Genomic DNA, 54,579 nt, shown 5'->3' on the forward strand with positions numbered 1-54,579 from the left:
CTCGCTGCTGCCTATGGAAGAACAGCTCCACGCTGGCGCCATGGGCCTCAAGATCCATGAGGATTGGGGTTCCACGCCGGCCGCGATCCGGGCGGCGCTGACGGTCGCTGACAATTACGACATCCAGGTCTGCATTCACACGGACACGCTGAACGAAGCCGGTTTCGTCGAGAATACGATCGCCGCGTTCGAAGGCCGGACGATCCATACCTACCACACGGAAGGCGCCGGCGGCGGCCATGCTCCGGACATCATTCGTGTAGCCGGCGTTTCCAATGTCATTCCGAGCTCGACCAATCCGACCTTGCCCTTCGGAATCAATTCGCAGGCCGAATTGTTCGACATGACGATGATCTGTCACAATCTCAGCCCGAAGATCCCGACCGACGTCGCTTTTGCAGAGAGCCGCGTGCGTGTCGAGACCATCGCTGCAGAGAACGTGCTGCATGATCTCGGGGCGATCTCGATCCTCTCCAGCGACAGCCAGGCCATGGGTCGCGTCGGGGAGAACTGGATGCGAACCATCCAGACGGCGGACCTGATGAAGCAGCGCGCCGGTGCCTATGAGGGTGACAAATCCGGCAACGACAATGAGCGCGTTCTGCGCTTCGTCGCCAAGGTGACGATCAACCCCGCCATCGCGCAGGGCGTCAGTCACGTCATCGGCTCGATCGGTATCGGCAAGATGGCGGATCTCGTGCTTTGGGAGCCTGCTTTCTTTGGTGCTAAGCCGAAGATGGTGATCAAGGGCGGCATGATCTCCTGGGCGCTGATGGGCGACCCGAATGCCTCGTTGCCGACGCCACAGCCTGTCATCTACCGCCCGATGTTCGGCGCACAGGGCTCGGCTCTGCCCAAGACCCGCGTTACCTTCACCTCGCGCGCCGCCTATGATGATGGCATCGTCGATCGCTACGAACTGAAGTCGCAGGTCATGCCGGTCTACGGTACGCGTGCGATCAGCAAGGGCTCGATGATCCGCAACAGCACCCTGCCGGAGATCGAGGTAAATCCCGAAACCTTCGCGGTCACGGTCAATGGCAGACACGCCACGATCGAGCCCGCAAAGCGCGTCCCGCTCGGACAGTTGTACTTCTTCAGCTGAGCCAATTCGGAATGCGGAGGACGACTGGTCCTCCGCATCTTCATGCATGGTGGCACTGTGAGAGCGATCGACGTCATTTGGGTCTGCCTGGGCGGCGGTATCGGGTCGCTGCTCCGCCGGCAGATCGGGCATCTCCTTGGTTCCAGGATTCCCACACGCTTTCGCTACAGCAGCGGTTTGGCGACGTGATATCCTCGCTCGATATCACCGGTACTCCTGGCCGCTACACGACCTTCGGTTCCATGCAACTCGATGCCGTGCAGATGGCCGAGGGGCGCCGCCATGCGCTTGCTCGTTTCGTCCGTGCTGGCGGGGTTGATCGCGGCGGTCGCGGGCGTAGCGCTGGCAAAGGCCTGAGGTAGTTCGCTCATGTCGGTTCAAGCAGCGACGTTCTCACGTTTTATGAGCCTTTTCCGAGATGGCGGCGCCGGCCAGTTCGGACTGGAGATGCTCTACATCGTAGCGAGCCTCGTGGCCGGCTATGCTGCCATCTTGTTCGGTATTCGCGACGCCAAGCGGACCCGCGCCGCTTGAGCACCAAGTTTGTTTGGAGACACGAATGATTCTCGTCGAAAATAAGCTCGGCAATCTCAGCGATCCCGTCTGGCGGGAACGCGCTCGGAGCGTCGAAATCGATCCCCTGGTTCTGGAACAGTGGGAAGCGCCGAAGAATCGCCTGCGCAAGGCGAGCGAGGGCGGCGTCGAACTCGCGATCTCCCTGCCGCGTTCAGAGCACCTCCACAATGACGACGTGCTCCACTACGACGCCGATAGGGGGGTAATCGTTGTCGCCCGTATCGCGCTGAAGCAAGTCCTCGTGATCGAACTCGAGGGACTGGAGACGCTGTCGCCTCTCGAAATCCTGCGCACTTGCTTCGAGCTCGGACACGGCCTCGGCAATCAGCATTGGCCTGCGGTTATCAAGGGTTCAACCGTCTATGTGCCGCTGTCGGTCGACCAGAAGGTGATGGCTTCGGTCATGCGCACGCATGCCTTCGCCCATGTCAAAACCCATTTCGCACCGGGCGAGGAGATCGCTGCGAAGCTGGACGCCAAGGAAGTCCGGATGTTGTTCGCCGGCGCCGACGCGACGCCGCATCATCATCGCGACCTGCATAGCGACAGCCACTCGCATTCCCACGGTCACGACCACGACCACGATCATGGCGACGGTCACAGCCACGATCATGGTCCCAATCATTCCGATGATCACAATCATGATCACGGCCATACGCACAATCACAAGCATTCCTCGGGAACGTGATGGCTGACGACGAGACAAGGACGCCGATCGCATCGCTCGACATGGTGCGTCTGGCACGCCTGCTGCAATTTTCTGACTCGACGCTACCGATCGGATCCTTCGCGTTTTCGAATGGTCTGGAATCGGCCATTCAGACCCAGGTCGTCACGGATCCGGACAGCCTCCTGCAATATGTCGAGTTGGTCTTGCGTCAGGCAGCACGGATGGACGGCGTTGCACTTCTTCACGCCCATCGCGCGGTTCTCGCCGGAGACTACCAGGGCATCCTTGATGCGGACAGCGAGTTGCTTTGCCGTCGCGTGGGCGAGGAGCAGCAGCTGATGCTGACGCGGGTCGGCAAGAAGCTGGCCGAACTCGTGCTGAAGATCACCCACTCACCCGTGCTGGAGCGCTGGCTCGCCGATATCAAGGCAGGCGTCACGCCCGGCTGCTTTCCAATCGGCCAGGCGATTGCGCTGGCTCATGTCGGCGCGACCGAGGTCGAAGCCTTCGTCATGCATCAATATGGCGTGTCGTCGATGATCCTCAGCGCCGCGGTCAGGCTGATGCGGATCGATCACATCGATACGCAGCGCATCCTGTTCAAGGCGCAGGAGCGCGTCCAGGACGACTACCTTGCCGTGCGCGATCTGTCCCTCGATGAGATGTCGGCGTTCGCGCCGATCTTCGATGTGCTCGTCGCCCACCATACGACAACCCATGTCCGGCTGTTCATGAACTGAACCCGGCATTGGCAGAGGAACCGGATATGAAGAAAATCACGCGTATCGGCATTGGCGGCCCCGTCGGCTCCGGCAAGACCGCGGTTATCGAGGCCATCACACCGCTCCTGATCAACATGGGCATCAAGCCCCTGATCATCACCAATGACGTGGTGACGACCGAAGACGCCAAGCAGGTGCGCCGCACTCTCAAGGGTGTTCTGATCGAGGAGAAGATCGTCGGGGTGGAGACGGGCGCATGTCCGCATACCGCCGTGCGCGAGGACCCCTCGATGAACATCGCGGCTGTCGAGGAACTCGAGGAAAAATACCCCGACAGCGATGTGATCCTGATCGAATCCGGCGGCGATAACCTGACGCTGACCTTCAGCCCGGCGCTCGCGGACTTTTTCATCTACGTGATCGATGTCGCGGCAGGTGACAAGATCCCGCGCAAGAACGGCGCCGGCGTCTGCCAGTCGGACATCCTGATCATCAACAAGAAGGATCTCGCGCCTTATGTCGGCGCCAGCCTTGAGGTCATGGACCGTGACTCCAAGCTGATGCGCGGCAAGAAGCCGTTCATCTTCACCAACTGCAAGACCGGTGAAGGCGTCGATGACCTGATCCAGCTCATTCTCGATATGGCGCTGTTCGACGTGAAGGTGACTCCTCCGGCTGCGGCGAGTGCATGAAGCCATGACACTTCACGAGCGGCTCGGCCGCCTCGACGGGGCTCGCGAACTGCGTGATTTTCACACGCAGCCTGCGCAAATGCGTGCGGCGGCGCATGGCAAGGTGGGTGAGCTTCGCCTCGGTTTCTCGATGCGAAACGGCCGCTCCATCCTGCACGATCTCTACCGGATGGCGCCGTTGCTCGTGCAGCAGGCGTTGTACTGGGACGAGGCGATGCCCGAGTTGCCGATCTGCGCGATCATATCGGTCGGCGGCGGTATCCTGCAGGGCGACCGCTACAAGATCGACATATCGGTAGGCGAGGGCGCCTGCGCCCAGGTGACCTCGCAGAGCGCCAATCGCGTTCATCAGATGGACGCGAACTACGCCTCCCAGTACCAGACGGTCACGCTCGAAGCCGGGGCCTATCTCGAATATCTCCCGGACTTCACGATCGCCTATCGGGGCTCGCGTTACATCAATCAGACCGATGTCGTCGTTGCCGAGGACGCCACGCTTCTCTACGGCGAGATGATCCTTGCCGGTCGCAAGCATCACCATGTCGACGAGCGGTTCGGCCTGGACCTGCTGTCGATGACCGTCTCGGTTCGTCGGCCCGACGGAAGGAAGCTTTTCACGGAGAAGTTCCTGGTCGAGAAGGGGGATCCGACGGTCGATTTCGCGGCGGTGATGCGCGGCTTCGACGCCTTCGCGAATGTGATTTGCCTGACACCGCCAGAGATCGCCACGCGGATCAAAGAGCGCTTCGCGACCAATTTCGAAGCGGAGTCGCCGCGCGCGATCTCCGGTGTGTCCCGGTTGCCCAACGCTGCCGGCTTGATGCTGCGCGTTGTCGGGGTCGAATCCTACGACGTCCGCAATGAGGTTCGTCGCTTCTGGCGCATCGTGCGCGAGGAAGTGCGGGGACGGACTCTGCCGGAAGAATTTCTTTGGCGTTGATTGGGGGGTGAACCAGCGATGGCGGACAAGAAGAGCGACTTTCTGACGGCGTGCCTGCGTGGGACGAGCCAGGTCTTTTTTATGCAGAATGCCCTGACAGGCGTTCTTTTCTTCGTCGCCATGGCCTACGCGTCCTACGTATCGGGCGTCTGGGCAACAACGATCGGCGCCGCGATCGGTGTCGTTGTCGCGACGCTGACGGCGATCGTTCTGGAGTGCGACGAGGATTCGATCGGCCAGGGCCTATTCGGCTTCAACGGAGTCCTGGTCGGCGCCGCCCTGCCGACTTTCATCGCGGTCTCGCCACAGCTCTGGGTTTACGTTGTTGTCGGCGCCGCCGCGAGCACGGTTCTAACCGCTGCCTTCAGCGCCACCTTGACCAATAGCTGGGGCATTCCCGGATCGACCGGTCCGTTCGTCCTCACCGGTTGGCTGATGGTGGCGGGGGCCTACTCCTTCGGCGGGCTCGAGGTCGCCGGAGAAGCGCCGAAGCTCGCTTCCGCCTTTGGGCCGCATCTGGTGACGATCCCGCCCCTCAATGAGCTCGTGGAAATATTCTTCCGCAATATCGGGCAAGTATATCTGCTGGGTAGCGCCGTCAGCGGCGCGATCATCCTTGCCGGCATCTTCATTGCTTCGATCCCGGCTGGCATTGCCGTCGTCGCGGGTTCCATCATCGCGATCATCGTCGCGGTAGGCATGGCCGCCGACCCGGCGATCGTCAGCCAGGGACTCTACGGTTTCAGCCCGGTCCTGACCGCTCTCGCGGTCGGCGTGATTTTCCTCAAGCCGTCAGTGAAAGTGGCCCTCTATGCCGTCCTTGCCACCGTGACGACGGTGTTCGTGCAGGGCGCACTCGACGTGATCGTGGCACCGTCTGGCCTGCCTAGCTTCACCGCCCCCTACGTGCTGACGATGTATCTGTTCATCGCGCCGAAGAAGCTTATGGCCCCGCATCCGCACAAGGCAGTGAAGGACCACATGGCCTACGAGGCCAAGAAGTCGATCTAGTATCGGCGCAAGCGCGCATCCTCTCTCGCGGCGCCCGCTCCGGAGGCCGGCCATTCACTCGTAAAGGAAAGCCGATGCAAGCCATCAATTCGGGCGATACCGCCTTTATTCTGATCTGTACGGCGCTTGTTTGCATGATGACGCCGGCGCTTGCTCTGTTCTACGGAGGCCTGGTCAGGCAGCGCGACATGCTGTCGATCATGATACAGAACTTCGTCTGCATCGGCGTCGTTGGACTGATCTGGGTGTTCGGCGGTTTCAGCCTGGCCTTTGGCCCGGATATCGGCGGCGTCATCGGCGACATCCGCCCCTATTTCGGCATGTATCACGTCGGCATAGAGCCCAATCCCACCTATGCCCCAAACATTCCGTTCATCATGGTCTTTGCCTACCAGATGATGTTCGCCATCATCACGCCGGCTCTGATGACGGGCGCCTTTGTCGGACGAATCCAGTTCGGCGCTTATCTCTTCTTCATCGCCCTGTGGACCATCCTCATCTATCTCCCGGCGGCCCATTGGGTCTGGGGTGGTGGCTTCCTCGCGAAGCTTGGCGTCGTCGACTTTGCTGGCGGCATCGTCATCCACACCGCGGCAGGCTTCTCCGCGCTCGCGACGGCGCGTTACCTCGGCAAGCGGAAGGTGTCGGTCGGTGAAAAGGAAACCTTGCCTGCCAACCTCCCATTGGTGGCGCTGGGGGCGGGCTTGCTGTGGTTCGGCTGGTTTGGCTTCAACGCCGGCGGAGCCTATGCGGCCAATGCTCTCGCGGCCTACGCTTTCACCAACACCATGCTGGCCGGTTCGATTGCCATGCTGGTCTGGATGTTCTGGGAATGGCGCGAAACCAGGCGTCCATCCTTCTCGGGCGTCCTGGTTGGAGCGGTCGCCGGTCTCGCGACCATCACGCCGGCAGCCGGCTATGTCGAACCCATGTCGGCCCTGCTGATCGGCGCGGTCGGCGCGACGGCCTGCTACCATGCGAAATATGTCCAGAGCTGGCTGAAGATTGACGACACGCTGGAAGTCTGGCGGGCCCATGGCGTCGGCGGCATGACCGGCGCGCTGCTGATCGGCGTCCTGGCAAGCTCCAGCATCAACAAGGTCTCTGCCGGCTTCTACCAGCTCGGTGTGCAGGCCCTGGCCGTCGTGATCGTCGCCGCCTACGCCGCGATTGTGACAACCATCATCCTCAAGGTACTCGACATGACCGGCAAGATGCGCGTGCCGGAGGACGAGCAGATAAACGGCCTCGACGAAGCGATGGTCGGCGAGCGGGCCTACAATCTCTGGAACATGGATCGCAAGATCTCGGAATAGCCTTCCGGGCGAGGAGGCGGCCCTTGGGCCGCCTCTTGCTACATTTGTGAAGGCGCGGCCCGCATCGGCGCCGCCGAAGGGTCGATCGCGATGCGCGATCGGCCTCATACATTAGGGACGTGGCTGTGTTCGTACGGCCCAACGAGCGGGTCGGACGACGCCACCATGGACTTCACGATCGCGATTTTCATCCTTGTCTACTTCGCCATGGCCCTTGGTCATCTGCCGGGCTTCCGCCTCGACAGGACCGGTGCCGCCGTGGTCGGTGCGATGATCCTGATCGCGGCGGGGGAGATTTCTCCAGCCGCCGCCTGGGCTGCCGTCGACTACCGCACCATTGGTCTGCTCTTCGGACTGATGGTGGTTTCAGCCGCCTTCATGGTCGCTGGCTTTTATGACCGGGTGGCGCAAAGCGTCGGTTCGATCGACGTCGGCCCGAAGGGGCTTCTGGCAATTCTGATCGCCGTCTCCGGCGTGATGGCGGCGCTGCTGAACAAGGATGTGGTGGCGGTAGCCATGACGCCCGTCTTCTGCTCCATCTGCCTGCAGCGCCGGCTCAATCCCTTGCCGTTCTTGCTCGGCTTCTGCTTTGCCGCCAACTTCGCCTCCGCCGCGACGCTGATCGGCAGCCCTCAGAATATGATCGTCGCGCAGGCGCTCGACCTCTCCTTTGTCGGCTTCATGCGGGCCGCGGCTCTGCCGGCGTTGGTCGGCCTGCCGGTGATCTGGGTCGTCATCGTGCTGTGCTATCGCGGGCGGTGGGAATTGTCGGTCGTGCCGGATCCCGTCAAAACGGGGACGGAGGCGGTTGCCACGCCGCCGGTCGAGTTCAATCGGGGGGAGACGATCAAGGCGGCGATCGTCGCCGTCGTGGTGATCGGTCTCTTCATTTTCACGGACTGGCCACACATGCTGATCGCGCTCGCCGGCGCCAGCGTGCTGCTCGTCAGCCGCCGCATGGCCTCGGCCAATCTGCTGCATCATGTGAACGGCGACCTTTTGATCCTGCTGTTCGGCCTCTTCGTCGTCAACGCGACCCTGACGGCCACGGGCCTGACGCAGCATCTGCTGACCGGCCTCCGTGATGTTGGCCTGGACCTGCACGATCCCATGTCGATGCTGGGCGTCATGACGGTGCTGAGCAATATTGTCGGCAACAACCCCGCCGTCATGCTGGTGGCGCCCTTCATCGGGGGCGCGCAGCAACCGGAAGCCCTTGGCGCGGCGATTGCGCTGGGTACCAGCTTCTCGTCGAGCGCAGTGATCTTCGGCAGCCTCGTGGGCATTATCGTCGCCGAGGAATGCCGCAAGCGCGGCATCACCTTGAGCTTCACCGAATTTGCCAAAGCCGGCTTGCCGACCTCGATCATCTGCCTGGCGATGGCGGTCGGCTGGGTCTTCTATCTTACCCACTGACCCTCATGCCCGCCGCGGTGGCGAGATCGCCTATTTCATCAACAGCACGATGATGATGCCACCGATGGTGAGCAGTGTGTTGGATATGGCGTAAGGCACCGTGTAGCCGAGCGCGGGCACCTGGCTGCGGGCCTGGTCGGAGATCATGCCGAGCGCCGGCGTCGAGGCGCAAGCGCCCGCACAGCAGCCAAGCACCAAGGCATCGTCGAAACGGAAGACATATTTCGCCAGCAGCAGCGCGGCCACGGTGGGGATCGTCGTCACCACCATGCCCCAGAGAAACAGGCTCACGCCAACCTGCTGCACGCCGGCGACAAAACTCGGGCCGGACGAAATGCCGATGACGGCGATGAAGACGTTGAGGCCCACGGCGTTCATGAACCAGATGACCGGCGGAGGCACATGGCCGAAAGTCGGATGCACGGAGCGCTGCCAGCCGGCGATGATGCCCGCGATCAGCACGCCGCCGGCCATGGAAAGGGTCAGCGGCAGGCCGTCCACGCTGATCATCGGAATACCGATCAGGGCGCCTATTGCGATGGCGAGGAACACGGACGAGATATCCGTCTCCTTGGTGGAAAAGTCTGCCCGGCCGATGGCTTTGATCGCGGTTCGGATCTTTTGCGGGCGCCCGATCACGGTCAGCACGTCGCCGCGATGGATCTGCGTTTGCGGCAGGATCGGGATTTCCGTGCCGGAAGCGCCGCGCCGGATACGGGTGAGAAAGATCCCATGGGTCACGTCGAGGCGCGCAAGATCGGCCAGTGTCTTGCCGTCATAGGCGCGACGGGTAACCACGACGTCGATGCCCTCCGTTGGCATGTCGAGCATTTCAGGGTCTTCCACTTCCTCGACGCCGGTTGTGAAATGCGCTTTGAAGTTGCCACGGGCTCCAGCAATGCTGACGATGTCGTCGGCCTTGAGGATGGTGCTTTCATTCGCATCGATCACCTGATCGCCGCGGCGGATCCGGTCGAAGAACATCCGGGCCTGCATGCCGGCTTCTGCCTCGCCGACGGTCTTGCCGACCTGTGGAGCGTCCGCCGACAGTCGATAGGTGCGGATGATGTAGTGGTGCCAGGACGTGCCGACGCTGCGACTGGTCCCGCCCATGCGGGTCTCGTAGGCGCGGCATACGGCTGGAAGGTCGATGCGTAGCAATCGCGGGCCGATCTGCGAAATGATGAGGATCGGGCCGACCGTGCCGAAGATGTAGGTCATGGCGAAGGCGGTCGAGATTGCGCCAACCATGGATCGCGTCTCTTCGGCGGAGAGGCCCAGGCGACCGATGGCGCTTGTCGACAGGCCGAGGGCCGAGGACGCGGTGGCAGCCCCGGCGAACAGGCCCGCGCCAAAGCCCACGTCATAGCCTGCGAGGCGTGCCACGCCATAGGCGGTGCCGAGCATCAGCGCGCAAACGATGATCGCGAACAGGGCCTGCGGCGCGCCGTCCTGTGCCACACCTCGGACGAACTGCGGTCCGACGCCGTAGCCGATCGCGAACAGGAAGATCAGGAAGAAGACGGATCCGACGGTTTGGGAAATCTGGATGTCGAGTTGGCCGATCAATATCCCGACCAGCAGAGTTGTCGTCACCGCACCGAGGCCGAACCCTCGGAATTTGATCGTCCCGAGCGGATATCCGATTGCAACGGTGAGGAAGAGGGCGATTTCGGGATTTTTCTGCAGGGTCGTCGGTAACCAATCCCACATGCGATTACCGCCTTTTCGTATATTGGGGCCGCGAGCTTAGGGCACAGGGCGCGCCGGATTTCGATCGAGGGCACGACGTGAGCGTCAGTCTAGCCGAGGTAAGGAGCCCGTATGAACTCCAAATGACGTCCTGCACCAACTTCTAGAGGGCCCCTCTTTTCCAAAGACCAAGTCCTGACGCCAGACGATCGATATCGCACTGAGTCTCGGTAGGGAGCGCAGCTATTGCCGCGCTCATTGTCATCTCTATACGGCGAGCTGGGTGTGATGGATGCTGAAGGCTCCGGGCATCGTTACCCGCATAAGGGCTTCGACGAAGAAATAATCGCCGAACATGACTGCCGACTGCACGCCGATATTGTGGGGCTTCGAATAGCAGCCCTTCGTCAACAGACCGCGATGCTCAGGCGATGTCGCCAGATAGCCCGTGCAGAGACCGGCGAGCAGGCGCTCGGCCGTCTGCTGCCATTTCTGTTTGGCGGCCGGATCGGGATGCAGCCGCGCCAGGTCGATTAAGCCCGCCGTCATGATGGCAGTCGCTGACGTATCCAGCGGGGCGTCTGGCGTTGTATCGGCGAAATCCCAGGGCGGCACGATGGCCCCGCCGAGTTGATCCAACCATTTGCCGGCGACGATCTCGCCACGGCTGAGATAATGGCTGTCTCCGGTCGCGCCGGCCGTTGCCGCCAGTCCGTAGACCGACCATCCCGTGCCGCGCGACCAGGGCGATTCGTCGTGCAGGCCCTGATAGGTGTAGCCGCGCAGCCGATCGCCGCTCGTCGTGTCGTATTCGACAGCGTGATAGAGCGTCAGGTCGGGGCGGGTGAAGGCGCGGTCGGTCATCCGCGCATGCGCCTCGGCGGCGAGCAGGAAGCTCGCATCGCCGCTTTCCGTCGCTGCCCAGTAGAGCAGGGGGATGTTCGCCATGGTGTCGATCGCCGAGCTGGCGCGACCGCGCGGATCGCTCATCGGGCCCCAGGACGAGATGTAGGCGCCCTGCCTCGTGACGACGAGGCGGTCGCGCAGGCGGGCGGCGGCGCGCAGCGCGATGTCGCGATAGCGTCGCTCGCCGGTGATCCGGTAGAACGGCATCGCCGAGCTCAGGAAGATGAAACCGATATCGTGCGTGTTGCCGTCCTCGGCGCGCTGCTCGACCAGAAGCATGCGCTCGCGCGCCAGCGTCAGGAACTTCTCGTCGCGGGTGTGCAGGTAGGACGCGAGCAGCAGGCCGACCCAGAAGCCGCAGAACCAGTTGCCATGGCTCCAGTTGGTCCCGGTATAGCCGGCCGAGACCGAGGCGGGCATCGTCTGCCAGGCGCCGTCCGGGGCGGTGACATAGGGAAACTCGACGCCGATGGCTCGCTCGTCCTCGATGAGCTTGGCGGCAAGCAGGTCGAGAGCTTCGTGGAAGGGCGCAGTCGACATCGGGCAGGGTCCTCCGGTTTCGGTCGCGGTCTCCAGGCCGGCGCGGACGCGCCGGACTTGCCTCCTCAGGGCCGCTTTGTCATCCTGTATCAGAAAACGTTTTCAGAGACGAAGTGCATTTTTTTATCTCGTCGGATTTGGAGTTCTAATCTTGGAAATACTGGCCCCCCTGATCGCGACCGCGCGACCCTCCGCCCATGTGCTGCAGGTGAGCCTCGACCGGCCGGCGCAGCGCAACGCGCTGAGCAACGCCCTGCTGCAGGAACTGGCCGCGGTGCTGACGGCCGCGTCGCTCGATGACGATGTGCGCTGCGTCGTGCTGGCGGGCGGGCCGGCGCTGTTCTCGGCCGGCGCAGATATCAAGGAGATGCAGCGCGACGGCTTCGCGGCGATCGACAACCCCGCGCGCGTCGCCGCCTGGCGGGTGGTCGAGGGATTCCGCAAGCCGATCGTCGTGGCGATCGAGGGCATCGCCTATGGCGGCGGCCATGAACTCGCGATGCTCGGCGATATCGCGATTGCCGGGGAGAGCGCCCGTTTCGCCCAGCCGGAGATCAATATCGGCATCCTGCCCGGCGACGGGGCGACGCAGCGGCTGGCGCGCACCATCGGCAAGTCCTTGACGATGCTGATGGTTCTGACCGGCGAGCCGATCTCGGCTCAAGCGGCGTTGCAGGCGGGGCTGATCGCCGAGATCTGTCCGGACGGCGAGGCGGTGACTCGCGCTTTGGCTGTCGCGGCAACGATCGCGACCAAGGCGCCGGTTGCGGCGAGGCTCGCCAAGGAGGCGGTGCTGGCGGCCTATGAAACGCCACTCGCCATGGGCCTCGCGGTCGAGCGCAATGCCATCCGGCACGCCTTCACCACCGAGGATCAGAGCGAAGGCATGCGCGCCTTCGTCGAGAAGCGCCCGGCACGATTCAGCGGAACCTGACGGGGACTATTCCGCAGTTCTGTGCAGCTTTGGCCGGCGGACGAGGCCGGGTGCCGGACCTGTCGAGCCGCGGACGATCAGGCGGTGCGGCAGGGTGGTGATGACGGGAATCCGCACGCCGGCCGCCGCATTGACCAGATGATCGGCGGCGGCGCGGCCGATCTCGTTGGCCGGCACGCTGATCGTCGTCAGCGGCGGATCGAACTGGCTCGCCAGCTCGATATCGTCGAAGCCGGTGATCGAGATGTGCTGCGGCACCTTGAGACCGAGCGACCGGGCCTCGGCCAGCGCGCCAATCGCCAGCGTGTCGGTGGTGCACATCACGGCGGTGATCTCGGGATTGGACTGGATCAGCTGCCGGAGGCCCTGGCGGCCGTGTTGCAGGGTCTGGCTCATGCTGATCACGTGCGAATGGGGCAGGGGCACGTCGGCTTCGGCCAGCGCCGCGCGGATGCCGAGATAGCGCGACATCGAGCGGTCGTTCGATTCCGGCAGATTGGCGATGATGCCGAAATGGCGGTGGCCGAGCTCGAGTAGGTAGCGCGCCATGGAGGCCGCCGCGCCCTCATTGTCGATGCCGATCGCCTGCACCTCATCGCGCGCTGTGGCGACGTAGGTGGTCAGGTATGGCACGCCATGCTGGCGAATTAACTGATGCGTTTCAGGGAGTTGCGCGTCGCCGACCAGGGCCAGGCCATCAACGCCGTGCTCCAGCAGGCTGGCGACTTCCTGCAGTTCGCGGCGGGCCTCATATTGCGAATTGGCGATCAGCAGCGTGTAGCCGTGCTCGCTCAGCCGGTTCTGCATCGCCTCGACGCCTTCGGCGAAAATGCTGATGCCAAGCGTCGGCACGACGACGCCGAGGGTGCGGGTGCGGCGCGACTTGAGCGCCCGGCCGGCGCTGTCGCGGGTATAGGCCAGCGCCGTGACGGCGCGGGAGACGCGCTCGCGCAGTTCCGGGCTGACGATCTCTGGATGGTTCAGGACGCGCGAGACCGTTGCCGGCGAAACGCCGGCCTTGCGGGCGACATCGCCAAGTTTCACCTTGCTGTCGGATAGTGTTGGCGTCGGCGTGGCGTTTTTATTCTTGGTCATGGGACGTTGAACACGGCTTTGGGCAGTCGAGGACCGCCGCGGAGCGATTGGCGTCACTATCGTCGAATTGGATGTCGGGGTCCATCGCCGCAACTCGAACTCAGCTGGCTTCGCGATTGTCCAAAAAAGACGCTTGACCTCGTGAAAGCCGCGCGCCAATCTGAAAACGATTTCAGAGGGCGGCGATGCGCAAATCCGGCTCGCTGCCGGGCTGCGATCCGGTCGTTTCCGCGACGCGCTGGCGCGTGGAGTTCGGCTGCCTGCGAGCGAGTGTTCCGTTCGATCGGGGAGATCGACGGAGAAGGGCGGCCGGGTCTCCGGCGTCCGCTGCCCCCGGCGGCAAAGGTGGTTGAGGAGCCGCCCGTCGTCCGGGTTTCGACAGACATGAATGAAGGCAGGGTGTCCGGCGGCTGTGCCGTCCGGCGGAGGGCCGTGCTGTGTCCGCAGCACGGCAAGAGGGCGCGACAAGGCGCCGATACTTGCGGAGGGAACGCATGAGAATTCTAAGCCGATCGGTGGCCCGTGTGCTGCTGCTGGCGTCGTCGCTGACCGCGTTGTCGGCAGTTGGCGCGCGCGCCGAGACGACGCTCAATCTCTGCTACATGAACCATCCGGTGATCGCGGCGAATGTCACGATCCTGGAGAAATGGGCCAAGGAGCAGGGCGTCACGCTGAACAAGACGCCAGTCTCCTATTCGGTCTATCTGCCGAAGATCACGCAGATGCTGAGCGCCGGCGCGACCGACCAGTGCGACATCATCTGGAACAATGACGACTGGGGCCAGGATCTCGAAGGCTATCTCGCCTCCGTCGAGGACGTGACCGAAGTCCGCAACGTGGCCGAAGGCCAGTTGGAGCCGTTCCACAACAAGGAAGGCCAGACGACGGCCGTGCCGATCGTCACCACGGCCGGCATTTTCTTCTATCGCACCGACCTCGTGCCGGAAGACCAGGTGCCGAAGACCTGGGACCAGCTCGTCTCCGTCAGCAAGAAGCTGCAGGAAGAAGACAAGGTCCGCTGGGGCTATGTCGGCGGCATGTCCTACACCAATACGTTCTTCAGCTTCTGGTGGACGCTCTGGAACAATAATTGCGACATCTACGAGCCACTCTACGAGCGTGACAACGTCAAGATGGGCGAAGCAGGCTGGAAGCCGATGACGGCGTCGGCATGCCAGAAGGAAACCGCTGAGTTCTGGTGGGATGCGCTGCATGCCAACAAGATCAGCCCGCCCGGCATGACGACCTATTCGCGCGACGAGGCCAACGCCATCTTCCAGGCTGGCGACGCGGCCTTCACGGTCGCTGACACCACCTTCCTCGGCAACTTCAACAACCCCGACAAGTCGAAGATCGCCGGCAAGGTCGGCATCGCGACCTTCCCGCAGGGCCCGAACAGCAGCGGCCATCGCAACTGGATCGATATTTGGGGCTGGTCCATCCCCAAGGTGATCGATGCGGAGAAGCAGGCTGCTGCCAAGAAGCTGCTTGGCGCCATGATGACGGACGTCGATGGCCAGATCGAGCAGTGGCACCTGACCGGCGGTCCGCCGCCGAACACCAAGGTCTGGAAGGTTCTCGACGAGCAGGATCCGAACTGGGTCAAGATGAGCAAGATCCTGTTCGATTCAGCGCATGTGCATGATGCCTACTACTTCCGCAACTGGGCGGCGACCCACAAGGTCTACTCCGACGTCATGATCCGCGCGATGAAGGGTAGCCGCGAGGATATCCAGGCAACGCTGGAAGCCGGCGTCCAGCCGATCCACGACGGCGCGCCGAAGTAAGCCGATGAAACGGGTCGCGGCGAAAACGTTTCGTCTCGGCGAGAGGGAGCGCTTCATGCTCCTTCTCGTCGCCCCCGCAGCGCTGGTGCTCGTCTGTTTCCAGATCATCCCGATCTTCATCGGCATGAATGCGAGCTTCCGCGACTGGTCCCTGGTCAACCCCGCCAAAACCTGGATCGGCCTTAAGCACTACAGGGACGTCCTGAGCGATCCCGTCTTCCTCTATACCGTGCTGCCCAACACCTTCATGCTGATGGTGTCCTCGGTGGTGCTATCGCTGGCCTCGGGCCTCGGGCTGGCGCTGCTTCTGAACAAGCCGTTTTTCGGCCGCCCCGTCGTCCGCACGGTGATCCTGCTGCCGCTGACGGTGGCGCCGGTGATAACAGCCACGATGATCCGCTGGTCGTTCAACGATCAGTTTGGGGTCATAACCAACCTGTTGAGCGTCCTTGGCTTTCCGGAAATCGGCTGGCTCTCGGATAAGTGGCCAAGCTTCTCGCTGATCATCCTGACGGATGTCTGGATCTGGGCGCCGTGGTTCACGATCATTATTCTCGCCGCTTTGCAGGGCCTGCCTCGCGAGCCATTCGAGGCGGCGCAGATCGACGCATCGGGCAAGTGGAGGACCTTCACCCACATCACGCTCCCGATGCTGAAGCCGGTGATCATCGTCTGCGTCCTGATCCGCTCCATCGACGCCTTCCGCACCTTCGACCAGGTCTGGATCCTGACCGGCGGCGGTCCGGCGCGCGAAACCGAGGTGTTCAGCGTTTACGCCTATGTCGAGGCCTTCGTGCATCTCGATTACGGCAAGGGCGCCGCGGCGGCAGGCCTTGGCGCCTTGATCATGCTCGTCGTCGGCATTGGCCTCTACAAGCTCGTCAATCGCCTGATGGAGGTGTCTCGATGACTGTTGAACCCTTCACCCTCCCCATCGCGAGGCCGGGCCCGACCATGTTCGAGCGGTTTGCGCCGGGCGCCTGGCGCGTGTTCATCGGCCTTGTCATCGTCGCGGTGCTGATGATCTTTATCGCCCCGGTGGCGATCCTGATCGTCACGTCGATCCGCCCGGCATCCGGCATCTACTACATCTGGCGCGGCACCGAATTCACCCTCCAGAACTATGTCGAGGTACTGCAGCAGCCGCAGATCCTGCATGCGATGTTCAACAGCTTCGTCATGGCGACGCTGGCGACCGTCGTCTCGCTGGGTGTGACGGTCGGCAGCGGTTACATGCTGTCGCGCTTCACGGGCCGGATCCAGAAGACGTGGTTCGCGACGATCTACGTGTTCCGCACGGTTCCCTACATCTCCTTCGTGCTGCCGCTCTATCTCGTCACCACGAATCTGAGGATCTACGACACCTATCTCGGCCTGCTGCTGCCGCACATCGCCGTACATGTCTGCTTCTTCTCGTGGCTGATGAAAGGCTTCTTCGACAGCATCAATCCGTCGATGGAGCATGCGGCGCTGATCGACGGCTGCACCCGCTGGGGCGCCTTCCGCCGGGTGGCGCTGCCCTCGGCCATGCCGGGCATCGCGGCGCTGTCGATCCTGTCCTGGCTCTGGACCTGGAACGAGTTCCTGTTCGCGCTGATCCTGACCGGCCAGCGCACGCCGATGATCACCTCGACCATGGCCCAGTTCGTCACCGAGACCGGGACGGAATGGAACCTGATGAGCGCGACCGCCGTGCTGGCGATGCTGCCGGCGCTGCTGGTGACGATCTTCGGGCAGAAATACGTCATTCGCGGCCTGCGGATGTAATTCCCTCAGTTTCTGGAGGCCGCTATGGCTGAAGTTATCCTGAAGAGTGTCGGCAAGGCCTATGGCAGCCATCCGGTTGTCCATGACGTCAGTCTGACGATCGCCGACAACGAGTTCGTGGTGCTGGTCGGGCCGTCCGGCTGCGGCAAGTCGACGACGCTGCGCATGGTGGCGGGGCTGGAATCCATCTCGTCCGGCACGATCCAGATCGGCAACAAGGTCGTCAACGACCTGCCGCCGAAGGATCGCGACATCGCGATGGTGTTCCAGAACTACGCGCTCTACCAGCACATGACCGTCTACGACAATCTCGCCTTCGGCCTGCGCAACCGCCGGGTCGACGAGGCGACGATCAAGAAGGAGGTCGAGCACGCGACCAACATCCTCGGCCTCGCGCCGCTGCTCTCCCGCAAGCCGTTCCAGCTTTCGGGCGGCCAGCAGCAGCGCGTGGCGCTGGGACGCTGCATCGTGCGCCATCCGCAGGTGTTCCTGTTCGACGAACCGCTGTCGAACCTCGACGCCAAGCTCAGGGCGCAGATGCGGATCGAGTTGAAGGCCCTGCGCGAGCGCGTGGCCACTACCTCGATCTACGTGACCCATGATCAGGTCGAGGCGATGACGCTGGGCGACCGCGTTGTCGTGATGAAGGACGGCTATATCCAGCAGGTCGGTACGCCGCTCGATATCTACAATCGGCCAAAGAACCGCTTCGTCGCGAGCTTCATGGGTTCGCCGGCGATGAACTTCATCAACGTCGATCTCATCGAGGAAGGTGGGCGCACCCGCGCCGTTGCCAAGGATCTCTCCATCGCCGTGCCGGAGCGCCAGGTCGCCAGCCTATCGGGCCACGGCAATCGCTCCGTCATCCTCGGCATCCGGCCGGAGCATATCCATCTCGGCGCACCGGCGGAGGATCTCGGTACCACCTTCCGCGGGGAGTTGACTGTGACCGAGCAATTGGGTTCGGAACTGGTTGTGGGCACGAAGGTGGCGGATACGCTGATTATGGCGTCCCGCATTGCGCCGGAAACGGAACTCAAGTTGCATGAGCACGCGCCGTTCTGGGTCGACCCCAAGGCGATTCACTTCTTCGATAGCAAGACCGAGGCGGCGATCCGATGAGAAGAAATCGGCGAGCCCGCGTGGGTCTCGCCGATTGCTCGTTATGCCAGCCGTCAAAGCCCTGATGATGCGTCAGGGTTAGCGGGGGGCTCGACGCTTCATGAGCGGCGGCTTCCTGTTTGTCGTTGTGATCCTGCAGAGCCGGCTCACCCGGTCGACGGCTGTCGCCTGACGCTCCACATCGGCTCAGCGGTTTACAAAACCGCTGAGCCGTGGACTGGCATCGCTTGCGGCGTTCAGGCATCTGCTACAGAGTCCCGACATGGATAATTCCGACAAGAAATTGCCGTCGCATGCCAAGGGAAAGGCCGAGCCGCCGTCACCCGGATCGACGCGCGCCGATCACCTGATCCGCATCATCGAAGGCGAGCCAATCCCGATGAGCGCGCAACTGGAAGCGACGTTGGTCGTCCGTGCGTCGACCGGACCTGTCGTGGCTCCCGTATTACGCAAGCGCAGCAGCCGCGCCGCCGCCGTCTGGGCATGACGGACGTGTCGTTTCGCCAGGAGAGCCGCGCCGTCACCGTGCTCGGCGTCACCATCCAGGTCGCCAGCATCACGCCGGAAACCGTCGCCGGCAGCAGGGATATCGTTCTGCTGCATCAGGGGCTGGGCTCGATCACCCAATGGGGGGCTTTTCCGCTGCAGCTTGCCGAAGCGACCCGCTGCCGGGTCTTTGCTTATGATCGGCTCGGCTATGGCCGCTCCGATTTTCCCTCGGCTGGGGAGGCCGACTTCCTCGAGGCGGAAGCGCGATCGTGCCTTCCGGCCCTGCTCGATGCGCTGGGTGTCGAGCGTCCGGTGCTCTATGGCCACAGCGATGGCGGAACGATTGCGCTGATGTTCGCGGCCAATGCGCCAGATCGGCTCGCCGGTCTGGTCAGCGAAGCCGGCCATGTATTTTCCGAGGTGGCGGAGACTGGCGGCATCGACGCGTTGCGGGTCGAGTTCGAGGCTGGCGAACTGGCCGGGAAGCTGGCGCGCCATCACCCGCGTCATCTCCAGCCGATGTTCCGCCGCTGGGTCGATTTCTGGCAGGCGCCGGGCCGGGAGAACTGGAGCATGGTCGAACGCCTGTCCACCATCCGTTGCCCCGTTCTGGTCATCCAGGGCGCGGACGACGAGCACGGAACGCTGCGCCAGGTCGACGAGATCATGGACCATGTGACCGGGCCTGCCGAGCGGCTGATCCTGCCCGGCTGCGGCCACATCCCGCACCGGGAAATGCCCGAGGCCCTCCTGCCCACCGTGGCGCGCTTCGTCGCCAGCATCTAGACGGATCACCCCGGGTCGGCCTTCCACGGCGGATGGCGTCACCCGCCCAGCCGAACCGGCGATGTCATGCCGATCTGGCGGAAGCTCTTGAAAGCGCTTTTGCAGCTTACCGTGCGCGCGGCTAAGCCGGCATCAGGCGGTCAGCCGCAGATCGTCGCTAGCCTGGCGTGAGGCCGCGACGGCGCGCGAGACGACCAACCGCTCGACCTCGTCGTCGTGATAGCCAAGTTCACCCATGATCTCGCGCGTGTGTTCGCCGATTTCGAGCGCCAGGACGCGAAGTTCCGGCACCTCGCCGTCATAGCGGTTGGGATGATTGACCAGATGTACGGTGCGGCCGCGCACGGTGATCTCGCGGAAGATCTGGGCGTGCTGGATCTGCGGATCGTCGAGCAATTCGTCGTAGAAGTTGATCGGCGCCCACCAGATCGAACTGGCGTCGAGCTTTTGTCCAAGCTGTTCGCGCGAAAAGCAGGCCGTCGCTACACGCAAGCGGCGGGCATATTCGTCGCGCTCCTTGTAGCGGTCGTTGCCGGCGATCTCGCGCAGCGCGTCGCTGTCGAGCGCATTGGCGAGCACGGTGGCGTCGCAGAGCGAGATGACGATATGGCCGTCAAGGGTCGGATAGACGCCGTAAGGAGCTGCGTGGAACCAGGTTGCCAGATTGGATTCGCGCTGCAGGATATCGCGCGTCATCCCGCCGGCGAAGAAATTGACCAGCGCCTCGCCCTGCAGGTCGAGGCCGGAATTAAGCAGGCTCGCCTCCACCCGCGTGCCGACGCCGTCGCGCAGGCGGCGGACCAGTGCGCCGAGGATGCCCATGGCAAGCAGGGCGCCGCCATGCTGGTCGACGATGGCGGCGCCGACCGGGGTGGGCGCACGGTCCGGCGTTCCCGTCACGCCGATCAGGCCGGATCGCGCCTGCATGAGGATGTCCTGTCCCGGCATGTGCGCCATCGGTCCGGTGGAACCGAAGCCGGAGGCGGATGCGTAGATCAGCGTCGGGTTGATGGCGCGCAGTTCGTCCTCGCCGAAGCCGAGCTTGGCGAAGACGCCGGGACGGAAATTCTCCATGACGACATCGGCGCCGGCGATCAAACGGCGAGCGACCTCGCGGCCTTCCTCGCTCTTCAGATCGATGCCGATCGAGCGCTTGTTGCGATTGGCGCAGAGATAGAAGCCGCTGATCCCTTCGACGAACACATCCGCTCCCGACCAGCGCCGCTCATGGGCGCCATCGACCGGCTCGACCTTGATCACATCGGCGCCCATGTCGGCCAGATATTGCGCGCCCGCCGGACCTTGCAGGAAATGGCAGAAGCTGACGATGCGGATTCCGTTGAGCAGCATTTTCTTCCCTGAAGTCTCTTGGCGTCGAAGGTACGAATTCTCCTATGAAAGCGTTTTCATTCTTTCCGCAAGCCGTCAATTCAAAACGTGCTGGCGCGGTTCAAAGCTTGGGATGGAGGTGATTGTTGCGCGAAGCTGGATCTCTTCGCCGCCAAGTGAAAAGCGCCCGTCCCGGATGCTATTGCCATAGCGTCCACAAGTTGCGCCGAAATAGGTGTCGGTGGCGACATACGCGTCGACATCGTCGAAGCCGAGCACGATGTCGGCCATTTCGTCGGCGCCATCGACCGCAGTTGCGTGCTGACAGCCTCGCGAAATTCGCAAAACCAGCGGCTGTTGCCGACGTCGAGCTTCAGCGCCATGGCCTTGCCGCCCTTGGCGATGATCGCGCTGACGACAGTAATCGGCCGATCGCGGGTTGTTGTTGTAGGCGACGATGATGCCATGCCGCCGGTCACGATGGCGATCTTCATCTCTCACTCCTTCGTGTTTGGTGTGAGACGAAGTTAACCCCCACGATCACTGCCCACTCGCCCGATCCTCCTCCAAACTTGCCTGTTTCTGCTTCCGGGTTGTTGGCACCTGTCGATGTGCCGAAAGGGAAGGACCTATGATGATGGGAGCGCTGCTTCGCGAGCGTCAGCGGCAGTTGATTCCGATCGAGGGCTGACATATCGCCAAGCGACGACGGCCGCGACGAGAGCGATGACAGCTCCACCCACGAATGCGGCGGGTACGTCGTCACGCATGAACTCTGCCACATCGCCGTGCCGCATCTCGGGCCAGAGTTCTTCGAACTGTTGGATCGAGTCTTCCCTGATTGGGAAAAGCGCAAACACCGACTTGAGCAAATAATGGCGTGAGCAGAGTCATAGCGGCGCTACCGGTGCACCCTGGGGTTGCCATCGCGCCGCAACCCTTAAAGCCTTTCCAGGCCTCCAAGTGAGGTTGAGCGGCTGACATTCGGACCGATTTGGGATCATCATCGAAAGCCCGCTTGTGCGCTGGTCCTGCGTGAAATCGGTCATTCCGCCTCCGGCCCTTTTGCCATCAGTCAGTGTCAAGCTGCCCAACCCCTTGCCGCGAAGTCGCATCTTCCGGCCGATGCGCCGAACATTCTCGCGTTCGCTAGCGGCAGAATGGAGTGGAGTGGAAAGTCGCCTGTCCGCATCTGCGGAGGAAGCATCCAAAGGCGGGCGCCTTACGCAGCCGCACGCAGCAGCATGCCAAAGAGGTCGCGGGGGTCGTCAGGATCGGCGAGAAGGTCGAGTTCTTCGTAGAAGGCCGTACCCGTCAGCTTGTCGCGGACATAGCGCAGGGCCGAGAAGTCCTCGGTGGCGAAGCCGACGGAGTCGAAAAGGGTAATTTGCCGCCCGTCGGTTCTGCCCTGTGCTTCGCCGACAATGACGCGCCAGAGCTCCGTCACCGGGTGGTCGGGCGAGAGCTGCTGGATCTCGCCCTCGATGCGCGTCTGCGGCGGGTATTCCACGAAGATGTCGGCGCGTCGTAGAATGGCAGCCTGAAGCTCGGTCTTGCCCGGACAGTCGCCGCCGACCGCGTTGATATGGATTCCCGCGCCGACGAGATTGTCGGTGAGGATCGTCGCGCACTGCTTGTCGGCCGTGACGGTGGTGACGATCTCGGCGCCTTGTACTGCTTCCTCCGTCCCTTCGCAGATCGCAATGTCGAAGCCGAAGCCCTGGAGGTTAAGTCGGCATTTTTCGCTGGCCGCACGATCGATGTCGTACAGGCGCAAGCGATCGACACCGATCAGCGCCCTCATCGCCAGAGCCTGGAACTCGGCCTGCGCGCCGTTGCCGATGATCGCCATGGTCCGGGCGCCCTTCGGCGCCAGGTGCCGGGCGGCGACGGCGGAGGTCGCGGCGGTGCGAAGCGCGGTCAGGATCGTCATTTCGGTAAGGAGAACAGGATAGCCGTTCGCGACATCCGCCATGACGCCGAAGGCAGTCACGGTCTGGCGACCGTCGCGCGTGTTCTTCGGGTGGCCGTTGACATATTTGAACCCGTAGGCCGCGCCATCGGATGTCGGCATCAACTCGATGACCCCGTCGGGCGAATGGGCGGCGACGCGCGCCACCTTGTCGAAGCTTTCCCAGCGCCGGAAGTCGTCCTCGACATAGGCGCAGAGCTCGAGAAGGAAGCGCTCGATGCCGATCGACAGCACGAGCTTCATCATGTGGTCGACGCTCACGAAGGGAACGACGTTCAGCTTGGGATTCATGACTTTCGTCTCCACTTTCGGAAGGTCAGGCGAACGAAGCCGCCGGCCCGGAACGCGCGGCGAGATGGATGCCGGCAAGCATGCAGCGCACCGAACCACCCGCGAGTTCGACCGTCGGAACGTCGAGGGCAAGCAGGGGCGTGACGGCTTCAATGCTCTCGCGCTGCTCCGGCGTCAGCGAGGCGGCGGCGCGTGATGAGATCGCGAGAAACCGCCCCCTGCTGCCGCGCAGTTCGAGCGCGTTGCCGGCGAACTCGCCGATCTGCGCGTGGCTCAGCGGCACGACGATGCGCCCGGTTTCCTCCAGCCGCTCGCGGATTTCGGCCCGGCGCGCGTCTCCAACGACCGTGTCGAGCCCGACCAGCGCGATTTCGGTGCCGACGCACATGATGACGTTGGTGTGGTAGATCTTCGCGCCATTCGCATCGGCGGCTTCGAACAGCATGGGCTCGAAGTTGAAATGCGTGCAGAAGCGCTCCAGCGCGACCTCGTTGGTGCGGTTCGAGCGCGCCGCATAGGCGATGCGACCGATATGGTCGAACACCATCGCGCCCGTGCCTTCCAGGAAGACATGGTCGGGCTCGAGGCCGGAATAGTCGATGACGTCCTGTACGCGGTAGCGCTGCTTCAGCATCTCGATGACGTCGGAGCGTCGCTCGCGGCGCCGGCTCGGATTGAACATCGGATAGATCGCGACATGCCCGCCGGCATGGGTCGAGAACCAGTTATTCGGAAAGACCGAGTCCGGCGTCGCCGTGCTCTCGTCCTCGAAGAGATGGACGGTGACGCCGGCTTCGCGCAGGCGCCCGGCCATGCGAGTTACCTCGTCGAAGGCCGCCTCCGCGATCTCGCCGCGCGTACGAAAGCCGTCCGCCGATTGGAAGACGTTGTCCGCCGCCGTTTCGGGATTGGGCGTGAAATGGTGGGGACGGATCATCACGACGCCGGATGGCGCCTGGGCTGCGAAACCGCTCATGTCACTCGATTCAGAAGGCTGGGGGAAGGCTGGAAAGACCCCAGCATAGGCGAGCAAAATGCCGGTAGAAATGTCAATAATGGCAAAAGATGCGTGCTATGCTACGCAGATTGTCAGTATGTTTCGGACGTTTTGCATGTATCAGCTCGACGAACTCGATCGAAGGATGATCGACGTCCTGCGCAGTGACGGACGCGCGCCCGTGTCCAAGCTTGCCGACATTCTGGGCGTCACGCGCGGCACGGTGCAGGCGCGGATCGACCGCCTTCTGGATAGCGGCGCGCTGCTCGGCTTCACGGTACGCGTGCGGCAGGATCATGACGCCAACGCAATCCGCGCGGTGATGATGATCGAGGTGGCGGGCAAGTCGACCACGGCGATCATCAAGCGCCTGCGCGGCATGCCGGAGCTTCATTCGCTCCACACAACGAACGGAAGCTGGGATCTGATCGCGGAAATCCGCGCTTCCTCGCTCCACGATTTCGACCGTGTGTTGCGCGAGGTCCGCCAGATCGACGGCATTCTCAACAGCGAGACGAGCATTCTCCTCAGCTCGGTCTGAACGCGAAACGGCCTCCCGCGCGGGTACGCGGGAGGCCGTTCAGAGGAATGACGATGAAGGCTGATCAGGCCTTCTGGCGGGCGATCAGGCCGAGCGCCGTCGTGATGACGCGCGCGAAGGTCAGGGCGCCGATGCCGTCGACGTCGCGCTCCGGCATGAACTCCACGAAGTCGACCGCCGCGATCCGACCGCGCGCCGCCGCGCCCCGGATGAGGTCGGTGATTTCGTCATAGGTGAGGCCGCCGGGCGAGCGGCCAATGACGCCCGGAACCAGCGACGGGTCCATCGCGTCGGCATCGACGCAGACGATGATGTCGCTTCCCTCGGGAATGAGGTCCAGCGCCTTCTGGACGCCCGAACGATGGAGTTCGCGCGCCGGAACGAAGGACACACCCCATTTCAGGGCATCCTCGTAGTCGCTCGTCGCGGCCGAGCCGATGCCCCGCGCGCCGACCTGCACGATGCGCTCGATATGCTCCATCTCGGAAGCGCGGCGCATGGTGGAGGAGAGACCCATCCGCTCGTCCATATGCGTTTCGCGCCAGTCGATATGAGCGTCGATCTGGAGAATGGTGAACTTCCGGTCGCCGGCCATGTCGCCGATCGCCTGAAGCATCGGGATCGGGATGGAATCGTCGCCGCCGAGAAGCACGGGCACGGCGTTCCGCTCCAGGATCGTGCGCACCGCGCCGCGGATCGCGTCGCGATTGGCGGCTCCGTCCGCTTCGTCGAAGGGAAGGTCGCCGCAATCCACCGCGCGAAGGCGCCGCTCGGGGAAGACCTGGCCGCCGCTGTCGAAGTCGTGGCGTTCGAGATTGGCCGTCAGCGATGCCGTCGCGCGGCGCAGCGCGTCCGGCGCGTTGCGGCAATATGCACCGACGGAGCGGTAGGGCGTCGCGCAGGGAACGCCGAGGATGGCGATCGGCGCGTCCAGAGCGGAGAGGTCGTCGCAAGCGTCGAGGCCGAGGAAGGTCGAGGTTTCGCCCGCGCCGAACAGGGCGCCGAGATCGGGCTTCTGGTTCATGGAAGGATGATCCTTGCTGGAAAGCGCGCGGTCAGAGCCGCGCCTGGAGGTAGCCGGCCCAGCGGTGCTGGGCGAACTGGAAAAGCAGCACGAGCACGAGCGTCAGCACGAGATAGATCGCGGCCGCCGTCACGTAGGGCTCGAACATGATGTAGTGGTTCAGCGCGATGTTGCGGGCAACGCCGGTGACTTCCAGCAGCGTCACGGTGCTGGCGAGCGACGTCGCGTGGAGCATCATTACCGTTTCGTTGCCGTAGAGCGTCAGCGAGCGCGTCAGCATGGCTGGCAGAAGAATGCGCCGCGCCCGCGTGAAGGGCGACATGCCGTAGGCACGCGCCGCCTCGATCTCCCCCACCGGCAGATGTCGGAGGCTGCCCGCGAAGATCTCCGTCGTATAGGCCGTCGTGTTCAGGACGAAGGTCAGGATGACGCAGACGAGCGCGCTCGACAGCCACGGCCAAAGGAGGCTTTCGCGCACGAGATCGAACTGCGCGAGCCCGTAATAGATCAGGAACAGCTGGACAAGGAGCGGCGTGCCGCGAAACACCAACGTATAAAGAGCGATCGCATTGCGCAGGAACGCGTTGTGCGAATTGCGCCCCAGCGCCAGCGGCATCGCCACAACGAAAGAGATGGCGAGCGAGACGACGGTGAGGATCACCGTCAACTTCGCGCCCTGGGCATAGAAGCCGAGATTTTCGGCGATGATATCCCAGTTCATCGGGCAAGTTCCTTCACGCCAAGCTCGTAGCGCTTGGCAGCGCGGGAAAGGATGAAGAGCGAAATGGCGGTGATCGCGAGATAGAATCCGCCGGCGAGCAGGTAGAAGGTGAACGGCTTGGCCGTCGCCTCCGCCGCCCCCCTGGCCCGGAACATGACATCCTGGAGGCCGAGCAGCGAAACGAGCGCGGTCGCCTTGGCGAGCACCAGCCAGTTGTTGGTGAAGCCGGGCAGCGCGAGGCGCATCATTTGCGGCAGCAGGATGCGCCAGAAGATGCGGAATCGTCCGAGCCCATAGGCTTCGGCAGCCTCGAGCTGGCCCTTGGGAATGTTCATCAGGGCGCCGCGAAAGGTCTCGGCCATATAGGCGCCGAAGATGAGCCCGAGCGTCGCAGCCCCCGCCCCGAATGGGCTGAACTCGATATAGACGTCGTAGCCCCAATCCTGCGCTGCCTGGCTGAGCAGCGCGGGTAGCGAATAGAAGACGAGAAGCATCATGACGAGGTCCGGGATGCCTCGGACCACGGAGGTGTAGAGCGTGGCGGTGACGCGCAGCACCCGCGAGCGTGAAAGCCTGGCGAGCGCTGCCGCGATGCCGATCACGACGGCCAGTATCAGGGATACGAAGGCCAGCGACAGGGTGATCCACCCCGCCGCCAGCACGGATACGACATAGCCGCCGAGCATCGATCAGCCCTAGTTTTTGCCGAAATACTTGGCGTCGATCGCCGCGAGCTCGCCGTTCTCCCGGATCTTGGCGAGGCCGGCGTTGATTTTCGCGAGGAGGTCGGCGTTGCGGCGGTTGATCGCGATCGCGACGCCCTCACCGAACTCCGGCGCATCCTTGCCGGTATATTGCGGGCCGACGAGCTCGAATTTCTCGGCATTGTCGCCGTTGAGGAAGGCGTGCGTGATCTGCGCCTCGTAGCTCATGTGGAGATCGGCGCGTCCGGCGGTGAGCTCCAGATAGGGGGCGCTGCCGCCGTCGTAGCGCTTGATTGTCGCCTTCGGGAACGTCTTGGTGACGAAGGCGTCCATCGGGGTGCCGGTCTGGACGGCGACGATCTTGCCGGCAAGCCCGTCTGGGCTGATGTCGAGATCGGCGCCCTTCTTGGCGACGAAGCGGAACGTCGGATGCGAATAGATGTCGCTGAAGGCGATGATCTTGCGGCGCGCGTCGGTGACGGTCAGCTGCGAGATCAGCGCGTCATACTTGCCGGCGGTAAGCCCGGGGATCATGCCTTCCCAGGCGGCGGCAATAATGTTGCAGTCGAGTTCAGCCGCCTTGCAGACGGCGCTCATCAGATCAATGTCGTAGCCGACGAGCTTGCCGTCCGCGTCGACGGACTCGAACGGCGGGAAGGTGGCGTCGGTTGCGATCGTCACCTGCTCGGCGATCGCCGGCGAGAGCGAAGCCAGAGCGATGAAGCCGCCGAGAAAGAGGGTAGAAAGTTTCGTCATGGGAAGTCTCGTTCTCTGAAAGGGTTATTTTTCATTGCATCCGGCGCCGGGCCCTGGCGCCGAAATCTCGTGAGCCGCAATCGGCGCGGCGATGGTTCAGGACTGAAGGCGACCTGCCAGAAACTGTCGTAGGCGCGGGCTCTCCGGATTGCCGAACACGGCCTCGGGCGAGCCTTCCTCCTCGACGCGCCCCTCGTGCAGGAACATGACCTTCGAGGAGAGATGGCGCGCAAAACCCATCTCGTGCGTGACGACGATCATGGTCCTGCCTTCCTCGGCGAGAGTCTGCATGACACGCAGCACCTCGCCGACGAGTTCGGGATCGAGTGCCGAAGTCGGCTCGTCGAAGAGCATCACGTCGGGATCCATGGTCAGCGCGCGGGCGATTGCGACGCGCTGCTGCTGGCCGCCGGAAAGCTGCGAGGGATAGCGCTCGTAGGTGTCGGGCTTCATGCCGACCTTGGCGAGATTGGCCTTGGCGCGCTCCACCGCTTCCTTGCGGGATACGCCGAGCACGCTGACGGGGGCCTCGGTCACGTTGTCGAGGACGCTCATATGCGACCAGAGGCAGAAGTTCTGGAACACCATGGCGAGGCGCGAGCGAATGCGCTGCAGCTGGCTGGCGCTTTTCGCGCGCAGGGTTCCGTCGCGGCGGTCGGCCACGAGGTCCAGGACCTCGCCGTTGACGCAGATCGAGCCGCTGTTGGGACGCTCCAGCATGTTGATGCAGCGCAGGAACGTACTCTTGCCCGACCCGGAAGAGCCGATGATCGAGATGACGTCGCCCGCCGCGGCGTCGACGCCGATGCCCTTCAGGACTTCGGTATCGCCAAAGCGCTTGTGAATGTCGGTGATGTGGAGCTTCTGCATGGGCGGACTCAACGAAAGGCTTGGAAGGCCGGTCAGGCCGGGGGCGGCACGATCATCCAGAGCGTGACGCAGGGCTCGCTCGCGGACGGGTTTCGCCAGGTGTGCGGAATCTTCGGGTCGAAACTCAGCGTGTCGCCGGAGGTCATGTGGTAGTCCTCGCCGCCGACGGAGATGTCGAGTTCACCGCTGATGACGTGGACGAGGTCGAGATCGGCGCGTATGGCATAGGCCTCGGGGCCGGACCCACCGCCCGGGTCGATCACGGAATGCAGCGTCATCATGTGTTCGTTGCCGACGCCGCCAACGATGCGCTCGCGCATGCCGACACCGCCGAGATTGATCGGCGCGCCTTGCCCGGCCTTGACGAAGCTCGTCGCCGGCGGATCGAAAATCGCACCCGGCTTCACGTCGATCGCGTCGCAGATGCGCAGGAGCGATGCGATCGAGGCCTGCACGAGATCGCGCTCGAAGCGGCTGAGGAAGGATTTGCTGACGCCGGCCTTCAACGCCACGGCATCGATCGAAATGTTCTTCTGCTGCCGGAATGCGCGCAGTCGCGCACCGACGTTGAAACCGTTCGGTGACGCAGGCACATCCTCGACCGCCGACTCTGTCGTGTCGTCACAGATGGTAGAAGACCGTTCCATCCGCCCTCCGAAGGTTGCTCTGTAGGCAACTTTTCATCAAACGGATATGAACGCAACACTGGTTTTCTATGAAAGAATGATTTGTTGAAGGTTGCTCATGAAGAAACCAATCTGCTTAAACTCGCGGCAGGTCTTTCGCCGTTTCTGCCGCTTTGACGGGCCAAATGGCTTGGAGACCTGAAGCCGAATGGCTCCATGCCGTCTCAACCCCAGCAGCGGTGTGAATAGCGCCGAGTTTCATAGACAACTTCCTTCCTAATCTTGAGGTAGAAGGCCTATTGGGGCCAAGCTAGATTTCAGCGCCGATTGAACGTGGTGCATTGCGTCCGACCAACACGCGAGGCCGGGGAAGTGCTTCGTATCAATTGGTCCGTGGCTTCCTTACCGACCCCATCCTCGGCTCCGGGACGTATTCGCCGCCGAGGTCCGCGCTGCCTCGGCCGACTTCGACGTCTCGGTACTGGACTTACGCTTAAGCCGATCTGTCGACGACAGCATTTGGGAAGAGGCCGAGACGGTACAGGCCCGCGGCGCTCCGGATCCGCTGGCAGCCCTCGTCTGGGGCAAGTCTGACGGCCTTGCGACCCGCGAGGGACAAACAGCGCGTTGGACTGCCGCGTTCGAGAGCCGAAGGTGACGATTGCGCCCTACACCCGGTCGGTGGCGGCCGGATTGAAGAGTGGGTCGATCCGCACTTGGCCGGTAAACCAGTTGGAGGGTCCCTTTGCTGAAGGTGCCGTCCCACTACGAAAGGTCTCCATGGTCGCGTCCTTTCAGGACAAAAGCTCAAGGCGCAGAGAATGCCGGCCTTTCACCAACAGAGACCCCACCCCGCCTTCGATCTTGCCTAGAAGGATCAGGTCATCCCAGTATGTATAGCCGCTGTGGAAGAAGGCGAGGTTGCCCCAGCCGCGGAAATAGCAGAGGTCGCCTGCCGCCTCGACCATGATCGGTTGCCGACCTGCCTCGTCCAGGCGGCGCGGCAGATGGGCGAGCTTCTCGTTGTTCGAGAAGTCCTCGATTGTGAGGTCCAGCGGCAGCAGCGCGATCAGGTTACGCGTGGTCGCGTTGTCCACCAGGCGATAGGTGAAGTCCTGGTCAGCAAATCGGCAGCGAAGGCGCATCGACGTTCCGTTCTGGGCGCTGCTCCAGGTGGGCAGCACGGCGGCACTGGCTGCCGCTGCCATGAGGTGGCGTCGGTTCATTGTCGGGGTCCTTCACCTGTCGGCAGCCTTCCAGAATCTGAGCCTGCCGGCGGTCGCAACGCAAGGCGCTGCTTCCAAACTCACGCCTTCCCGCTGAACACGGGAAACCTGCTTGCCTCGCCGTAGTCGATCGATCCGATACCCTTCAGTGTTTCCATGTCGGCGGCCGAGATCGCGAAATCGAGGTCCGCGTTGGTCTTCATGTGAGCGGGCGTCTTGGTCTTCGGAAGTGCGACCATCCCGAGTTGCAGCACGTAGCGGATACAGATCTGCGGGACCGTCACGCCGTACTTTTCGGCCATGGCAGTCACGTTTGCATTGTCGAGAATCTTGCTGTGCGCGATCGGCGAGTAGGCTTCGACCAGCATTTCGTTCGCCGTCGTGTAGTCGATCAGGTCGAAGGGCGTGTTGCCGATGTGGGCCAGGATCTGATTGATCATCGGCTTGATCCGGGCGTGCTCCAATAGGTTCGCCAGGTCGTCGCTCTGGAAATTTGAGACGCCGATGGCGCGTATCTTTCCGGCTTTGTAAGCCTCCTCGAGCGCCTTCCAGGCGGCCAGATTGCCGTCGAAGAAGCGTTCTTCGCCCGCGAACTGGCTCCATGGCTGCGGGCTGTGGATGATGAAGAGGTCGACGTGATCGACGCCGAGCCTGGCCAGCGAGCCTTCGATGGCGGCCTTTGCGCCTTCGTAGTCCTTCACTTCGGCCGCCAGCTTGGTCTGAAGGAAGATGTCTTCGCGGGCGATGCCGCTCTTGCGGATGCCTTCGCCAACGCCGCGCTCATTGCCATAGGCCTGAGCGGTGTCGATGTGACGATAGCCGAGGCCGATGGCAGCCTGGACGGCCTCGGCCGCCGCACCGTCCTCGATCATCCAGGTTCCAAGGCCAAGTTTCGGGATCGCCACGCCGTTCGGCAGGGTCAGAGTTTCTTGCAGCACCATTTCGGTTGTCCTTCTGTTCCGCATGCCAGCGCGCTGGATGGCGCAAGGGGCCCCGGCGCCCGCCGTAAGCCGCTCAGAAGTCCGGCTCTCGTGCCGAACCTTTCCCGACTATGTAGAATTCACGCGGCGGTCCGATAACCCGGACAAGACTGCAAGGTCTCATGAACGGCGTGCATCAATGGCTCCGAAGCGCGAACCGGCCTCGGGCTGTGTGCCATCACTCCCGGTATCGTAGAGCATCCAGGAGCAGGGAAAAGGCCGGCGAAGCGTGCCTGCGGCTGGGATAGAAGATGTGCAGGCCTGAGAACGGCTCGGACCAATCTTCAAGCACGGCAACAAGCTGACCCGAAGCCAGATAAGGGGCCACGAAGAAGTCCGGCAGCATGCAGATGGCATTACCCTCCAGAACAGCAGCCAGCATGGGCCCGATCGAGTTGAACACCAGTTGCCCCGGCACGCGGAGGCGAGTTTCGCGCCCGTCTTTCTCGAACTCCCAGGCCCAAAGCCCGCCATGCGAAGGCAGCCGTACGTTGACGCAGTTGTGCGACATAAGGCTCTGCGGGGTCTCCGGCTGGCCATGGCTTGCGAAATATCCGGGCGTGCCGACACACAGCAACCTCACGTCGGGACCGATCCGCATGGCGATCATCCCTTCCGAAACCCGGCCGCCATACCTCACCCCGGCATCAAACTGATCGGCGGCGATGTCCGTCAGGGCGTAGTCCACCGTGATCTCCAGCTTGATGTCCGGAAAGGCGCGCAGCAGCGGCGCCAGTTTCGGCCACAGTAACCCTTCCACGGCAAAGTCCGGAGCGGTCAGGCGGATGGTGCCCGCGGGCGTGTCGCGAAACGAGGCAAGCGCCTTCAGCTCGTTTTCTATCTCTGCCAGACTGGGCGTGAGGGTAGCGAGCAGCCGCTCGCCTGCCGCCGTTGCCGATACGCTCCGCGTGGTCCGTGTCAGCAGCCGAAGGCCCAGCCGTTCCTCCAGCGCGCGAATTGTGTGGCTCAGTGCCGATTGCGAGATTCCAAGCTGCCCTGCAGCGCGGGTAAAGTTGCGCTCCCTTGCTACAACCGAAAAGGCCAGCAGATCGTTGAGGTTCTCCCGTAGCGTGCTTTCCTGGGACATTTAATTCCTCGAGACAGTTCGATCGTGACCTATGGCATCGCTTCATCAATGGTGGAGCGGTTGCGGCTACTTGTGTCAACAATCATCGCACCTCGCAGCTTCCTCGACATCCTATTTATTAGCTGGGCTCATAACTGAAATCGGTGTTTGCCCATGATCTCGGGGCGAGCGATCGCCATCTTGTGCCAGACACGAAGGAGATCGGAAAATGAAGTTCCTCGCACCACTGGCGGCAGCAGCCACCATTGTCACGGGCGCAGCAAACGCTCAGCACGCATCGTTCGAAAGCGCTGTCCCCGCGCTGTCGCACTACGGCTCGACTGTCGTCCAAGGCGACCTCTGGAAGAGGCCTGGGTTGTCGGCCCGCGACCGCAGCATCGTCACGGTCGCCACGCTGATCGCCCGCGAACAGACCGCTTTGATGCCGGAAGAGCTTGCCCGCGCCTTGGACAACGGCGTGAAGCCTTCTGAACTGTCCGGCATCGTCACGCACCTCGCTTTCTACGCGGGCTGGGGGAATGCTGCCGCCGCTGCCGACGCGCTGGCTCCGATCTACGAGACGCGCGGTATCCCTGCGGAAAGCCTTCCCGGCGCCGAGGTGGAACAATTGCCCCTGAACCAGGAGGCGGAAGACGCCCGCGAAGCCGGCGTCCAGGCCAATCATGCGGAAACCTCGATCGGCGTGGTGGACTATACCCGGGACGTCCTGTTCCGCGACCTCTGGCTTCGCTCCGACCTCGCGGCGCGCGATCGCAGCCTCGTCACCGTCACCGCGCTGGTCGCCGTGGGGCAGGCGGAGCAGGTTCCGTTTCACCTCGGCCGCGCGATGGACAACGGTCTCACGCGCGACGAGGCGTCCGAGGCCCTGACCCAACTCGCCTTCTATGCCGGCTGGCCGCGGGTCTTCTCGGCGATGCCAGTGTTCCGCAGCGTTTTCGACGCACGCCCCACCTCGGAATGACAGGAGTGACATCGATGAGAAGGCAAGCCTACGCAGCTCTCGTCGCAACGCTTCTCATGGTGGGAGCAGCAGCCTCCATAGCATTGCTTGGACCCGGTCAAGCACAGGCACATCACGGGTGGAGTTCGTTCGACACGGCCCGCGCCTACTACATCCGCGGAACGGTCACGTCGGTGCGCTGGGGCAACCCGCATTCGGAAAGTGACGCTCTCGGTCGGCTCCACGGCGCTGCCCGATGGCTTCCGCGATCGTCCGCTGCCGCCGGCTGCGGATCAGGCAGACGGTCAGGCAACGATGGCTTCCGCGCGACCCTACTCGGGCGAGCACGCGGAAATCCACCTGACACTGGCCGGACCGAGCTGGATGGAACGCTGGGGGCTGAACCGGGCGCTCGAGGAAGGAGAAACGATCGAGGTCCTCGGCTATCTGGGCTCGGAGGATTCCCACGACCTGCGCCCCGTCATGTTCTGGCTGGCCGACGGCCAAGGCGTCTGGCAGCAGCTGACGGCCTTCCCAAGTCGTCCGGAACCCGCGAACTAAGCGATGTCGCAGGATAGGTGGCAGGGATTCCTGGCCTGGCTCGAACGCAGCGATCTGGGCGAAGCCGTCCGGATGCTGCCCCAAGGCCTACCCGTTGCTGGAAGCTCTCCACATCCTCGGCATCGCTCTTCTCATCGGGCCGGCAATCGCGGTGGACCTGCGGCTCATGGGGCTCGGCGGGCGGCTCGTGGCGGTAACCACCGTCACCCGCAACCTGCTGCCCCTATGCCACGCTGGCTTCGCTGCAGTTGCCTTCAGCGGCGCGCTCATGTTCGCGGGCATCGCTCGTCAGGCGGGCTTCAGCGCCGCGGCCCCCTGGAAGTTCGGCCTGATCCTGCTGGCGGGAGCCAACATCGCCGTCTTCCACTTCGGGATCTACTGATCGGTCCATGATTGGGATCGGAACCAGAAGCCACCCGGCGCGGCCCGCGCCGCCGGCGCGATCTCGGCCTTGAGCTGGATCGGCGCGCTCATCGCGGGTCGATACCTCGCCTACGTCTGAAACCAAGGAAACTCATGATGAAAACCAAACTAGTTCTCGCTGTGTTCGCGCTGGCCTCAACGGTAGGCGCTGCCTTCGCCGAGCAGGAAATCTCGACGGCAGCGGGTCGCCCGGCGTCGATCGGATCGGCCGACTTCTTCACCGGCCATGTCGTCGTGGAGCCGATCTTCGGCGCAAGCGAACACCGTAACGTCTCTGCCGGGATGGTGACCTTCTCCCCCGGCGCGCGTGCGGCCTGGCATACCCACCCGACCGGACAGACACTCGTCGTCACTTCGGGCACGGGCTGGACGCAGATGGAGGGCGAGCCGAAGCAGGTCATCCGGGCCGGCGATGTCGTCTGGTGCCCGCCTGGTGTGAAGCACTGGCACGGCGCGACCGATGTCAACGCGATGAGCCATCTCGCTGTCACTGGCGTTGATGGCGAGACCGCCGTCACCTGGATGGCGCAGGTGACGGACGAGCAGTACCTCGGCGACTGACCCCTGCGGCCATAGGTGCCGTCAGGTGGACTGCTGCGGGCATTGTCTCGCAGCAGTCCTTCAACATTCGACATTCCTGACCGGAAATCCGACCATGCTCGCGAAGACACTCATTGCTGCCCTGACCATCGCTGCGTTCACCGCGACCATCACCCATGCGCAGGATTCCCGAGGCCGCGACGTCACGGTCGTCGCCGAAGGGCTGGACTATCCCTGGAACATCGCATCCGACGGCGGCCGCATCTTCCTTACCGAGAAGGCCGGCAACGTCCTGATCCTGACAGATGGCCGAATGTCCCGTGGGAGCCTGATCACGACCGAGCCGATCGAAACGGACGGTGGGCGCGGCCTGCTCGGCATGGCATTGGCGCCGGATTTTGCTATCTCCGGGACCGCCTACTTCTATCATTCCACCGCGAGCGGTAACCGCGTGATCGCGGCGCGGCAGGAAGGGGAGGCGTGGCGGGAGGTCGGCGTTCTTCTCGACGGCATCCCCGGTCATCGCCTCTACAATGGCGGTCGTATCGAGTTCGGCCCCGACGGGCTGCTTTATGTGACGACCGGATGGACCGAGAATCCAGATGCGCCTCAGGACGTCGCGAGCCTCGCAGGCAAAATTCTTCGTATCCAGCCGGACGGTGGCATCCCCGGAGACAACCCCTTTCCCGGTTCCCCGGTCTGGACGCTGGGGCATCGCAATCCGCAGGGCATCGCGTGGGACGAAGCAGGACGCATGTTCGCAGCCGAGCACGGCCAGTCGGCGCTGGACGAGGTCAACCTGATCGAGAAGGGCGGGAACTACGGATGGCCTCTCGCGCAGGGTGACGAACGTCGAGAGGGGCTGACGCCTCCGCTGACGCACTCGGGAACCTCGACCTGGGCACCGTCCGGAATTGCCGTTTCAGGGGATAAGCTATTCATGGCGGCGTTGGGTGGCCGCGGCATCGAGATTTTGTCTACGCGGAGCGGCGAAAGGATCGACGGCATCGACGTGGGTGAACGGGTTCGTGATATCGCGGTGGTCGATGGCGCCATCTATGCAATCACAACGAACAGATCGCCACGGGCCAGCGGCCCGTCTCGCGACAGGCTGTTGCGCATTTCGCCGGACTAGCTCGTGCCTCATCGAGCCTGAACGAACGGCAACTTTCGGGCCATGACGCAACCGCCGAGAATGGCTTCATTGGAGTCGGGAGCTGTCGTTGGACTGCGGTTGGAGACGGCAGCTATGGCCTGTGACCGCCCCACAAGCGGACAGCCCGATGTCGGTCCCATTTCGGACCTTCAAGGGCCGAGCCTCAGCGAAGCTAGCCTATATTCCCTGATTGATTGAACCGCCGTCAGAATGATCGCAGCGCAACTCCGCCAATCGGATAAATCGGGGCCCGGTGACAGGATCTGCTTGAGCCGGTGGAGGAGCGGGCATGGCCGCTCGGGCAGACTTCAACCTGATGAGCCAAGGCTCGGCCGCTGCCAGCGCGTCGGCGACGGCAAGCCCGATTGCCCGCAACGCTTCCGGATCGCCGGTGTTGGAACTCGTGGCCGAAAAGATCTCGGCGACGGTTGCCGGCGCGACGACAATGGCGCGTTCGGCGGGGATACTGCCTGGGCCCAGCCAAGCCTGTGCCAGTGCCGGAGCATCGAGTATCGAGCAGCGCCAGATCGCCCTCGTCGAGTTTCAGCGCGGAGAGCAGCCCGGCATTTCAAGTGCCGAGAGAAAGGTGCCGCTCCAGGCGCGCTCGACGATGATGCTGCGCTCACGCAAGGCGACGAGGGCGCGGCGGTTGACAGTGGCAAGCTCCATCGGCGTCGCGCCGAGATTGTTGACGAGCAGGGCGACGCGATCGCCGGCCCGCAGGCCAAGATCGCCGACGATTGTCGCAACGATCCGATCCGCCAGTTCATCCGCCGATTTCAGCGTCGTGCGCTCGACTCCCTTCTCGCCGTGGATGCCAAGGCCGGTGCAACTGCCGTCCGAGGAAAGCGTGAAACGTACGCCGCTCGGCCTGCGGGACGCTGCGACCTCGGCTTAGGGCAAGGCGACAACAGGAGAAAGCCATTTTGGCTCCTCCCGTTGCGCCGCCCCGTCACGTCCTGCGCTTGATGCTCGGGGGCTGCCAGGAGCCGCTCAGGATCGGTTCCTTGCCCCAGTAGGCGCGGATGTAGAGCGAGAAGTCTCCGTCCGGCGCCGGAAGCCAGTTGGTCTCCTTGTCGGCCCCGGGTGACTTGGCACCTGCGTAGAGGGTCAGCGAGCCGTCCGGGTTCCGCTTGAGGTTCTTGTTCTTGGTGCCGAGCGAGTAGCGCTTCAGGTCGTTGGCGTGGAAGAGGTGCTTGTCGTTGTAGAGCGTCACTGACCAGAAGCCGTTCACGGGTGGCTCCTGGCCCGCAGCGAAGGTGATTTCGTAGCCGGTCCCGCCATGGAGCTGGCCGCCATCGGCGTCGTAATCGGTGTAGAAATACTGGGTCTCGTTCGGCCGGTTCTCGAACATGTTCGACTTGGCCGTGGCGGTCCGGTTGAAATAGTCGATGCCGTACTGCGCGTTGTTGACGGAGCGGTTCCACCCGTTGCCGGCCGGCAGCCCGTTGTGCTTCCAGAGGAAGAAGGGGCGTATGGCGTCCTCTTCCGTCTTCACGGCCGTCTCGACCAGAACCTTCTTCAGCTCCGGGTCTTTCGACGCCGCATCGAGCAGCAGCCGGAACTGCTGGTAGAGCGCCTCCTCGCCCGGCAGTGGGGCGACGATGTCGAGCACCTCGCCGAATTGGTCGAAGAACTTCTCCGGCACCACCCATCGCGTCTCCTCGCCGCTCGATTTCGGGCCGGGGATATCGGGCACCGCGTTCCATGCGATGGTCTTCGCCGCGCCCGTAAAGTCCTTGAGCGGATAGGCGACGATCTGGTTGATCACGCCCTGGATCGCCTTCTTGTCCTCCGGGGTGTCGTCCTGGAAGACGCGCGGAATGGCGTTGGCGAGCGAGGTCGAAGCGCGCAGGACCTCCGTGATCCCAGCCGGCTTTAGCCCCTGCCAGTTCGGTCCAACGAGCAGGTAGAAGCCCGGTGTCGAGCCATAGGCCTTTCCAAGTCGCCCGAACTGATCCGTGCGGGCGTCATAGAGTGCGTAGACCCAAAAACGGTCGCCGAAATCGGGCACCTGGATGACGACAGGCTCGGTATCGAGATCGAAGAAGCCGAGGCCGTAGACCACGTCCTGGTTCGGGCAGGTGACGAAGGTTTCGGACGGCTCGATATAGTCGGCGAGCATGGCGATCTGTCCGCGCGGCGCGGCCGGCAGGACGCCGTTCAGATGGCCGGGTTGCGGTGCCTGTGTGATGGCGGCGCGCCGGTTGATCATGTTGACCATCGGCCACCCCCAGACATAGGCCGTCTGGGCCAATGCCCGCGCATAGCCGGGCTGCATGGCAATTCCTGGCGTAGGCTGCGTCAGGCCTGCCGACTCCGGTTGCGCATGCGCCGGGCCAATGGCCACGGTCGTGGCGGCACCAACTGCGATTGCCGCTCCGCCTGCCGCGCGTGCGCCCAAAAGCGCGAGTGACGTGACGCCGAGGCTGCCTCGCATTGCGTCACGACGGGTCGTGCCCAGGGGGCGCGTCAGATCCTTTGTCATGGTTGCGGTCCTTGATACGGGGATGGAAGCGTCAAGCTTGGGCGTCACTTCACTTTCACGAGGTCGTCCGGCTTCCAGGTCTGGTCGTAGAATTCAGTCCCGGTGCCATAGAGGCGAACGGTCGCCAGGAAATTCCGGTCCGGCACGGTCTGGATGAAGTTCGCATCCGGCGCGCCGGCCGGCTTCTGTGGCCCGAACCACAGATCGACGGAGCCGTCCGTGTTGGTCGCGACCTTGTTGAAGGCGTTGATCGAGGGGAGAAGCTGCGGCGTTTCCGGCATCGTGCCGTCCGTGATGTCATAGGCGGTCACGGCCCAGAACAGCTTGGCGGGCGGGTTGGCCGGCAGATGCAGCTTGTAGCTCTGCGAGCCGTTCAGGAAGTCGCCGTCCGCATCCCGCAGCGTCGTCGGATATTTCGATCCGGCATCCAGCGTCCGCATGACCATGGCCGGCGCTGACGAATAGGCCACCTGGAAGTAGGTCGCCCTCTGGTTCACGTCGAGATAGCTATCCTGCAGCCATTCAGCCGTCGCCCCGCCCCAGACGTTCTCGTATTGCCGGTCGGTGTAGTAGCGATTGCGCCCATCCGGCCGTCCGAGCTGGCGCAGCGCCAGGATCATCTTCGGCGCGGTTTCGACGGCCTTCTTCAGGAGTTCCTGCTGCTTCGGGTCCGGGTTGAAAGGCTGCCCCTTGACGATGCCGATGGAGGCGAGCACGCCGCGCAGTTCCGGATCGATGGCCGCTACCGGCTCGTAGTCGACGAAGGCCTTCAGCTTGGTCCAGAAGCTGTTGTCGACCGGGTACATCATGTCGATGCGCTTGCCGCTGCCGTTCGGAAACTGCATCGGCTTCACGTCTTTTTCCGACGCCCAAAGCGGGTAGATGCGCGTCTGCTCCGCGAGTGCGACGGCGGGCGCAGGGTCCGGGCCATCATCGCCCTTGCCCATGATGGTGCGGAAGAACAGGAAGACGTTATTGGTCGGCGACGTGAACGTGTAGTAGCCCTTCGGCACTTCGCCGTCATAGCCAGGCGGCAGGAGCAGATAGAGCCCGCCGCGCGCACGGTCCGGCCCGACCGCGCCTACATCGGTGATGGTGCGCTGGAAGAAGTCGGTGAACATGCCGATGACGTTCGGCGGCGCGGCGATGACGAGCGGCCCGGTTTCCTTCAGGTCCAGATAGTTCATGGAGTAGATCACGTCGGCGTTGGGTGTGGGCACCCAGGCGCGCGCGTCCATCCTGTCCTTCCAGATCGGCAGGACGTTGTAGCCCTTGCCGAAGGCTGCCTCCGATCCATCGCGCATTCCGATGACGTTGAGGGCGGGCAGCATGGTCATGTAGGCATGCACGGCGCGCTGGTAGAAGAGTTCGTCGCGCAGCGCTTCCGCCTCGGGGGTCGGCAGCCAGTTGCCGTTGTTGAGTTGCCGGACCAGCGGCGAGGCCGTCTGCTCCTGCGCCGACACGGAAATTCCGGAAACACCGCACAGCAGGGCCGCAGCGACAGTCCAGCGTACAAGGTTCGTTCGCATCACCTTCTCCTGATCGTCACAAGCTTCGTTGGTCGTGCAGAGGCGAGCCAATTCGACCGTTAGTCGCTCAGCCCGTCGTAACCGTCATCCAGCCGCCAGGTGCCGGCCTCGACCCCGTCAGCGATCCGCAGGAGCCATTGCGTGAGGCTCGCGGCGATGACCGAACGTCGGGGGTCGTCGTAGAGAAACCAGATGATCCGGCCATAGCGACCGGCCGGCACGGTGCCGAGGTCCATGCAGTAATGATCGCCACGCGGGCTGCCGAAGAGAGGGAGCCATTCGCTCGACCAGATGGGAGGCTGATCGCCTCCGGGACCCGCAACACCCGTGCCATAGCGCAGGCACAAATCCTCCCAGGTGACGCGCACCAGATCGAGCGGCAGCCAGCGCTGGTTGAGGCACAAGCTTGGCGCCCCCTCCGGCTGGCCGTCATGCGTGGCGTAGAGCATGCGGATCTCGCATGGCATCGTCTTTCCAAGTTGGGTTTCGAGCCTCGCCAAAGACCCCATCTGAGCGGCTGGCCGGAACAGCGGCAGGCGGTCCGGGTGACGCCGCATCATCCAGGCCTCTATGCGCTGGATCGACCGGACGGCATCCGGGCTGCACGACATGCGCGGCGCTCCTCCCAAGCAGGCTTCGCTCGTTCACCAGTGTTTGATATGCCTACGCGAAGGATAGATCGTGCCGGACTCGCCTCAAGACCCGGCGCGTGCCAATAGTTGACTGCGCGTGCCAAATGGATCGGTGCCGTCACCAGCGTCAGGAGAGGGCAATGGACTCCGGAGGCATCTCCCGAACCTTCTTTTCGACCCATGACTTCGATGACTGGCGGGACAGCATCGGCGTCATCTTCGACGTGGATCGACCGGAGGGCGCGCCAGAGGAATTCAGCGCCGAGGTCGAGGCCTTCCAACTCGGTGACATGATCCTCGCCAATTCCCGGCTTGGCGCACAACGCTATGTCCGGAGCCCGTCACAGGTGCGACGCGACGGGCTCGACCACTTCCTGCTCAATCTCTACCGGACCGGGGGGGGGCGGGCTCGAACGGATGAGGGTGATTTCCAGGGCGGAGCGGGCCAGATCTCGGTGCTCGATCTCTCGCGCGAACTCGTCAGCGACGAACCGCAGTCCGACCTGCTGGCCCTGTTCCTGCCGCGCGCCTTGATGGAAGAGCAGCTACCGGATCTCGGCGCCCTGCACGGTCAGGCGCCCCAAGGTCCCTATGCCGTGCTGCTTGCCGAGTATCTGGATCTGCTGGGACGACGGCTTCCGACCCTTCTGGAGGGGGATGGAGGCGCGCTTGCCCGCGCGACCCTCGATATCCTGACGGCGTGCATCAAGCCGTCGCTGGCCCATGTCGAGGCCGCGCGCCCCGGCCTTGAACTCGTCCTGCTGCGTCGCGCCAGGCGCTTCATCGATGCCCATCTTGGCTCGGAGAAGCTGACTGCGGACACAATCTGCAATGCGCTGGGCGTATCGCGGCGGACGCTCTATCGGCTTTTCGACAAGGAGGGCGGCGTGCAGCACTACATCCAGGGCAGAAGGCTTGAAAGCATCCGGTCGCGGCTTGCCGATCCGAAGGAGACGAGGCGGATTTCGGAGATTGCGGCCGACTTCGGTTTTCTCCGCAGCGATCATTTCGCCCGCGCCTTCCGGCACCAATTCGGCCAGTCACCGCGCGACTCGCGTGCTCCGGACAGGCAGAAGCAGGTTCCGGCTCCCGTCCGTATTTCCCACGCGCCCGACACCGGGTCACCGGGTTTTGACGACTGGATCCGGACGCTGCATGCCTGACGGGAGGCGCGTGGGAAAGGGTATTGGCGTGCCGCCTATGCAAATTGCATGGCTTAAGGAGTGCATGGGAAGGCGTCAGAAGTCGGGGATGTCGTCCTCGCCTTCGTCTTCGTCGAAACCCACATGCTCCGACAGGTGCCTGACGAGCTGCTTCAGGTTTCGCCCGAAGTAGTGGGAGAGGGCCATGGCGGCTACCTCTGGGTTCTGGGAGAGCTTCGTGCTGAAGGTCTTGGCAAGCCTGTCGGCCCAATCATTGGCAAGCGCGTCCAGCCTCGCCTGCTCCTCATCATCCGTGAACGGCTCCGTGGAGATGCCCCTGGCCGTCTGCTGCGCCTGCCACCATTCCCGGTAGGAAAAGGCATCAGACCCGAGATCCTTGGCTGCACGGCGCATAAGGGCGACCTGTCGATCCGAGACGCCCGCTGCCTGGACGATCATCACCTTGGTGTAGAGCTTGCCCATCAGGACGAGCCTCCACCCGTAGTTCATCCGTTCGCGGGTGCTCATGGGCAGCTTGGCGCGGCTGTTGGCCTCACCAGCCGCCAACACGGCCTCGTCGACAGTGCCCGTGAAGGGCGCAACAGGGACAGGCTCTCCCCAGCGGGCAAGCTGATAGGCCAACATCCGGTGATGGCCGTCGATCAGGTACGCGTCTGGGCCAATCCACGCCACGAGAACCGGCTCCAGCTCCTTGCTGACCTCCAGACCCCGCTTGAGATCCTGAACGTGCTTCTCGTCGGTGCCGTTGAGGCCACGTGGCTGGAACAGCTCCGGCAGCTGTTTGATCGAGTGCCAGGGCAATCGGTCCGGCAGTGGCGAGGGAGACGGCTGCTTGGCCTTCTCCGTCAGCTCGGCGAGGAGCTGCACGGGCACGAAACGGCTCCGCTCATCCTCAGCCCCAATTGCTGTAGAGGCCTCGGCAGTGGCCAGTGAGAGCACATCTTCCATCACTGCAATTCCCTCATCGCTTCCGCCAGCCCTGCCGCGCTTGCCGCTCGCGCCTCGCGGTCGCGCGCTTCGAGCCGGGCGAGATGGACGCCAACCCCGCCCAGCGCCTCGCCGATCCACTGAGCCATGATCAGGACCGCCCTCGGTGGAATGTCGCGTTGGAGGCGCTTGGCGCGACCGCCCGGCCACTCATCCACGTTGGCCTCCGTGAGGCCCCGCAAGCGGTGGATGAGCTGAGCCCTGAAGGCCTCATCGGAGCGCAGCCGCCTGAGGTCGTGCTCCTGCAGCAGATACATCGCGAAGACCGTCTCGGTGATGGCTCGCGGCGTCACGGCCTCGCCCAGGACGACCACCTCGCTGGCCGCCGTGCGCTCATAGCGGTTCCCCGGTACGCCCCGCTTGGCCTCGCCAAGGATGGCCCGAGCATGGTCCACGACCGTCTGCCAACGTGCCTCGGAATGCGCCCAGGTGGCGTTGTCGGCGTTTTTCTCGATCCGCTTGCGCACCAGCGCCACGAAAGGCGCAAGTTCAGCCTTGGTCACCGCCGTCTGCTCGGCATGTCCGTGGCGGCGAAGGTTGCTCTTGTGGGTCGGGCAGAAGGTGCCGTAGCGGGTCGTATGCGCGCCACATCCCAGCACGCGACAGGGTCGGATCATCAGGGCCTCGGAGCGGCAATCAAAACGGCATCCATCCCCGGAGAGACAGACGCGGAACTACAAGAACGGACTGGCAACAGCCGGTGACGCGACCTAGCCGTGATGGCCTGTCCCGTCAACCAGTCGTGGGCGTGGCACCATCGGGGGACACGCGTGGACTCGATCCCTTGGGCGACATCACGAGGCCGGTGCCGCTTCCCTGACGATCCGGTCGACCTGCTGACACCGATGCCGAGTTCCTTGGCGATCTTCACCTTGCCCTTGCCGGCTGTGCGCGCCTCCAGCACGGCGGCGTGGACGCCAGCCCATTCGGCGGCCTTCTTCCGGTCCTTCTCGGTGCCCTTGGCGGGGCGTCCGAGCTTGGTGCCGTAGGCCTTGGCGCGGGAGAGGCCGGCGTTCACCCGCTCGCGGATCATCTCGCGCTCGAACTCGGCAAACACGCCCATCATCTGGAACATCGCCTTGCCGGCCGGCGTCGACGTGTCGAGGCCCTGCTGATGCAGGTAGAGGTCGACGCCCTTAGCGTGAAGCTCACCCAGGAAGGTGAGAAGGTCCGTCAGCGAGCGGCCGAGGCGATCCACGCTCCACGCGGCGAAGAGGTCGATCTCGCGGCGCGCCACCGCCTTCATCATGGCGTCGAGACCCGGGCGCTTGTCCCGTCCCTTGGCCCCCGAGATGCCGGCATCCTCGAAGGTGGCGACCACCTGCCAGCCATGGCGCTGTGCGACCGCCTCAAACTCGTGGCGCTGGTTCACGACCGTCTGGCCGGTCGTCGAAACGCGGAGGGACGACTTCCAGCATGCGGATATCGACTCTCCCCAACCTTGGCGTATCCCCTGGATGGCTCGGTAAAGGGCAGTGCGACTTGCTTGGCGCCCTCGACGGGGTACGCGGATGGGGTACCTAACGGGGTACACACCTAAGCGAGTCGCCCATGTAAGTGGCTGAAAGTGCTTGTCTTTTCAGGTCAATCGGGGTGTTGGTGGAGCCGAGGGGAATCGAATCCCTGACCTCTGCAGTGCAATTGTCGACGTCACGGCTTTTCGCGATATCCCGCCTAGTCCTAGGAAGTCATAAATAGATATAAAATCAATAGTTTAAGCTTTTTTGTTCATCGCTATGGCGTTTGACTTTTCCCTGTTTATCCCGATGATGTGCTCACGATACGCTCACGATACGCTCACGAATTGGGGAAGCCATGCGGTTGACGAAGCGTGTGATTGACGACTTGGCGGTTTCGCCTGGTGAGCGGGAAATCTTCCTTTGGGATGATGCGGTTACGGGATACGGCGTGCGGGTCAGCCCAACCGGTCGGAAGGTACTGTTGGTCCGATACCGCATCGGCTCGCGTCAACGGTTCCTTTCGCTAGGGCCTTTGGGCTCGCCATATACCGTCGAAACCGGTCGTGACAGGGCGAGGAGTATTCTGCGCGCGGTTGCTGAAGGAGATGATCCCCAGAGCAAGAAGATGGAGCAGCGGCGAGAAATGACGGTCGGGGAACTGATCGATCAATATCTGTCGGTTGGCCCCACTGACAAGCCGTCCAAGCGGCAATCGAGTTGGGTCACGGACGCGTCCAATTTAAATCGACACATCCGGCCGTTGGTTGGCGGTCGGCTGGTTAGTGAAATGTCGAGTGCGCATGTGTCGAAATTGCGCGCTGACATTGAGCGCGGCCGAACCGCAGTAGACGAAAAAACGGGCTATCGCGGCCGAGCCATTGTTCGCGGCGGAGCCGGCGTCTCGAACAGAGCGATCAACGTTTTTCAAGCCATGCTGACATGGGCACTCAAGCACGAGTTGGTGTCGTCAAATCCCGCCAAGGGCGTGGCGCGTACAAAAACGCAACGCCTGGAAAGGTTTCTATCGGAAGCTGAATCGGGTCAATTGCTGGTCACGCTTGACGCGCTGGAGGCCGAGGGGCGTGTTCACTCCGTCTATTCCGCCATCATTCGGCTACTCTTGTTTACTGGCGCTCGCCGATCCGAAATCGTCGACTTAAAATGGAGCGAAATTGACTTCGATCGCTGTTACATTTTGCTTGCGCCAGCGCGCCACAAGACAGGGGCAAAAACGGGCTCTAAGCGCATAGCACTAGCGCCAAGTGCCCTCGAGATCGTCGGCAGCCAGCCTCGTGTAAGTGACTTCGTTTTTCCTGCATTCCGGGGTGTTGGTCGGCTGGATGCTCCGACGTCTGGGTTGGGAAAGGCGTGGGATCGCGTGAGAGAAGCTGCAAATTTGGCTGGCGTACGACTTCACGATTTGCGTCACACTTTCGCATCGTTCGGTGTTTCGACAGGCGAGACGCTCTATTCGATGGGTAAGGCGATGGGCCATTCGAGCGGGACTATGACCGAGAGGTACGCTCATCTTGCTGACGATCCGATCCGCGCAGCAGTTGGTCGTACTGTCACGGCGATTGAACGCACTCGCTCCAATAACGAACATTGACGGTCGTTGCGATTTCATCCGAACGAGATGTCCAAGACTAGTCGTCTTTGAGGTGTCGTCGCGCTCGGTGGCATATCTGTTGGCGGCTGAAACCGGTGATCCGCCCTCTGCCACAAATTCCGTGCGGCTGGTCAGATCAACGACTGCTACCCTTTTTCAGAAGGTCCAACCGTAGCTCCACGATCGACGCCGCCTCGATGATTTCCTCCCTCTCGCAGCGCCGGATTAGGACTCGACTAAACCGAGCACTGTCATAGAAGGCGACGTACTGGCCGGTGACGGCGCAGACCGTGGTCCAGTGATCAAACTCGCCGCCAAGCCCGATGATGACGCCAGTGCCAGGTTTGGCCGTATGTCGCGCCAGCCACGCGATCACCGTGCTTGGGTCGGTATCGGGCTCGTTCTTGAACGGCCGGCGAGCCGTCAACCGAACGGTGTTTCGTCGATCCATATGCGACACGGCCGCCTTGATAAGAATCCAAAGCGGTCGTGTGTCGATGCCGTATGTCACAACGGACAGGCTGCCGACTTGCTTGTGAGCCTGCTTGGCCAGCATGAAGAACAGCCTCTGCCAATCAGTTCTATCGAGTGCGGATTGGGGGCCGAGGCAAAGCCGGACGGCGTTGACGATGGCGTAGATACCGCAGAGACAGTCGAGATCGCCCTGCTGGTACAGCGGCAGCGGTTTGACGGGCTTGGCCAAGGCTGCACCGTCAATATTCACTGGCCAGCATAATAGTCAGGACACGCGCGGTGAGCTTCGCGTCGGCCGGGTCCGGGGAGTGCAGTCGTAGGCTGCGGTCGTAATCGTCGATCTTGAAGAAGACCGGCTCACCCGCTGCCTCGAGCGAGCCGAAGTCGCGTTCTCCATAGGGATCGTTGTCAGCGTCGAAGCGATCGAACGCTGCAACGGCAGCGACGATCGCCTGAACCGCGTCGTAGCCGAGCGCGGCAATCCCATCCGTCACGACTACGGATCCACCAACACCGTTCGTGCGCAAGGCGTCATTCAGCCGTCGAATGCGGCTAAGCCGAGGGGGAACTTTTGGCTGCTGCGATCCGTCGAAAGTATATTTGTTCATGATATGTTCCTTTTGCAGACAAGCGTCTTCGGCGGAGGAGGGCCTCCGTCGGATGCGAAATGTCAGATTGCGAGGATGGTCTAGAGGAGGCGAACTAAGCGGCGCTGAGCGGCTTCGTCGCCATCAATGTAGCCCTGTGTCGTTTTCAGAGACCGGTGGCCGACCAGAAGCTGAACATCCCGTAGCGAGCCACCGGCCTTTGTTGCGAGGCGGGCGGTTTGTGTCACAAACGTTCGACGACCGGAATGCGACGAGCAACCGGTAAGACCTAATTCGTCGTAAAGCTGCGCGAACCAATTGACGATCGAACCGGCGGTCATCGCACCAGACCGCTCTGACCGAATAACCGGGCCGTCGGTTGCATCGACCCTCAATGCGATCAGCGCGTCGCGAAGGGTGGGGTGCATTGGAATGCGCCGACCACTTCCCTTTTTGGCTGCTTGAGTTGGAAGCTCAATCATGGTGCCGACGCGACCACGGCTATCGGTCACCATACGCCATGTCAGTCTGGAGACTTCACATGCGCGTAAACCGGCTTTGACGGTGAGTAGAATAATGGCGATGTTTCGGTCGGGATGTCGGCTGCACCGTGCCAAATTAAGCGCGCGTCGAACATCCCGACCGCCAAGAACTTTGGCTGGTTGTCCTCTCATTAAAGCCTCGTGTGAAAAAAAAGGCGTGGCAGTCGGTCAATCAATACGTCGACGCCATACGCAACACATCATTGCACAAGTTAAAAATAATGTCAATTATTTCAATGCCTTACCTTCTTTAGAGTAAATCTCGCGCGGGGGGCTCCAGCTTCAAGGAGACGCAACTTCACTTTCTTTTGCGGACGCTCAAAGCTGACCATTGTCTCATTGAGCTCCAAGTACCATCGCCATGTCGTGTGCGGCGAGCACCTGGCGCGGCCGTTCGGGTCGCAGCCCTCGGCCCCACCAGGTGACGCTGCTCTCAGTTGCCCCGGACTAACAGCAAGGCCGAATTCTTAGTTCAGACGTCCCTGCGCGAATGAGCCTATGCTACGGCCTCCGACACGACCAAGCCGGCAAGGAGCGCAGCTATTGCCGCGCTCGTTGCCATCTCTATACGGCGAGTTGGTTATGCTGGATGCTGAAGGTGCCGGGCATCATTATCCGCACCAGGGCTTCGACGAAGAAATAATCGCCGAACATGACTGGCCACTGCACGCCGATATTGTGCGGCTTCGAATAACAGCCCTTCGTCAACAGACCGCGATGCTCGGGTGATGTCGCCAGATAGTCCGTGCAGAGGCCGGTGAGCAGGCGCTCTGCCGTCTGCTGCCATTTCTGCCTGGCGGCCGGATCGGGATGCAACCGCGCCAGATCAAGCGGGCCGGCCGTCATGATGGCGGTCGCGGATGTATCCAGCGGGGCGTCTGGAGACGTATCGGCGAAATCCCAGGGCGGCACGATGGCCCCGCCGAGCTGATCCAACCATTTGCCGGCGACGATCTCGCCACGGTTGAGATAATGGCTGTCTCCGGTCGCGCCGGCCGTTGCCGCCAGTCCGTAGACCGACCATCCCGTGCCGCGCGACCAGGGCGATTCATCGTGCTGGCCCTGATAGGTGTAGCCCTTCAGCCGATCGCCGCTCGTCGTGTCATATTCGACCCGCGTGATAGAGCGGCAGGTCTGGGCGCGTGAAGGCGCGGTCTGTCAGCATGCGCCTCGGCGGCGAGCATGAAGCTGGCGTCGCCGCTTTCGGTCGCTGCCCAATAGAGCAGGGGGATATTCGCCATCGTGTCGATCGCAGAACTGGCGCGCACGCGCGGGTCGTTCATCGGCCCCCAGGACGAGATGTAGGTGACGACCAGCCGGTCGCGCAGGCGGGCGGCGGCGCGCAGCGCGATGTCGCGATAGTGGCGTTCGCCGGTGATGCGGTAGAACGGCATCGTCGAACTCAGGAAGATGAAGCCGATGTCGTGCGTGTTGCCGTCCTCGGCCCGCTACTCGACAAGCAGCATTCGTTCGCGCGCCAGCGCCAGGAACTTCTCGTCCCTTGTGTGCGGGTAGGACGCCAGCAGCAGCCCGACCCAGAAGCCGCAGAACCAGTTGCCATGGCTCCAGTTCGCGTTCCCATGGACCAACAATCGATCGCTAGGTGTCGAGCGGCTGCCAACAGCTGAAATCACAAGACTAAAGCTGCCGGACCGTTATGAGCGGTAAAACAGACTGGAGCAGGTTTAGGGGGGGAACTAATATTCACATAGAGCGCGCTTTGTGTTTAGTAAATCGTTCAGCATCAGAACAATCTAGTACGTCGGCACTAAGGCCGCCGTGTCGAAGTTCGCTACGGGCGCTGGTAATGCGTCGCAGTTCATCAACCAGAATGCCGCTACCATGCTGACACGAGAATAGTATCAATTGTCGGGTGACACATTTAATCCCGCTCTCGAAGATCGCACGTGGTATGAACATACAATTGAGCTACCGGGCAGGTCTAGACTAGCGCGATTATCCGCTCGATGCGTTTTTCCGCGAAGCCAGCCTCAAATTTCGACCCGCCAGCCAGAAATGCGTTCTGGAAATGCGGCTTACCGCGGAGCATCAGCGTAAGCGTGTCCTCCGCCGGGCCGATCACGCAATGATACTTGGGCACGCTTAGCCCAAAAACGTCGCCCGCTGCGAGCTCTGTATGGCCGCCCGGCTCGAGATTGGGCGCTTCTGGCTTTCCGTTGTTGCTAAACTCGAAATGAAGCATGTCTCCACGGAGGACCCGTGAAATTTACCACTTTTACCATCAGTGGTTTCTAGTACCCTTATTGGGTGCTGCGCATGGGGCGGCCTAGCGCCTTCATCGCGGATGCAGGACCGTGAGCATCTCAACCGCAGTTAGCGGACTGACCTCTGCAACCCGTTACGTTGAGCCGAAAGCGGCGGCTAGAACCAGTACCGCCATGAAAGCCATTTTAGCCGACCTGTTCCAGAACAATGATACCGATACACGGCGTGGCGCAGCCCCACCCAGTCCTGTTCTTCTGGGGTGGGCATGTAGTCGAGCTTATACCAGGTGTTCTCGGCTTCCCACTTCTCAGCGAGCTTCGCGCACTGGATATCGGGATTCGAGCCGCCTTCCATCCATTCCGATTGGTCAGTCCATTTCCGATCGACAATCAGCGGAAGAATGATGAATATCATAAGAATCGCGACGAGGATCATCTTGATCTTTATGATAGTCAGGATCCTCATAATCAGAGGAAGCTCGTCTGGGGCGTCGGCATCGACGACTTCGCCCCGTTTCAGAAATGGCACCCACGCCTTCTCGCAATGCTCTTTGGTCAGAAAGTCGCTGTGATGGAACCCGCGATACCATCGCTCTGCTAAAGGAGCACCTTGATAGCCGTGTGAACCGATGGACCCGTAACCCCAAGTCACGCTCGTCGCAAGAGCGGGCCAAAAATCCCGCGTTCCTATCTCATTTAAGATGGGAGAGGTGAAACGGCTTGTGAGTTGCGGGAACGGAAAGGTGTTGGGGATGACGCTGCCGCAAAATATTACGCGATGCCACTTCAGTCTGAATTCCTTTTCGATGATGCGGGAGACGACGTAGCTTCCGAAGCTGTGCGAGATGATTGAAACTCGATCTGGCTTGTGCATATCGATCGCCGCGTCGATCTTGGAGACAACGACTTGGATCGCCAATCGCCTCAACCAGTCGATCGGCAGCAAAAAACGTATGACCCCGAAATAGCCGTAACCAGCTGGCTCGCATTCGAAGCCAGCTCGCGTCAGCGTCTGTCCGACCTGGGTCATCCAATTCGCCCGAGTATTAATTCCGTGAACCAGGATAACGAGGTGTTTGGCTTGAGAAACCTTGAGTTTGAATGTCCATAATTCGACATCTGGACCAATATCAGCATGCGCTGATAGCTCACGGAACGACGCTTGAATCGTGATCCGCGCGGTGGTCGGCGAGATTTGAATCGCTGCTCTGCCGCCAACCGTCTTGATTTCCGTCAGGAAATTGCCGTCGACGAACACTTTTACGACGGCCCCGGCCAAGGGCTTGTCGTCCTCATCAAATACATCGACTACGATCATCCGGTCCGAAAGCATTTAGCAGCAAATCTTTATGGTTACGCCTTGGCCTTGGCATGTTATGCATCCCTGCTGTGATCGGCCATCGGCGCATCGGGCAATACACTTGTCAGCGTGCTCCCGACGGTGAAGCACGTTCCCGACGATCGTATGGTCACCGACGAAGTGCAACGAGAGCTGGTCGTCATGGTCCAGAGGGCCGACGAAAGCTCTTCCCACATTCGGAAAATCAATGCCGGGATATTTGACTTGGAGGAACAAGACGATAGGTTCTCGGGTCACCAAGTCGATCGCCTCTGTTCTGGTGGTCCCGCGGTCCGTGGCGCTGATGTCATAGGATTGAGCATGTATCATGCCCGGGACGCGCGGCCCATTTAGAAAGCGGGTGAAATCTCTCGAGTGTCCGCGGAAATTTCTGTCGGCAAATACAAGGGATAGCTCGACAGCAAGCGTGTGAGCTTTGGCAAACGCTAGGTGCAGGTCGAATGCCAAGTCAAAGTCCTCCGCCACAGCCGTGTTCGGCTCTCGATTTCAATTAGCAGAGTTACTCAACTCCGGAAACTAGGGCGCGCATCGATCCATTCTAATATTGCGGGATATGCATCGCTCGGTCGACCTAAGTCTTGTAAGGTCACTTAATTGCTAGCTGATGGCAAAAGCGGTGAACTGCCCTGAGTTGGCTAGGGAATGCCTCTCGTGGAGTGCATAGTGTGGCAACCCGAGTGTGTGATTGAATCCCACCAAGTGTTGAGCCAAGGCGACCGCGATACCTTGCTCGTCCTGGGCGAGTTGTAAAGAATGAGGCCTGCCGGCAGACCAGCTGGGCGTCGGGTGGTAACAGGGTGGAAATTGATGCTGTTGACGACTGACGACAAGCCTCTAGCAGCAAGGTCTGCAAAATTCGCGCACTACTTCCGCCAAATCAGAGATCGTATGAGTATAGCAGACTTACAAGCGGCTGAGGCTTACGTGGACGCGCTTATCGAAAGTCAGAGGCAGGATGAAGTTCACGTGGCCAGCTGGTTGCCTGGCGCCAATTGGGGCGGAACTCCGCTCCAACCTATCTGGGATGCTTGTTCTCGGCTTTATCCCAATGGGGATCCGCATGAAATGTCGGCGAGGTTCTTCGGGCAGCTTGTTCGGTCGCGATTTCATGATCATCAAGACACTTGGTACTGCACGCTAAACGAGTATGTGGCGCGCAGTTGGATCTATTTTCGAAAGCGATAGATCTAAAAGACAGTTGGTATCGTAGTCGACGAGCACTCTTGAATTGACGCTGAAGGCGGCTGCTCGAATGGCGCTTTGATGTGCGCGATCATGAGGGCCGAATTGGATAGCCAAATCGATACGCTCGACATCACTATGCCAAACTAGATCGCTTATTGGTGCGCCAATAGATCGCGCCATATCAGACGAAATATCTCTGCTTGGTAGCGCGCATCGCACAGAGCGTCGTGTGTACCAGAAAGAGCAGGCTTGAGATGCTCCGCGATCCTGCTAGAGCGCGTGTCGCGCCAAGAGCAGCGCATCGCGCCCATGTACAGCGCCTTGATATCCAAAGCTGTGAAGCCGAACGGGTTTGCTCCTGAGAATCGATGGAAATAATAGTTCACGAAAGACCAGTCGAACGGTGCGTTGAACCCGACGAAGACGAGCGCGTCATCGGGGCCAGCCAGCGTCGCCAACCAACTCGAAAACGTCTTCATCGCAGCTTCGGGCTCGAGCCCCCGCCCGCGCAGCTCTTCCATAGAAAGCCCGGTCACTTCTAGCGCTTTCGGGTCGAACTTGTCGTTGATGGGTTTGACCTCGACGGTGAAGCCGTTGTCTGGATCGAAAGCGGAGCAGGCGCCGATCGACAGCAGACTGTATTCGCCCGGGATCGGCCCCGCAGTCTCGACATCGACTGAAATGAAGACTTCGCGAGGGCTGTTCATGAGATCAGGGGCTCCGTGGGAACAAGCGTCGGACGATTACGGATCGCGGTCCAATGCTCGAGGAACGCCCGCCTCCGATCGTCGGCGCTGCCGCTCGCTTTCCAGTGATGACCGGCGAACGTAGCGATGTCGAACGGCAGGTTTGCACCTTCTCGTGCTGTGACCATTGTGGGTAGGCCGCGCCCGAGCGCATAGCCCAATTCAAGAAAGCAGTTTGGCCGGGCGCCAGTGATGTCAGCGAGCACGACGCTGCTGCGATGGAGCTTGGCGAATATCTCCTGATCGATCCGGGCGTGGTCATAGGTCTGTCGTCCGTCGATAACGATCAGACGATAGCCAAGTTCCCCTTCCAAAACCGGTTTTGCCACCACGTCGAAGAAATCCTGCACGTTTGTGTAGTCCTCGTGGTCGGGGTTCAGCAAACGCACGGCGAACGCCTTGGGGCGGTCGAGAGATTCGAGCAGATCGACAACCGCTGAGACGCGATCGGGAATGCTCTGCCGTTTGGGAAAGCCGATACGGTTGATCCAGTCATGCGCATCACCGTCATCGGCGATCTGGAACAGGCGACGCGTTTGAGCACTTGCGAGGCCGAATGCATAGAGCCGGCGCGCGCCCTTGGTTTCGGCGCCAATCGGAAGGTTGAGCGGTATGATCGGCTTGCCAGCATCGTGATAGAGGTTCGCCAGATACAAAACCCCTTCGTCGCCGCCGAGTGCGATCAGCACGTCGCCGAAGCGCGCCTGCGCCTCCATGCGTTTGCTGTTCATGTTCCAATAGGCTGCGCTCTCAATTTTGATCAACTGGGACGCACGGAGCTCGTCCCACAGGTCGAGGTATTCATCGGGAATTTGTTCCTCGGTCTTGTGGTGCTGCACGGCGACGATGAACGGTCCGGGCACGTTCTGGGGCCGATGAATGAGGTTGTCCTTCACCGTCCTCCAGACTAGCCAGTCGAAGCAGACAGGCATCCCATCGACGTTCCGCTTGGGTTCGGCATCGACGGGAATGACGAAGTTGGCGCCACGTTTCACGAGCTCCTTGACCAGGAGGGCGATCAATTCGCGCGCTGCCTCAACATCGGCCGTCGGCGCGAGCGTCAGATCGTTTACGACACTGCCGGAAATGTGGATGCGGCGGCCGAACAGGGGAGACCGAGCCACTATTTGTCCTCCATGACAGGAGACGCGTGAAGGGTGGACGCTACCGTCGATAGGTCCGCGAAGCTCAGGGCGCGGTCGGGGTACGCCCTTGCGAGTGCAGCAGGATAGAGCCGTGTGCGAATGTCAGAGTATGTCCAGGCCGGACGGCTATCCCGGGC

General features: G+C 62.3%; 60 protein-coding genes and 1 pseudogene (2 of these 61 running past the window's edge). 27 read left to right on the plus strand and 34 right to left on the minus strand.

Translation table 11 applies throughout. The annotated features are described in order from the left end of the window. Nucleotides 1–1,105, plus strand: partial view of an urease subunit alpha gene (locus tag OSH12_RS22915; RefSeq protein ID WP_266345957.1) — the 3' portion only. 614 nt of this gene lie to the left of the window's left edge; only the last 1,105 of its 1,719 coding nucleotides appear in the window; its start codon lies off the left edge, out of view; the stop codon is at nt 1,103–1,105. A gap of 164 nt (nt 1,106–1,269) precedes the next feature. Here the strand turns inward: OSH12_RS22915 and OSH12_RS22920 are convergent, their stop codons facing one another. Next, nucleotides 1,270–1,476, minus strand: coding sequence for a hypothetical protein (locus OSH12_RS22920; RefSeq protein WP_266345958.1), 207 nt, complete (start codon nt 1,474–1,476; stop codon nt 1,270–1,272). A 31-nt stretch (nt 1,477–1,507) separates the two neighbouring features. Here OSH12_RS22920 and OSH12_RS22925 point away from each other — a divergent pair, with 31 nt between their 5' ends. The 8 genes from OSH12_RS22925 to OSH12_RS22960 all read left to right on the plus strand — a co-directional run bounded on the left by OSH12_RS22925 (nt 1,508) and on the right by OSH12_RS22960 (nt 8,448). Further along, nucleotides 1,508–1,639, plus strand: coding sequence for a CrcB family protein (locus OSH12_RS22925; RefSeq protein WP_266345959.1), 132 nt, complete (start codon nt 1,508–1,510; stop codon nt 1,637–1,639). Between the two features lie 25 nt (nt 1,640–1,664). After that, nucleotides 1,665–2,369, plus strand: a complete 705-nt coding sequence (gene ureE / locus OSH12_RS22930) for an urease accessory protein UreE (RefSeq protein WP_266345960.1) — start codon at nt 1,665–1,667, stop codon at nt 2,367–2,369. 41 nt (nt 2,370–2,410) lie between these two features. Beyond that, a complete protein-coding gene (locus OSH12_RS22935; protein WP_323180717.1) occupies nt 2,411–3,091 on the plus strand; it encodes an urease accessory protein UreF in 681 nt (226 codons plus the stop codon). Nucleotides 3,092–3,117: 26 nt separating this feature from the next. Then, on the plus strand, nt 3,118–3,765 hold the full coding sequence (gene ureG, locus OSH12_RS22940) for an urease accessory protein UreG (protein ID WP_266345962.1): 648 nt from the start codon (nt 3,118–3,120) through the stop codon (nt 3,763–3,765). Nucleotides 3,766–3,769: 4 nt separating this feature from the next. Further along, nucleotides 3,770–4,705, plus strand: coding sequence for an urease accessory protein UreD (locus OSH12_RS22945; RefSeq protein ID WP_266345963.1), 936 nt, complete (start codon nt 3,770–3,772; stop codon nt 4,703–4,705). An 18-nt stretch (nt 4,706–4,723) separates the two neighbouring features. Further along, the gene (gene yut, locus OSH12_RS22950; RefSeq protein WP_266345964.1) at nt 4,724–5,716 is read left to right on the plus strand and encodes an urea transporter; all 993 of its coding nucleotides are present in this window, start codon (nt 4,724–4,726) and stop codon (nt 5,714–5,716) included. A 74-nt stretch (nt 5,717–5,790) separates the two neighbouring features. After that, entirely contained in the window at nt 5,791–7,032 is a 1,242-nt protein-coding gene (locus OSH12_RS22955) for an ammonium transporter (RefSeq protein ID WP_266345965.1), read from the plus strand. A gap of 165 nt (nt 7,033–7,197) precedes the next feature. After that, complete coding sequence (locus OSH12_RS22960) at nt 7,198–8,448, plus strand: ArsB/NhaD family transporter (protein ID WP_266345966.1); 1,251 nt, start codon at nt 7,198–7,200, stop codon at nt 8,446–8,448. 30 nt (nt 8,449–8,478) lie between these two features. On the opposite strand, the gene aspT is transcribed toward OSH12_RS22960, so the two are convergent. Together aspT and OSH12_RS22970 are read right to left on the minus strand one after the other, a co-directional pair. Further along, nucleotides 8,479–10,161, minus strand: a complete 1,683-nt coding sequence (aspT, locus tag OSH12_RS22965) for an aspartate-alanine antiporter (RefSeq protein WP_266345967.1) — start codon at nt 10,159–10,161, stop codon at nt 8,479–8,481. A gap of 246 nt (nt 10,162–10,407) precedes the next feature. After that, nucleotides 10,408–11,586 (minus strand): glycoside hydrolase family 88 protein, encoded by a 1,179-nt coding sequence (locus tag OSH12_RS22970; protein WP_266345968.1) that lies wholly within the window; start codon nt 11,584–11,586, stop codon nt 10,408–10,410. Nucleotides 11,587–11,737: 151 nt separating this feature from the next. Between OSH12_RS22970 and OSH12_RS22975 the strand changes: the two genes are divergently transcribed. Further along, nucleotides 11,738–12,520, plus strand: coding sequence for an enoyl-CoA hydratase-related protein (locus OSH12_RS22975; RefSeq protein ID WP_266345969.1), 783 nt, complete (start codon nt 11,738–11,740; stop codon nt 12,518–12,520). Between the two features lie 6 nt (nt 12,521–12,526). Here OSH12_RS22975 and OSH12_RS22980 read toward each other — a convergent pair whose 3' ends face one another. Beyond that, entirely contained in the window at nt 12,527–13,615 is a 1,089-nt protein-coding gene (locus OSH12_RS22980) for a LacI family DNA-binding transcriptional regulator (protein ID WP_266345970.1), read from the minus strand. Nucleotides 13,616–14,109: 494 nt separating this feature from the next. Between OSH12_RS22980 and OSH12_RS22985 the strand changes: the two genes are divergently transcribed. The 6 genes from OSH12_RS22985 (at nt 14,110) to OSH12_RS23010 (ending at nt 19,566) form a co-directional block, all read left to right on the plus strand. Further along, nucleotides 14,110–15,402: an ABC transporter substrate-binding protein gene (locus tag OSH12_RS22985; RefSeq protein WP_266345971.1), complete on the plus strand. Its 1,293-nt coding sequence runs from the start codon at nt 14,110–14,112 to the stop codon at nt 15,400–15,402. 55 nt (nt 15,403–15,457) lie between these two features. Beyond that, the gene (locus OSH12_RS22990; RefSeq protein WP_266345972.1) at nt 15,458–16,312 is read left to right on the plus strand and encodes a carbohydrate ABC transporter permease; all 855 of its coding nucleotides are present in this window, start codon (nt 15,458–15,460) and stop codon (nt 16,310–16,312) included. Further along, entirely contained in the window at nt 16,309–17,169 is an 861-nt protein-coding gene (locus OSH12_RS22995; protein WP_266345973.1) for a carbohydrate ABC transporter permease, read from the plus strand. Before OSH12_RS22990 ends, OSH12_RS22995 begins: the two co-directional genes overlap by 4 nt. Nucleotides 17,170–17,193: 24 nt before the next feature. Beyond that, nucleotides 17,194–18,291 (plus strand): ABC transporter ATP-binding protein, encoded by a 1,098-nt coding sequence (locus OSH12_RS23000; RefSeq protein ID WP_266345974.1) that lies wholly within the window; start codon nt 17,194–17,196, stop codon nt 18,289–18,291. Between the two features lie 262 nt (nt 18,292–18,553). Then, the gene (locus tag OSH12_RS23005) at nt 18,554–18,778 is read left to right on the plus strand and encodes a hypothetical protein (RefSeq protein WP_266345975.1); all 225 of its coding nucleotides are present in this window, start codon (nt 18,554–18,556) and stop codon (nt 18,776–18,778) included. A gap of 5 nt (nt 18,779–18,783) precedes the next feature. Next, nucleotides 18,784–19,566, plus strand: a complete 783-nt coding sequence (locus OSH12_RS23010) for an alpha/beta fold hydrolase (protein WP_266345976.1) — start codon at nt 18,784–18,786, stop codon at nt 19,564–19,566. A gap of 132 nt (nt 19,567–19,698) precedes the next feature. Here the strand turns inward: OSH12_RS23010 and OSH12_RS23015 are convergent, their stop codons facing one another. Both OSH12_RS23015 and OSH12_RS23020 read right to left on the minus strand, forming a co-directional pair. Next, a complete protein-coding gene (locus OSH12_RS23015) occupies nt 19,699–20,916 on the minus strand; it encodes a CaiB/BaiF CoA transferase family protein (RefSeq protein WP_266345977.1) in 1,218 nt (405 codons plus the stop codon). A 75-nt stretch (nt 20,917–20,991) separates the two neighbouring features. Next, nucleotides 20,992–21,186, minus strand: a complete 195-nt coding sequence (locus OSH12_RS23020; RefSeq protein ID WP_266346029.1) for an aldose epimerase family protein — start codon at nt 21,184–21,186, stop codon at nt 20,992–20,994. Between the two features lie 401 nt (nt 21,187–21,587). On the opposite strand from OSH12_RS23020, the gene OSH12_RS26275 reads away from it, so the two are divergent. Continuing rightward, on the plus strand, nt 21,588–21,779 hold the full coding sequence (locus tag OSH12_RS26275) for a M48 metallopeptidase family protein (RefSeq protein ID WP_380225742.1): 192 nt from the start codon (nt 21,588–21,590) through the stop codon (nt 21,777–21,779). A 338-nt stretch (nt 21,780–22,117) separates the two neighbouring features. Here OSH12_RS26275 and OSH12_RS23030 read toward each other — a convergent pair whose 3' ends face one another. Continuing rightward, the gene (locus OSH12_RS23030) at nt 22,118–23,158 is read right to left on the minus strand and encodes an ornithine cyclodeaminase (RefSeq protein WP_266345979.1); all 1,041 of its coding nucleotides are present in this window, start codon (nt 23,156–23,158) and stop codon (nt 22,118–22,120) included. Nucleotides 23,159–23,183: 25 nt separating this feature from the next. Further along, nucleotides 23,184–24,134 (minus strand): citrulline utilization hydrolase CtlX, encoded by a 951-nt coding sequence (gene ctlX, locus OSH12_RS23035; RefSeq protein ID WP_266345980.1) that lies wholly within the window; start codon nt 24,132–24,134, stop codon nt 23,184–23,186. Between the two features lie 136 nt (nt 24,135–24,270). On the opposite strand from ctlX, the gene OSH12_RS23040 reads away from it, so the two are divergent. Further along, nucleotides 24,271–24,696 carry an Lrp/AsnC family transcriptional regulator gene (locus OSH12_RS23040; protein ID WP_201402995.1) on the plus strand — a complete coding sequence of 142 codons (426 nt, stop codon included), beginning with the start codon at nt 24,271–24,273 and terminating at the stop codon, nt 24,694–24,696. A 64-nt stretch (nt 24,697–24,760) separates the two neighbouring features. Here OSH12_RS23040 and OSH12_RS23045 read toward each other — a convergent pair whose 3' ends face one another. The 9 genes from OSH12_RS23045 to OSH12_RS23090 all read right to left on the minus strand — a co-directional run bounded on the left by OSH12_RS23045 (nt 24,761) and on the right by OSH12_RS23090 (nt 32,690). Beyond that, entirely contained in the window at nt 24,761–25,720 is a 960-nt protein-coding gene (locus OSH12_RS23045; RefSeq protein ID WP_266345981.1) for an arginase family protein, read from the minus strand. Nucleotides 25,721–25,751: 31 nt separating this feature from the next. Continuing rightward, nucleotides 25,752–26,441 (minus strand): ABC transporter permease, encoded by a 690-nt coding sequence (locus OSH12_RS23050; protein ID WP_266345982.1) that lies wholly within the window; start codon nt 26,439–26,441, stop codon nt 25,752–25,754. Further along, nucleotides 26,438–27,127, minus strand: a complete 690-nt coding sequence (locus OSH12_RS23055; protein ID WP_266345983.1) for an ABC transporter permease — start codon at nt 27,125–27,127, stop codon at nt 26,438–26,440. Before OSH12_RS23055 ends, OSH12_RS23050 begins: the two co-directional genes overlap by 4 nt. Before the next feature lie 9 nt (nt 27,128–27,136). After that, the gene (locus tag OSH12_RS23060; RefSeq protein ID WP_266345984.1) at nt 27,137–27,901 is read right to left on the minus strand and encodes a transporter substrate-binding domain-containing protein; all 765 of its coding nucleotides are present in this window, start codon (nt 27,899–27,901) and stop codon (nt 27,137–27,139) included. Between the two features lie 96 nt (nt 27,902–27,997). Then, complete coding sequence (locus OSH12_RS23065) at nt 27,998–28,771, minus strand: ABC transporter ATP-binding protein (RefSeq protein WP_266345985.1); 774 nt, start codon at nt 28,769–28,771, stop codon at nt 27,998–28,000. Nucleotides 28,772–28,803: 32 nt separating this feature from the next. Beyond that, entirely contained in the window at nt 28,804–29,418 is a 615-nt protein-coding gene (locus OSH12_RS23070; protein WP_266345986.1) for a helix-turn-helix domain-containing protein, read from the minus strand. A gap of 773 nt (nt 29,419–30,191) precedes the next feature. Then, the gene (locus OSH12_RS23080; RefSeq protein ID WP_266345987.1) at nt 30,192–30,623 is read right to left on the minus strand and encodes a cyclophilin-like fold protein; all 432 of its coding nucleotides are present in this window, start codon (nt 30,621–30,623) and stop codon (nt 30,192–30,194) included. Between the two features lie 80 nt (nt 30,624–30,703). Continuing rightward, nucleotides 30,704–31,564, minus strand: a complete 861-nt coding sequence (locus OSH12_RS23085) for an aldo/keto reductase (RefSeq protein ID WP_266345988.1) — start codon at nt 31,562–31,564, stop codon at nt 30,704–30,706. 217 nt (nt 31,565–31,781) lie between these two features. Then, complete coding sequence (locus OSH12_RS23090) at nt 31,782–32,690, minus strand: LysR family transcriptional regulator (RefSeq protein WP_266345989.1); 909 nt, start codon at nt 32,688–32,690, stop codon at nt 31,782–31,784. A 208-nt stretch (nt 32,691–32,898) separates the two neighbouring features. Between OSH12_RS23090 and OSH12_RS23095 the strand changes: the two genes are divergently transcribed. From OSH12_RS23095 to OSH12_RS26330, 7 genes and pseudogenes are all read left to right on the plus strand, one after another. Then, entirely contained in the window at nt 32,899–33,651 is a 753-nt protein-coding gene (locus OSH12_RS23095) for a carboxymuconolactone decarboxylase family protein (protein WP_266345990.1), read from the plus strand. Nucleotides 33,652–33,707: 56 nt separating this feature from the next. Continuing rightward, nucleotides 33,708–33,836 (plus strand): annotated as a pseudogene (locus OSH12_RS26280) (hypothetical protein); the annotation flags it as partial. A 16-nt stretch (nt 33,837–33,852) separates the two neighbouring features. Then, nucleotides 33,853–34,191: a hypothetical protein gene (locus tag OSH12_RS23100; protein WP_266345991.1), complete on the plus strand. Its 339-nt coding sequence runs from the start codon at nt 33,853–33,855 to the stop codon at nt 34,189–34,191. A 94-nt stretch (nt 34,192–34,285) separates the two neighbouring features. Continuing rightward, nucleotides 34,286–34,573: a hypothetical protein gene (locus tag OSH12_RS23105; protein WP_266345992.1), complete on the plus strand. Its 288-nt coding sequence runs from the start codon at nt 34,286–34,288 to the stop codon at nt 34,571–34,573. A 134-nt stretch (nt 34,574–34,707) separates the two neighbouring features. After that, nucleotides 34,708–35,175 (plus strand): (R)-mandelonitrile lyase, encoded by a 468-nt coding sequence (locus tag OSH12_RS23110; protein WP_266345993.1) that lies wholly within the window; start codon nt 34,708–34,710, stop codon nt 35,173–35,175. Nucleotides 35,176–35,269: 94 nt separating this feature from the next. Further along, nucleotides 35,270–36,289 carry a PQQ-dependent sugar dehydrogenase gene (locus tag OSH12_RS23115; protein ID WP_266345994.1) on the plus strand — a complete coding sequence of 340 codons (1,020 nt, stop codon included), beginning with the start codon at nt 35,270–35,272 and terminating at the stop codon, nt 36,287–36,289. A 310-nt stretch (nt 36,290–36,599) separates the two neighbouring features. Then, a complete protein-coding gene (locus OSH12_RS26330) occupies nt 36,600–37,208 on the plus strand; it encodes a hypothetical protein (RefSeq protein WP_266345995.1) in 609 nt (202 codons plus the stop codon). 54 nt (nt 37,209–37,262) lie between these two features. Here OSH12_RS26330 and OSH12_RS23125 read toward each other — a convergent pair whose 3' ends face one another. The 3 genes from OSH12_RS23125 to OSH12_RS23135 are packed head-to-tail and all read right to left on the minus strand — an operon-like array spanning nt 37,263 to nt 40,938. After that, nucleotides 37,263–38,798: a DUF1254 domain-containing protein gene (locus tag OSH12_RS23125; protein WP_266345996.1), complete on the minus strand. Its 1,536-nt coding sequence runs from the start codon at nt 38,796–38,798 to the stop codon at nt 37,263–37,265. Nucleotides 38,799–38,842: 44 nt separating this feature from the next. After that, nucleotides 38,843–40,327: a DUF1254 domain-containing protein gene (locus OSH12_RS23130; RefSeq protein ID WP_266345997.1), complete on the minus strand. Its 1,485-nt coding sequence runs from the start codon at nt 40,325–40,327 to the stop codon at nt 38,843–38,845. A 59-nt stretch (nt 40,328–40,386) separates the two neighbouring features. After that, nucleotides 40,387–40,938, minus strand: a complete 552-nt coding sequence (locus OSH12_RS23135; RefSeq protein WP_266345998.1) for an SMI1/KNR4 family protein — start codon at nt 40,936–40,938, stop codon at nt 40,387–40,389. Nucleotides 40,939–41,099: 161 nt separating this feature from the next. Here OSH12_RS23135 and OSH12_RS23140 point away from each other — a divergent pair, with 161 nt between their 5' ends. Next, nucleotides 41,100–42,122: a helix-turn-helix domain-containing protein gene (locus OSH12_RS23140; protein ID WP_266345999.1), complete on the plus strand. Its 1,023-nt coding sequence runs from the start codon at nt 41,100–41,102 to the stop codon at nt 42,120–42,122. A 75-nt stretch (nt 42,123–42,197) separates the two neighbouring features. Here OSH12_RS23140 and OSH12_RS23145 read toward each other — a convergent pair whose 3' ends face one another. Genes OSH12_RS23145 through OSH12_RS23155 form a run of 3 tightly spaced genes read right to left on the minus strand, consistent with a single transcriptional unit; the run spans nt 42,198 to nt 44,643 of the window. Beyond that, nucleotides 42,198–43,070: a ParB/RepB/Spo0J family partition protein gene (locus OSH12_RS23145; RefSeq protein WP_266346000.1), complete on the minus strand. Its 873-nt coding sequence runs from the start codon at nt 43,068–43,070 to the stop codon at nt 42,198–42,200. Next, entirely contained in the window at nt 43,070–43,726 is a 657-nt protein-coding gene (locus OSH12_RS23150) for a hypothetical protein (RefSeq protein WP_266346001.1), read from the minus strand. The genes OSH12_RS23145 and OSH12_RS23150 overlap by 1 nt, the downstream gene beginning before the upstream one ends. Then, complete coding sequence (locus tag OSH12_RS23155; protein WP_266346002.1) at nt 43,726–44,643, minus strand: recombinase family protein; 918 nt, start codon at nt 44,641–44,643, stop codon at nt 43,726–43,728. The genes OSH12_RS23150 and OSH12_RS23155 overlap by 1 nt, the downstream gene beginning before the upstream one ends. Nucleotides 44,644–44,924: 281 nt before the next feature. On the opposite strand from OSH12_RS23155, the gene OSH12_RS23160 reads away from it, so the two are divergent. Continuing rightward, nucleotides 44,925–46,178 carry a site-specific integrase gene (locus OSH12_RS23160; RefSeq protein ID WP_266346003.1) on the plus strand — a complete coding sequence of 418 codons (1,254 nt, stop codon included), beginning with the start codon at nt 44,925–44,927 and terminating at the stop codon, nt 46,176–46,178. Nucleotides 46,179–46,314: 136 nt separating this feature from the next. On the opposite strand, the gene OSH12_RS23165 is transcribed toward OSH12_RS23160, so the two are convergent. The 11 genes from OSH12_RS23165 to OSH12_RS23215 all read right to left on the minus strand — a co-directional run. Continuing rightward, nucleotides 46,315–46,881, minus strand: coding sequence for a hypothetical protein (locus OSH12_RS23165; RefSeq protein WP_266346004.1), 567 nt, complete (start codon nt 46,879–46,881; stop codon nt 46,315–46,317). 10 nt (nt 46,882–46,891) lie between these two features. Further along, on the minus strand, nt 46,892–47,260 hold the full coding sequence (locus OSH12_RS23170; RefSeq protein WP_266346005.1) for a DUF3768 domain-containing protein: 369 nt from the start codon (nt 47,258–47,260) through the stop codon (nt 46,892–46,894). Nucleotides 47,261–47,340: 80 nt separating this feature from the next. Next, nucleotides 47,341–47,913 carry a tyrosine-type recombinase/integrase gene (locus tag OSH12_RS23175; RefSeq protein WP_266346006.1) on the minus strand — a complete coding sequence of 191 codons (573 nt, stop codon included), beginning with the start codon at nt 47,911–47,913 and terminating at the stop codon, nt 47,341–47,343. A 432-nt stretch (nt 47,914–48,345) separates the two neighbouring features. Next, complete coding sequence (locus tag OSH12_RS23180; protein ID WP_266346007.1) at nt 48,346–48,717, minus strand: hypothetical protein; 372 nt, start codon at nt 48,715–48,717, stop codon at nt 48,346–48,348. A gap of 143 nt (nt 48,718–48,860) precedes the next feature. After that, a complete protein-coding gene (locus OSH12_RS23185; RefSeq protein WP_266346008.1) occupies nt 48,861–49,175 on the minus strand; it encodes a hypothetical protein in 315 nt (104 codons plus the stop codon). Between the two features lie 54 nt (nt 49,176–49,229). Beyond that, complete coding sequence (locus OSH12_RS23190; protein WP_266346009.1) at nt 49,230–49,370, minus strand: hypothetical protein; 141 nt, start codon at nt 49,368–49,370, stop codon at nt 49,230–49,232. A 353-nt stretch (nt 49,371–49,723) separates the two neighbouring features. Further along, entirely contained in the window at nt 49,724–49,984 is a 261-nt protein-coding gene (locus OSH12_RS23195) for a hypothetical protein (protein ID WP_266346010.1), read from the minus strand. Between the two features lie 179 nt (nt 49,985–50,163). Next, entirely contained in the window at nt 50,164–51,324 is a 1,161-nt protein-coding gene (locus tag OSH12_RS23200) for a lipase family protein (protein WP_266346011.1), read from the minus strand. A gap of 1,379 nt (nt 51,325–52,703) precedes the next feature. Then, entirely contained in the window at nt 52,704–53,258 is a 555-nt protein-coding gene (locus OSH12_RS23205; protein WP_266346012.1) for a 3'-5' exonuclease, read from the minus strand. Further along, a complete protein-coding gene (locus OSH12_RS23210) occupies nt 53,255–54,421 on the minus strand; it encodes a hypothetical protein (protein WP_266346013.1) in 1,167 nt (388 codons plus the stop codon). Before OSH12_RS23210 ends, OSH12_RS23205 begins: the two co-directional genes overlap by 4 nt. Next, nucleotides 54,421–54,579 carry the final stretch of an AAA family ATPase gene (locus OSH12_RS23215; RefSeq protein ID WP_266346014.1) on the minus strand. Its footprint extends 738 nt past the window's final position, so only the last 159 of its 897 coding nucleotides appear in the window; the start codon falls outside the window, past its right edge; it ends in the stop codon at nt 54,421–54,423. The genes OSH12_RS23210 and OSH12_RS23215 overlap by 1 nt, the downstream gene beginning before the upstream one ends.

This window comes from Kaistia terrae (assembly GCF_026344005.1).
Classification (GTDB): domain Bacteria; phylum Pseudomonadota; class Alphaproteobacteria; order Rhizobiales; family Kaistiaceae; genus Kaistia; species Kaistia terrae.

What these genes read in the sequence shown, in the direction of transcription:
- OSH12_RS23060 (WP_266345984.1), bottom strand. Translation starts at nt 27,901, where the DNA reads ATGACGAAACTTTCTACCCTCTTTCTCGGCGGCTTCATCGCTCTGGCT.
- OSH12_RS22920 (WP_266345958.1), bottom strand. Translation starts at nt 1,476, where the DNA reads ATGAGCGAACTACCTCAGGCCTTTGCCAGCGCTACGCCCGCGACCGCC.
- OSH12_RS23205 (WP_266346012.1), bottom strand. Translation starts at nt 53,258, where the DNA reads ATGAACAGCCCTCGCGAAGTCTTCATTTCAGTCGATGTCGAGACTGCG.
- OSH12_RS23195 (WP_266346010.1), bottom strand. Translation starts at nt 49,984, where the DNA reads ATGCTTCATTTCGAGTTTAGCAACAACGGAAAGCCAGAAGCGCCCAAT.
- OSH12_RS26330 (WP_266345995.1), top strand. Translation starts at nt 36,600, where the DNA reads ATGGCCGCTCGGGCAGACTTCAACCTGATGAGCCAAGGCTCGGCCGCT.
- OSH12_RS23170 (WP_266346005.1), bottom strand. Translation starts at nt 47,260, where the DNA reads ATGAACAAATATACTTTCGACGGATCGCAGCAGCCAAAAGTTCCCCCT.
- OSH12_RS23015 (WP_266345977.1), bottom strand. Translation starts at nt 20,916, where the DNA reads ATGCTGCTCAACGGAATCCGCATCGTCAGCTTCTGCCATTTCCTGCAA.
- ctlX (WP_266345980.1), bottom strand. Translation starts at nt 24,134, where the DNA reads ATGAGCGGTTTCGCAGCCCAGGCGCCATCCGGCGTCGTGATGATCCGT.
- OSH12_RS23050 (WP_266345982.1), bottom strand. Translation starts at nt 26,441, where the DNA reads ATGAACTGGGATATCATCGCCGAAAATCTCGGCTTCTATGCCCAGGGC.
- OSH12_RS23095 (WP_266345990.1), top strand. Translation starts at nt 32,899, where the DNA reads ATGAAGTTCCTCGCACCACTGGCGGCAGCAGCCACCATTGTCACGGGC.
- OSH12_RS23080 (WP_266345987.1), bottom strand. Translation starts at nt 30,623, where the DNA reads ATGAACCGACGCCACCTCATGGCAGCGGCAGCCAGTGCCGCCGTGCTG.
- OSH12_RS23150 (WP_266346001.1), bottom strand. Translation starts at nt 43,726, where the DNA reads ATGATCCGACCCTGTCGCGTGCTGGGATGTGGCGCGCATACGACCCGC.
- yut (WP_266345964.1), top strand. Translation starts at nt 4,724, where the DNA reads ATGGCGGACAAGAAGAGCGACTTTCTGACGGCGTGCCTGCGTGGGACG.
- OSH12_RS23000 (WP_266345974.1), top strand. Translation starts at nt 17,194, where the DNA reads ATGGCTGAAGTTATCCTGAAGAGTGTCGGCAAGGCCTATGGCAGCCAT.
- ureG (WP_266345962.1), top strand. Translation starts at nt 3,118, where the DNA reads ATGAAGAAAATCACGCGTATCGGCATTGGCGGCCCCGTCGGCTCCGGC.
- OSH12_RS23065 (WP_266345985.1), bottom strand. Translation starts at nt 28,771, where the DNA reads ATGCAGAAGCTCCACATCACCGACATTCACAAGCGCTTTGGCGATACC.
- OSH12_RS23145 (WP_266346000.1), bottom strand. Translation starts at nt 43,070, where the DNA reads ATGGAAGATGTGCTCTCACTGGCCACTGCCGAGGCCTCTACAGCAATT.
- OSH12_RS22985 (WP_266345971.1), top strand. Translation starts at nt 14,110, where the DNA reads ATGAGAATTCTAAGCCGATCGGTGGCCCGTGTGCTGCTGCTGGCGTCG.
- OSH12_RS23040 (WP_201402995.1), top strand. Translation starts at nt 24,271, where the DNA reads ATGTATCAGCTCGACGAACTCGATCGAAGGATGATCGACGTCCTGCGC.
- OSH12_RS23045 (WP_266345981.1), bottom strand. Translation starts at nt 25,720, where the DNA reads ATGAACCAGAAGCCCGATCTCGGCGCCCTGTTCGGCGCGGGCGAAACC.
- OSH12_RS22960 (WP_266345966.1), top strand. Translation starts at nt 7,198, where the DNA reads ATGGACTTCACGATCGCGATTTTCATCCTTGTCTACTTCGCCATGGCC.
- OSH12_RS23030 (WP_266345979.1), bottom strand. Translation starts at nt 23,158, where the DNA reads ATGAATCCCAAGCTGAACGTCGTTCCCTTCGTGAGCGTCGACCACATG.
- OSH12_RS22935 (WP_323180717.1), top strand. Translation starts at nt 2,411, where the DNA reads ATGGTGCGTCTGGCACGCCTGCTGCAATTTTCTGACTCGACGCTACCG.
- OSH12_RS23175 (WP_266346006.1), bottom strand. Translation starts at nt 47,913, where the DNA reads ATGAGAGGACAACCAGCCAAAGTTCTTGGCGGTCGGGATGTTCGACGC.
- OSH12_RS23185 (WP_266346008.1), bottom strand. Translation starts at nt 49,175, where the DNA reads ATGCCGTTCTACCGCATCACCGGCGAACGCCACTATCGCGACATCGCG.
- OSH12_RS23055 (WP_266345983.1), bottom strand. Translation starts at nt 27,127, where the DNA reads ATGCTCGGCGGCTATGTCGTATCCGTGCTGGCGGCGGGGTGGATCACC.
- OSH12_RS23135 (WP_266345998.1), bottom strand. Translation starts at nt 40,938, where the DNA reads ATGTCGTGCAGCCCGGATGCCGTCCGGTCGATCCAGCGCATAGAGGCC.
- OSH12_RS23200 (WP_266346011.1), bottom strand. Translation starts at nt 51,324, where the DNA reads ATGATCGTAGTCGATGTATTTGATGAGGACGACAAGCCCTTGGCCGGG.
- OSH12_RS23140 (WP_266345999.1), top strand. Translation starts at nt 41,100, where the DNA reads ATGGACTCCGGAGGCATCTCCCGAACCTTCTTTTCGACCCATGACTTC.
- OSH12_RS23110 (WP_266345993.1), top strand. Translation starts at nt 34,708, where the DNA reads ATGATGAAAACCAAACTAGTTCTCGCTGTGTTCGCGCTGGCCTCAACG.
- OSH12_RS23130 (WP_266345997.1), bottom strand. Translation starts at nt 40,327, where the DNA reads ATGCGAACGAACCTTGTACGCTGGACTGTCGCTGCGGCCCTGCTGTGC.
- OSH12_RS23115 (WP_266345994.1), top strand. Translation starts at nt 35,270, where the DNA reads ATGCTCGCGAAGACACTCATTGCTGCCCTGACCATCGCTGCGTTCACC.
- OSH12_RS23020 (WP_266346029.1), bottom strand. Translation starts at nt 21,186, where the DNA reads ATGGCCGACATCGTGCTCGGCTTCGACGATGTCGACGCGTATGTCGCC.
- OSH12_RS22970 (WP_266345968.1), bottom strand. Translation starts at nt 11,586, where the DNA reads ATGTCGACTGCGCCCTTCCACGAAGCTCTCGACCTGCTTGCCGCCAAG.
- aspT (WP_266345967.1), bottom strand. Translation starts at nt 10,161, where the DNA reads ATGTGGGATTGGTTACCGACGACCCTGCAGAAAAATCCCGAAATCGCC.
- OSH12_RS22980 (WP_266345970.1), bottom strand. Translation starts at nt 13,615, where the DNA reads ATGACCAAGAATAAAAACGCCACGCCGACGCCAACACTATCCGACAGC.
- ureE (WP_266345960.1), top strand. Translation starts at nt 1,665, where the DNA reads ATGATTCTCGTCGAAAATAAGCTCGGCAATCTCAGCGATCCCGTCTGG.
- OSH12_RS22990 (WP_266345972.1), top strand. Translation starts at nt 15,458, where the DNA reads ATGCTCCTTCTCGTCGCCCCCGCAGCGCTGGTGCTCGTCTGTTTCCAG.
- OSH12_RS22925 (WP_266345959.1), top strand. Translation starts at nt 1,508, where the DNA reads ATGAGCCTTTTCCGAGATGGCGGCGCCGGCCAGTTCGGACTGGAGATG.
- OSH12_RS22955 (WP_266345965.1), top strand. Translation starts at nt 5,791, where the DNA reads ATGCAAGCCATCAATTCGGGCGATACCGCCTTTATTCTGATCTGTACG.
- OSH12_RS23070 (WP_266345986.1), bottom strand. Translation starts at nt 29,418, where the DNA reads ATGGAACGGTCTTCTACCATCTGTGACGACACGACAGAGTCGGCGGTC.
- OSH12_RS22945 (WP_266345963.1), top strand. Translation starts at nt 3,770, where the DNA reads ATGACACTTCACGAGCGGCTCGGCCGCCTCGACGGGGCTCGCGAACTG.
- OSH12_RS23090 (WP_266345989.1), bottom strand. Translation starts at nt 32,690, where the DNA reads ATGTCCCAGGAAAGCACGCTACGGGAGAACCTCAACGATCTGCTGGCC.
- OSH12_RS23160 (WP_266346003.1), top strand. Translation starts at nt 44,925, where the DNA reads ATGCGGTTGACGAAGCGTGTGATTGACGACTTGGCGGTTTCGCCTGGT.
- OSH12_RS23125 (WP_266345996.1), bottom strand. Translation starts at nt 38,798, where the DNA reads ATGACAAAGGATCTGACGCGCCCCCTGGGCACGACCCGTCGTGACGCA.
- OSH12_RS23005 (WP_266345975.1), top strand. Translation starts at nt 18,554, where the DNA reads ATGGATAATTCCGACAAGAAATTGCCGTCGCATGCCAAGGGAAAGGCC.
- OSH12_RS22995 (WP_266345973.1), top strand. Translation starts at nt 16,309, where the DNA reads ATGACTGTTGAACCCTTCACCCTCCCCATCGCGAGGCCGGGCCCGACC.
- OSH12_RS23085 (WP_266345988.1), bottom strand. Translation starts at nt 31,564, where the DNA reads ATGGTGCTGCAAGAAACTCTGACCCTGCCGAACGGCGTGGCGATCCCG.